Below are 44,166 nucleotides of genomic sequence, written 5' to 3'. Positions count from 1 at the left end.
GCAGCCGGACCTGGACAAGATCCGCTGGAAGAACGCCTGCGAGCTGCTGCACCTGGACCCGGCCAAGCTGGGCCGGCCCGCAACGCAACCGGCGGTGGTGAGCGCATGAAGCTTGCCCGCTGTACCGACGGCGGCGCGCCGTTCTGGGCCGTTGTCGAGCCCGAGAAGGGGACGCTGCGTCCCATCGAAGGCTCGGTCGCGCAATGGGGGCCTGCGCTCACGAGAGGCGAAGGGGAAGCCGCGCTGCGCTTCACCGGCGCACAGCGGCCCATCTCCAGCGTGCGGCTGCTGCCACCCATCGAGAGGACCAACCGTGTCGTCGTCGCCGGCGCCAACTACGCCAAGCACCTGGCGGCCGACTTCGGCATCAAGTCGCACAGCCAGCCCATCGCCTTCCTCAAGGCCCATGGTGCGCTCATCGGCGCCAATGACGCTCTGCGCTACCCGCCGCTGACCAAGGAACTCGACCACGAGGTGGAACTGGTGGCGGTGATCGGCGCCGAGCGCGTGGACCGCAGCAACCCGCTGTCCAGCGTGCTGGGCTACACGGTGGGCAACGACGTCAGCGCGCGCGACCTGCAGCGCAGCGGCCCGCCCGGCGTGGGCATGGACCTGTTCGCCGCCAAGAGCGCCGACCAGACCACGGGCCTGGGGCCCTGGATCGTCACGCGCGACGAGTTCCCGCAAGGCTCGCCGAAGCTGCGCTTGCTGCTGCGCGTCAACGGCGACGTGCGCCAGGACGGCAACACCGCCGAGATGACCTGGGACGTGGGCCAGCTGGTGTCCTTCGTGGATGAGCGCTCGAGCTTCGAGTGCGGGGACGTCATGTTCACGGGCTCCCCGGCGGGTACGGCGCAAGGCAGCGGCAAGTTCCTGCAGCCCGGCGATGTAGTGGAGGCCGAGGTGGAGGGCATCGGCACGCTGCGCAACGTCGTCACGTTGATGGATTGAACCCAGACAGAAAGAAAGACTTCATGAGCATCACGAACAACAAGGTCGTCGTCGTCGGCGCCGGCCTGATGGGAACGGGCATCGCGCATGCCTTTGCCAGCAGTGGCTTCACCACCGTGCTGGTGGACAGCAATGCTGCAGCCACCGACAAGGCGCTGGCGGCGGTGGCCAAGATCCTGGACGACGGCGTGCGGCTGGGCAAGGTCGAGGCTGCGGCTGCCGAGGCTGGCAAGGCGCGGCTGACGGTCGAGGCGGACCTGGCCGTGGCCGCCGAGGGTGCGGCGCTTCTGGTGGAGACCGTCACCGAGAACCTCGCGGTCAAGAAGCAGGTCGTGTCCACCGCTGCGCCGAAGATGGTGCCGGGCGCGCTCATCGCCACCAACACCTCCGCGCTGAGCGTCACCGAGATCGCCACGGCCGTGGAGCAGCCCGAGCGCGTCGTGGGCATGCACTTCTTCAACCCGGTGCACAAGATGAAGCTGGTGGAGCTGGTGCGCGGGCTCGCGACCAGCGACGAGGCCGTGGCCCGTGCGCGCGAGTACAGCGACGCGCTGGGCAAGACGTCGATCGTCGTCAACGAGGCGCCTGGCCTGACGACCAGCCGCATGTCGGCCATGCTCGGCAACGAGGCCATGTGGATGCTGCAGGAGGGCGTCGCCACGGCCGAGGACATCGACACGGCGCTGCGCATGGGCTTCAACCACCCCATGGGCCCGCTGGAGCTGGGTGACCTCACCGGGTGGGACACCCGGCTGTCGGTGCTGCGCTACCTGCACTCGACGCTGGGGGAGAAGTTCCGCCCCTGCCCGCTGATCATCAAGATGGTCGCCTCCGGCCGCCTGGGCCGCAAGGCTGGCGCCGGGGTCTACCGCTATGACGAGAATGGCCAGCGCATCCCCGGCTCCGGCCTGAAGGCGAGCGTGCTGTGAGCGCCGCCGATGTCGTGATCGTCGGCGCGGCGCGCACGCCCGTTGGCAAGTTCAAGGGCAGCCTGGCCGGCGTACGCGCCGACCACCTCGGGGCCGTGGTCCTCAACGAGCTTGTGAGCCGCAGCGGCCTGAAGCCCGAGGTGGTGGACGACGTGATCTTCGGCTGCGTCACGCAAATCGGCGAGCAGTCGGCCAACATCGCGCGGACCTCGCTGCTGGGCGCGGGCTGGCCCGTCTCGATCCCCGGGCTGACCATCGACCGCAAGTGCGGCTCCGGCGAGGAGGCGGTGCATGTGGCCGCCGGGCTCATCGCCTGCGGCGCGGCTGACGTGGTCGTGGCCGGTGGGGCCGAGAACATGAGCCGCGTGCCCATGGGCAGCAACCGTGCCATCCACGGGGAGGCCTTCGGCTGGATGGCCGCGGATCGCCATGAGCTCACCAGCCAGGGCGAAGCCGCCGAGCGCCTGTGCGACGAGTGGCGCCTGGGCCGCGAGGAGCTCGACGCCTATGCCGTGGAGAGCCACCGCCGTGCCGCCGCCGCGGCCGCGGCTGGGTATTTCCGCCAGGAAATCGTGCCGGTGCCGGTGGCCCAGGTGCGGGAGAAGGGCTTGGAGGACGAGGCAGCGCTGTTCCAGGCCGACGAGACCATCCGCCCCGGCACGGCGATGGAAAAGCTCGGCACGCTCAAGACGAGCTTCCGTCCCGACGGGCGGCTCACCGCGGGCAACTCGTCGCAGATCTCGGACGGCGCCGCGGCGCTGCTGCTGATGTCGGCCGACAAGGCCCGTGCACTGGGCCTCAAGCCCCGTGCGCGCATTCGCGCGGTCACCACTGTCGGTTCGGATCCGACCCTCATGCTCACGGGCCCGATTGCCGCCACCCGCAAGGTTCTCGCCCGCGCCGGCCTCACGCTTGACGACATCGACCTCTTCGAGGTCAACGAGGCGTTTGCGCCGGTGCCGCTGGTGTGGATGAAGGAGATCGGCGTGGCGCACGAACGGCTCAACGTCAATGGCGGCGCCATCGCGCTGGGCCACCCGCTTGGCGCCAGCGGCGCACGGCTGATGACGTCGATGCTGCACGAGCTGGAACGCCGTGGCGGCCGCTTCGCGCTGCAGTCCATCTGCTGCGCCGGCGGCATGGGCACGGCCACCATCATCGAGCGGCTGTGACGGTGGCGCGGCTGCCGCTGGTGCCGCTGGAGGCCTTGCCGGGCGAGCTTGCTCAGGCGGTGCGGCATGGCCGCGCCACCCGCATGCTCAGCTCCACCGTGCCGGTACAGGTCTGGGCGCATCGCCCGCAGGTCGCGCTGGCCTGGCTGGCGCTGCTGGACCAATTCCACAACCATGGTGTGCTCGATGCGCGGTTGCGCGAACTGGTGCGGCTGCGCATTGCCACCTTCACCCAGTGCCAGGCCTGCCAGGTCGCCCGCAAGAGCGACGCGGTCGACACCCGGGACTTGGCGGCGCTGGCCTGCCAGGATGCCGACAGCGAGCACTTCAGCCCGGCCGAGCGCGCGGCGTTGCGCTACGCCGAGCGCTTTGCCGTGGACCCGCATGCCATCGACGATGGCGACTTCGACCACTTGACTGCCCACTTCACGACCGCCGAGATCGTGGAGTTGCAGATGTTCTGCGCGCTGATGCTGGCCGGTGGCCGCATGACGCTGGTGCAGCGCGCCTACGAGGAGAAACCTTGACCACTTCCCTGTACGACATCCCGCTGCAGGCCCTGGACGGGGCGCCCACCACGCTCGAGCCCTGGAAGGGGCAGGTGCTGCTGGTGGTCAACGTGGCATCGCAGTGCGGCCTCACGCCGCAGTACGCAGGCCTGCAGGCGCTGCACGAGCGTTACGGCAACCGCGGGCTGCAGGTCCTGGGCTTCCCGTGCAACGACTTTGCTGCGCAGGAGCCCGGCAGTGCGGCGGACATTCGCGACTTCTGCGACACGCGCTTCGGCGTGACGTTCCCGCTGTTTGCCAAGCTCAACATCAACAGCGAGCCCCGGCACCCGCTTTACGCGGCACTGATTGCCGCGCAGCCGCAGGCACAGCCCTCCGGCGACTCCAAGTTGCACGAAACGCTGGGCAAGCACGGCCTGTTGCCCAAGCACGCCAGCGACGTGACATGGAACTTCGAGAAATTCCTCGTCGGCCGTGACGGCCACGTGATCGGCCGCTTTGCACCCGACATCACGCCGGACGATGCGCGTCTGAGCGCGGCCATCGAGGCGGCGCTGGGCTGATTTCTCAGGCACCATCGTCAATTGCGCAAACGCGTGAGACGATGACGGGAAAGACTCGAACTGCTGTGGCGTTTGCGCTGCGCACCGTCGCGGACACCATTGCCATGGCGCTGCTCATTGCAAGGGCATATCCGCCCGCGCAGCGGGCCCAGCGCGCTGTACGAGGCCGCGAGCACGCAGCGAGGCCCTTGTCACGTGGGCCGCGGTGCTAGCCACGCACGGCCGACCGCGGCATTTCCGTGTTCAACACGCTGCGCTTTTGCCGTGACCCGACACCCGACGGTACACCGCCACGGCATGGAGCAACTGCAGCGCCGCTCCAGCCTGCTCATCGTGTCCGGTGTGCTGCGCTGCGGCCGGCGGCGCGGGACCGCAGGATGTGTCTGACCAGGCGCTGCAGCTGCTCACGGGCAGGGTCGAGCAAGGTCAGCCGCCGAAGCGGATGGGGGCGCCCCGCACGCCCCATCCTTCGGTCCCGCCGCGCAGCTTCCTGCTGTGCCCCTGCCCGCAGCGCGCGGCGTTTCGGGGGGCGATGTGACGACACGGCGCACTGGCGCTGTGAGCGGCCAAGCGGCCACGCCGGCCCTGATCAGCCGGGCCCTGGCCGGTGCCCCGTTTGCCGAGACAGCAGCGAGGAGTGCTGAGCGAGCCTGGCGGCTCCCCAGGCGCCTTCCAGGACCCAAGGACACACATGCCTGCATCGACCGTGACACCTGACGAGCATCGCCTGCTGCCGCTGGCAGGCGGGCACAACTTTCGCGACCTTGGAGGCTACGAAACCGCGGACGGCCAGCGCGTGCGCCGGCATGTCCTCTACCGCTCGGGCAAGCTCTCGGGGCTGACGTCGCAGGACGTGGCGCTGCTGGCATCCAAGAGCATCCGGGTCGTGTGCGACCTGCGTACACCCGTGGAGCGCGAGAAGGAGCCATCGGTCACCGGCTTCAGCGCGTGGCATCGGGGCTGGGACTACGACGCCGGCCACAGCCGCCTGCGCCAAGTCGCTGCCGCCCGGGAAGCCACCCCGCAGGATGTGCATGATGCGCTGGCGGCGACCTACCGGAAGATGCCCTGGCACTTTGCCGGCCCGTATGGATGCGTCTTCAACCACATTGTCAGCGGAGACGTGCCGCTGGTGTTCCATTGCATGGCGGGCAAGGATCGCACCGGGCTGTTGGCCGCCCTGATCCTGCGGGTGCTGGGTGTCCCGGAAGCGACGGTGCTCGCCGACTACCTGCTCACGGACCGCTGCCTCGACATCGATGCACTGGTGGCAACCCCGCGTGCAGCGGGCTCCGATGCCGCTGCCGCTGGCTTCGCCTACCTGCAGGCCATGCCGCCCAACCTGCGCGCCCCGCTGCTGAAGTGCCATCCGGCCTATTTGGAGGGCGCACTCAGGGCGGTCGAGGCCCGGCACGGCTCGGTGCTGGGCTACATGCACGAGGCGCTGGGCGTCGGTGGCGATGGTATGGCTGCCCTGCGCCATCGGCTGCTGGAGCCCGCCGGCCAAGAGGCCGGACCAGGCCGCCGCGCCTGAGGCGGGGTGCTGCGGCACCCGCCAAATCAGGAAATCACGACGCGGTCGTGCATCCGGGTGAAGCGGGCCTGCAGGCCCGCCGCCGCGCTGATCGCCTCGGTCTCGTCCGCGATCTCGCCAAACAGCGCATCGTTGGCATCCAGGAAGGAGGGCCGTGTGGCCTCGTCAGCAAACACCGGCGTGAAGGCGACCCGGGCGATGCGTCCGTGCTCGATGTCGATCCTGGCCGCCAGGCCCTTGCGCTTGTGCTTGCCGACGACGGCTCTGACGCCGATGGGCGTGTCGCCGGTGTCGCGTGGCCCCTTCATCAGGAACTTGCCCAGCGAGTAGAAGACCACCTTGCCCTTGTAGACCTCGATGCCCTTGGTCACGAGCGTGCCGTGGCCCAGGATCAGGTCGGCGCCATGGTCGATGCAGGCACGCGCGGCCTCGCGCTGGTAGTCGCCGATCGCCACGCGGTCTTCCAGCAGGCCCCAGTGGACGCTGAGCACCACGATGTCGGCCTGCTCACGTGCCGCGCTGATGCTGGCGCAGACCGCTGCCAGGTCCTTGCGGTCCACCAGTGTCCCGATCTGCGGCGCCAGCCCCCAGTCGTTCCAGTTGGGGTTGTGGAAATAGCTGTGCCGTCGCAGTGGGGCGACGCCGGGTGTGCGGCGCCCGGCGTGGGCACCGGGCAGCAGTGCGGCGGTGCAGCCCACGAATGCGACCTTCACGCCATTGCGCTCCAGCACCACCGGCGCCAGCGCCTCGGCGATGTTGCGGCCTGCGCCTACCGGCGCGATGCCTGATTCCCGCATGAGCTCCATGGAGCGCAAGAAGGCCCGGTAACCGGCGTGCATCGAGTGGTTGTTGGCGAAGGACAGGACATCGAAGCCCTTGGCTGCCTTGAGGCGGATGGCTTGCGGATCCCCCGGAGTGAACAGGTCCTCGCCCTCCACGTCGTCGTTGAGGTGCGCTTCGACGGGATGAGTGTCCCCTGCCTCTTCCGCGTAAGGCCATTCGCAGTTGCCAAACGTGAAGTCGGCTGCCTGCAGGACGGGGGCGGCGGGGTCAAGCAGTGTCGCGTCGTAGCGGGCGATCATCACGTCGCCCACCCCCACGAGCGTGGCGCATCCCGATGTGGTTTTCGTGGTCACGGTGTTGCTCCTAGGCCCGGCGGTCACTGTCCAGATACCGCGACAGGCGCTGCGTGGCGAAGTCGAGCAAGGCCCCGGACCGGTTGACGCTCTTGCCGTTGCGGAAATCCCGGATGGAAATCACTGCATGCTTGAGCGCAGCGATGGCTTCGTAGTACTCGAAATGCGGCATCGGACGGCCGTAGAGACGCTCGAAGCCACGTATCGCGGCTTCCCGGTCGGGGATGCCGGCGATGCGCTGGTGACCAAGGCGCAAGCTGAAGAGGTCTTCCGCGTACAGCCACCAGGCCAGGTCGATCTCGGCCGGTCCGAGCGTCGCCACCTCGAAGTCCAGTAGCGATGCCACGCGCAGGTCGGCTGCGAACATCGTGTTGCCCATCCGGGCATCGTTCCAGACCAGTCCGGCGTGCTCCACTGGCGGCCGATGCTCCAGCAAATGGCGCAGCGCCCGGTCCAGCAGCGGATAGGGCTCGCCTTGCGCAGCCCAGGCAAGCCACCGGCCGATGAAGTGCTCCAGGTAGAAGCCGGCATCCGGCGCCTGCTGCAGCTCCCGCGCCATGAAGCTGAAGTGCTGCCAGCCGATCCGGTGGAGCTTGGCCATCTCCGCGATGGCGTTCCACCATGCCCGCTCGCGCTGTGGGGCCGTCAGTTCAGCGGCGAACCAGCCCTGTGCGTGGTAGCTCGGGAAATCGGCGGGCACCCGTCCTTCGACCCGCTCCATGAGAAAGAAAGGCGCCCCCAGGATCCCGGCATCCTCCTGCGCCAGGAACAGGCCCGGGACGGCCACGTCGGCAGCATCGGCGATCGCGGCCATGGTCCGGTAATGATGCAGCACGTCGGACTGCAGCGGACAGGCCGCTCCGCGCTGGATGCGAGCCACCAGGTCCCGCTCGTGCCCCACGCCCTGCTCCCGCCAGCTCAGCTTGAACAGGATGGTCCGGCTCGACGATCCCTGTGCCGGCTCGACCGGGTCGCTGATGTCCAGGTCGCAGGCGCCAGGCATCCGCGTGGGCAGCCAGCCGCGCAGGCGTTCCATCAGAGCGGCGGTGCTGAGGGGAGCGGCATGTTCCTTCAACATGGAATGGTTACGGCTCAACGCCGGCTCCAAGCAGCTTGCGCAGCCCCGAGGCGATCGGCCGTGCCCCTTGGCCCAGACGCACGGTGCGCCGCGGTGCCTTGCCAGCAGTCAGCAGCGGGATGGTTTCCAGGTCCTCAGCCGCGCAGAAGAAGCGCTCGACCATGTGCATGCCGCCCTGGCCCCAGTGGTCGACGTTGGCCAGCCAGGCCTGCATGCCGTAGACCGGCCAGCGGCGAAAATGTGCCCAGGCGCTGTCCTGGTCCGGCACGTCGCGCGCACCCGTGGCCGACAAGGCTTCGCGGTAGTGACGGATGAGCTCGGCCGCCGAGGTGCGACGCTCCTCGATCGTCAGGGCGCCCAGCATGAAGTAGGTGACGTCACGCCAAGGCTGGCCCTGGCGCACCAGCTGCCAGTCGTGCCAGACACGCTCGCCGCCGGCACGCAGGAAACTGTTGCCCTGGTGCGAGTCGCCATGCACCAGGCAGCGTGGCCCGGGCTGCGTGCGCGCGAACTCCGCCAGCTCGTCAAAGGCGTGCGCCAGCAGCGTCGGCTGGTCGTAAAGCCAGCGCGGCAGGAAGGCCTGGTAGCTCGGCTTGGCCAGGTTCAGTTTGATGTAGTTGTACATGCGCAGAACCTGATCGGTGTCGACCGGCGTGTTCATGGAGGTCTGCAGCCAGGACTGTGCCGCCAGCAGCGGGCTGTCCCACAAGGCGCCATGCAGCGCCGCCAGCGACTCCAGGCCCCTGGCCACCCCGTCCACGCCGAGGTGGTGCGCGCTGTTGCCGAAGTCGCCTTCGGCCACGCCCAGGTCTTCCATCACCACAACGCCCCGGCCCCCACCGTCGCCGTCCCAGTCGGCGTAGTACGAGCGCGGCACCGGAGCCTGCAACTGGTCACGCATCAGGTGGTAAAAACGTGCCTCGAACTCGCAGATATCCCCGCTCTCAAATCCCTCCGACCAGTTGGACTTCAGGCACACCTGGCTGGGAATGCCGGCGGCTCGTCCAACCTCGTTGAGTTCCAGTGCCACGCGCAGCTTGGTGGTGTGGCTGTTTTTGATCTCCACCACCGACAGGCCATGCACCTCGATGCCGGTGTAGCGGTGCGCCAGCAGGCGGCTTAGCCACTGCGAGTTGACCTCGTGCAGGTGGCGTGGCAGGCGGCCCTGGCGTGTGGGGTAGGGACGGTCCGATGCCGTGGGCGGCGAGGCGTCGGCTGCGTGTGTCTGGAGCATGCAGCCAGCGTAGCGAGCGCCCTGCGACGCGGACAACTGCTGCGCTCAGCTTTGTCTATCGCCGAACGCACCTGACGTATCGATGGCCGACAGGCTGGTGTAGTTAAGACTTGTCACAAGTCAAGAGGCCGGATGTCAGAAAGAAGAAAATACAAGGGTTGCTGGCAACTCTCCGGGACGAACACGGCAGCCCGTGGTGCAAACCTGCACAAGGCCGCCCGGCTCTTGCAGCTTCGGAATTTGCTCCTAAAACAAGAATGATGGACAACCCCCATCGCCTGTGGAGCCTGCGCGACTTGGCGTTGCTGGCGACCGCGCCCGAGCCCGAATACGACGACCTCGTACGGGTGACGGCGCGGCTGTGCGGCACGGCCTCGGCAGCACTGACGCTCGTGGATGGGGAGCGGACCTGGGTCAAGGCCTGCTTTGGCGCAGTGATGCCGGAGGTGGCACACGGGGTGTCGCTGTACGCACAGGCCATCGCCGGCAGTGGTCTGTTCGTGCTGGAGGATGCCAGGCTCGACACCCGCTGGCGGGACACTCTCCTGGTGAAGGAGGCGCCGCACATCGCCTTCTACGCCTGCATGCCGCTGGTGCTGGAGGGCGGGGAGCGCGTGGGCCTGCTGGAAATATTCGATAGCGTGTCCCGACACCTCGATGCCGAGGCCGCGGACCTGCTACGGCTCCAAGCGCGGCAGGCGGTGTGCCTGCTGCAGGCGCGTCTGGATCGCCGGCGATACCAGGAAACCTCGCAGCGGCTGGAGGAGTTGCAGGCCGTGAGCCATGTCGGCACACGGGCGCTGGAGCTGGCAAGCCAGCGCCTGCGCCTGGCCTGTCGCCTGGGCCGGCTCAGCGCCTGGGACTTCGATGTCCTGCAGCAGGCCCTGCACTGGGACGAGGAGCTATTCCACATCTTCGGCTTCGACGTGCACCAGCAGCCCGATGTGGCACAGGTCTTCGAGCATTTCGCACCACCAGATCGGGAACTGCTGCGCGCCGCGTTCGAGAGCTGCTGCCGCGACGCACAGCCCTACGACCTGGTCCTGCGGATGACCAACACCCGCGGCGAAGCACTGTGGACGCGCTCCATCGGCGAGGCCGTGCGGGATGCCGAAGGCCGTGTCGTGCGCGTGCAAGGCGCGTTCCAGGACATCACGCAGCAGGTGCACGCCGTCGAGGAGAGAAACCGCGTCGGGCGCCAGCTCGAAGCGACGCTGGAGCGCATGAGCGACGGCTTTTACCTCCTCGACCGCGACTGGCGCATGCTTTACTTCAACGCTGCGGCCGAACAGGTGCTGGCCAAGCCACGCGCCGCGGTGCTGGGGCGGCGCGTCTGGGAGGTATTTGCCGGGATTGTCGGCTCGGAGCTCGAGCGCACCTACCGCGACGTCATGGCGAGCGGCCGCACTGCGCGGCTGGAGTACCACTACCTGCGCCAGGATCGCTGGTACGACGTCACCGCGTACCCGTCTGACGAAGGCATGGCGGTCTACTTCCGCGACATCACCGAGCGGCGCGCCGAGATAGAAACCTGGCGTCTTCTGGCCGAGGCCATGCCACTGATCGTGTGGACGGCGCGCCCCGATGGGCAGGTCGACTACGTCAGTCCGGCACTTTCTTGCTATGCCGGCTTGCCGGGCGAGCGGTTGCTGTCCGAAGGCTTTGATGCCCTGGTGCATATGCAGGATCGGGCGTGCGCAAGGGACGCCTGGAACAGGGCAGTCCAGACTGGACAGCCTTTAGAGGTCGAGATGCGGCTGAGGCGGGCTGACGGGGTCTACCGCTGGCACCTGGCGCGTGCAGTGCTGGTATCCACCGAGAAGTGCGGTACCCGCAAGTGGTACGGATCGTCCATCGACATCGACGACAACAAGCGGCTGGAGCAGTCGGCGCGTGCGCTGGCCCGTCGGCTGGAGTCCACGATGGAAAGCATCACGGACGGCATCTTCGCGCTGGATCGCGAGTGGCGCTTCACGCTGCTCAACCGGCAGGCCGAGGTGATGCTCAAGCGCCCACGCGACGAACTGCTGGGTCGCAACATCTGGCGGGAGTTCCCGCAGGCAGCCGGCTCGGAGTTCCAGCGACAGTACGAGCAGTGCCTGGCCAGCGGACGCATCGTTCGCTTCGAGGAACCGTTCGCACCACTGGGCGCCCACTTTGAAATCACGGCCTATCCCGCTGAGGAGGGCCTGACGGTGTTCTTCCGGGATGTCACGCAGCTCAAGCAGGCCCAGAGCGACCGCGCTGCGCGCGAGGCAGCGGAACAGGCCAACCAGGCCAAGAGCCGATTCCTTACGCACATCAGTCACGAGCTGCGTACGCCGCTGAATGCCATCATGGGTTTTGCGCAGCTGATGCAGCTGGACGCGCAGACGCCGCTGGCGCCCAACCATGTCGAGTGGGTGCGCAAGATCCATGCTGCCGGTGAGCACCTGCTGGCCATGATCAGCGAGATGCTGGACCTTGCCCGCATCGAGGCCCGGGGTATCGAGCTGCGCCTGGAGTTGCTGGACATTCACGCGGTAGCCACGGCCAGCCTGGACGTCATGGAGCCTCAGGCGGCGGCTGCCGGTGTGTTGCTCACCAACGATGTCCCCATCGGGCTGCCGGCGGTACAGGCCGACGCCCTGCGGCTGCGCCAAGTGCTCCTCAACCTGGTGTCCAATGCCGTGAAGTACAACCGTCGCGGTGGCTGGGTGCGCGTGTCGGCCCAGGTTGTCGGCGATCGCATGCGCCTTGACGTGGAAGACACCGGTCAAGGCTTGAGCGACGAGCAGCTCGAGCAACTGTTCCAGCCTTTCAAGCGCCTGGGTGCCGAGCGCTCTAAGGTCGAAGGCACCGGTATCGGGCTCGTGATCGCCCGACGGCTGGCACAGCTCATGCACGGCGACTTGCGCGCCGCCAGGGGGGCAGCTGGCGGCAGCGTGTTCACGCTGGAGCTTCCCATTGGTGAGGCCGCGGCCGATCCGGACCAGTCCCCAACGGGCTGAACGTGTTCGACATGCATGGCGCGAGGGGCTGCGGCGGCGGTTCCTCACAGCCCGTCACTGCATCGCGCTGTCGACCGATGCCCCTGGTGCGCAGGGCCGAGTGCGCATGCCCGCTGCGCTTCGGCAGCTTCTGGACCAGGCCAGCCGATGGCCCTGTGTCGTGCAGCAGATCGATGCGCAGTCGCACGGGACGTGCAGCAGCGATCAGCCGACATGCCTGTCGAGTGCATCGGCGTCGTTGCCGACGACCCGGTCACGCTGCTGCTTGGCGATGTAGAGCCGGTGGTCAGCGCAGCTCAACAGGCGCTGCAGGTCGCACTGCAGCGCGGGCTCCGTTGTGCTGGCCACACCTGCACTGAAGCGAATGGGGGGCGCTGCGCTGTCGGCCAGGAGGTTGGCTCGTACGCGCTCGGCCACGCGCACGGCTTCAGCGGCAGCGGTATCGGGCAGCACGAAGAGAAACTCCTCGCCGCCCCAGCGGCCCAGCAGATCGCTGCGCCGCAACCCGGCCCGCGCGCGTGCCACGAAGCGTTTGAGAACCGTGTCGCCTACGTCATGGCCGTGCTGGTCATTGATCTTCTTGAAATGATCCAGGTCACACAGCACCACCGACAGCGGTTGGCCGCGACGGGCGCGCGCGAGCTCGCGCTCGAGTTGCGGCAACAGGCCGTGACGGTTGAGCGCACCGGTGAGCGCGTCGGTCATTGCGGTGGCGGCGAGCTTTTCGCGCAGGTCCTGGTACAGGCACTGCAGGAAACCTGCTGTGCTGAACAGCGCCCACAGCATCTCTACCAGCAACCCACGCCGGGCTACCTGTTCCGAGGACGCGGCTGACGTGTCCAGCAGGAGCAGGTTGCTTATCAACATCAGCCCCGCCGTCGCAGCCAGCAGCCGTCCGCCCCAGGTGCGGCGTGCCAGCATCAGTGCCTCGCGCAGCAGCAGCATGCCCACGAGCAGCAGCCCGGCCAGGAAGATGTACAGAAACAGCGTGATGTCCAGCACGGTATCCAAGGCGACTACGGTGATACCCGCCAGCAGCGAGTGGCGTAGCAGGTGGCTGCGGCGCACTTCGCGCCCGCGCAGGCCACGCAGCCCCATCGCCTGCCAGTACAGGCCGCACAGCATCAGCGGCAGCATCAGTGTCATGCCCGGCAGATGCAGGCCCAGGAACGCGAAGACCTCCTCCAGCGGGGTCATCAACCGGGAGAGGATCAACAAGGACGCACCGATGAGCCAGGTGTCGAGCCGGACCGCGGCCGTATCCAGGCCCAGCCGCGTGACCAGCAGCACCACCCCCATGGCCGAGGCAAGGATGATGTTGAAGACAACGAGGGCCGGGGTGTCGATCAGGGTCAGGGCATGCATGTTTGCGCTATCGGCCGCTGCACAGCCGGCTCGATACCGCGGCGGTTGCAGCGTGTGCACTGCTGCACACGCCCGGGCCGCATGTCATGCCCAGGACGCGCGGCCGCGGGTCGGCCCTGCACACAGGGCTCGACGCAGGAAGGGAATGCCGCCAGGCGCGTCGGGCTCAATCGAGGTCGAGCAGCACCTTGATGCTGTCATCCACGGCCGCCTTGTCGATGTAGCCTACCGCCTTGGGGTTGGCCGCCACGGTCTTCTTTACCTCGGCGGCGTTCGCAAGTTCCCTGGGCGCCTGTCCCTTGCCCGAGAACAGCAGGCGCGACCAGATGGCCTTCACCTGCGCCAAGTCGCGCCCGGCCACCTTCCTGTAGAAAGCGGCGCGGATGGGGGACGAATCCGGCTGGTCCAGCGGCGTCAGCGAGGTGTTCCGGCCCAGGAAAATCGCGGCCGCCTGCTCCTTGCTCAGTGCCGGGGCCAACGGGTGGCCGACGACCACGATGCCGGCGTGGGCGGTGGTGAGCACCAGCGTCAATGCGACGCCTGCAACGACTTGCTTCTTGCGCATCGCTATGGCCTGCTTCAGAACACGAAGTCCATGGCCACGCTCATCGCGCGCACGCTGGGTTGTCTGGCAGTGAAGCCCGGCGTCGGATCGACGAAGGCGTATTTCGAGTGCCGTGTGGCTTCGATCTGGGCCTTCAACGCCACGTTGCGGGCCACGTCCCAGCGCAGGCCCACCGCTCGCGTCGTGCCGTCCGGCGCGTTGACGCCGAAAGAAAGGCCTTCAGGCATGAAGCGGGCATAGGTCGCGTAGGGCGTCAAGCTGCCCAGGCGCAAGCCGGCACTGACGTAGAAGGCGGCGTGGTCGAGAAGACCCATGGCGCTGTAGCTGCGCCAAATGTATTCGCCCACCGCAATGAACCTGCCGTCGTCGTACTGCGCGCCGATGTCGGTGAAGGTGTCGTCGCCGCTGGGGACCGGGGTACCAGAAAACGTCGCCCCCTTGCCCAGCGTCCTGCTGGCGCGCAACGTCCACGCGTTCCTTTCCGCCGTGACCGCCACCGAGTAAAGCCGCCGGTATTTCAGGTCGGTCCTGACTGCCAGAAACAGCGGCGCCTCGCTGGTGCCTGCCGAGGCTTGCACGCCCAGGTTGACCGGACCGTCGCTGCTGCGCCACAGCAGCTGTGCGCCATCGAAGGACGTGTGCGCGTAAGGACCGTACACCTCGTTGGGAGCACGCAGCCAATGGATGGCGTAGCCGACGTTGCGGGTGTCCGAGACCATGAAGATGGGCAGCACCAAGCGGCCCGCGCGCAGGTCCAGGCCTTGCATCGGCGTGGACTGGACATACAGCCACTCAAGCTGGGGACCTTCCCGGCCATCACGCCGGCTGGTCAGCACCTGGCCCACGGCGGAGAAGGCCTCGTCGACGTGCAGTGTGGCCTGCAGGCCCAGGCGCGAGTCCACGCCAAGGTCCACCGAGCGGTCCGCGCCCTTGTGCTGGCGGGGACTGCTGCGGAACTGGACTTCGTCGGTAGAGGCCCTGACTGCGCCCAGCGTGCCATAGCCGCCGAAAGTGAAGGACGCCTCGGCCCAGGCACTGAATGCACACGCGCCCAGAGCAGCCAACACGGCCACCGTGCGCATGGAAGGGAATGTCTCGTACATCGCGTTCTTGATTGCGTCACCGCGCCGCCCTTCGGGCTTGAGGGGCGGCACGCAGGCAGCGGGCTGCTCGGGAAGCCCTTGTCAGGCACTGCCCGAGCCAGGTGCGTTCGCTGACGCCTGCTGCGGTATCGGCAATCGGCCACAGGAATGTGAACGGCGGATTGCCAAACCGTTCACGTTCTGCATTTCATTGAGCACCGGGATAACCCTGCAATGAGCTCCTGCTCGGTGTCACTCCACCGCTGCCGCGCCAGGGGGGTGGCACGGCTCAAGGGCAGTTCGCTCATCGATGCTGACACGCCGGGTCACGAGCAGCAGCAGCACGGCTGCGGCCGCCGACCCCAGCAGCGCAGTGGTCAGCGAGGAGCGATCCGCCACGGCACCCCATAGCGCCGCACCGCCGGCACTGCCGCCCATGATGCTCATCTGGTAGATCGCCATGCCGCGCGCGCGCAGCGCGGTGGGCAGCACGAGCTGAGCCGACATGGTCAGCGTGTTGGCCACGCACAGCCACACCGCGCCCGACAGCGCCAGCGCCGGCGCCAGTGTCCAGGCATCGGGAGCCCACACGGCGGCCACGGTAGCCGCGGCGTAGAGCCACACGCCGGCGTCCACGATGCGATCACGCGCCGCCGCGGCCGGCAATCGGGGCAGGGCGAACGCGGCCAGCACGGCCCCGGCGCCCATGGCCGCCAGCAGCGCGGTGTAAGTCGTGGCGTCGGCGCCGATGCGCTTGGCTAGCAGTGGCAGCAGGGCCACCAGCGCTACCGACTGCGTGAAGAAGACAAAGGCGCGCAGCAGCACGGCCCGCAGCACGGGCGAACCGTGCACATGGCGCAGGCCCTGGCCGATGGCCGACAGCATGGGCGTGCGTGCCACGGGCCTGGCATGCGTGGCCACGCGGGCACGCAGGATCAGCCAGCATGCCAGTACCGACATCGCAGCATTGAGGACGAACACTGCCACGGTGCCCAACGAGGCCAGCACGGCCCCAGCCACGATCGGACCGACAACCCGCGTCAGGTTGATGGCCACGGCGTTGAGCGTGAGCGCTGCGGCCAGCTGCTCGCGCGGCACCATGTCGGGCACCAGCGCAGAAAACACTGGAAAGCGCAGCGCCAGACCCACGCCATTGAGCAGGCATAACACCAGCAGCGTGACGGGCGTCATCGCGTCGGTTGCCGCCAGCACGGCCAGCACCGCGGCCGTCAGCGCGATCCAGGCCTGTGCGAAGGCCAGGAAGCGCCGGCGCTCCAGCGAGTCGGCCAATGCGCCACTGGCCAGCCCAAGCAGGAACAGCGGCAGCGTGCCTGCAGCCTGCACGCCGGCCACCAGCAGCGGGCTATCGGTGAGCTGCGCCATGCGCCAAGCTGCGACCACCTCGTGCATCCACATGGTCATGTTGCCGGCCAGCCAGGCCAGCCACAGCATGCGAAACGCCGGGCGTGACAAGGGGGCCCGCAGCCCGGGCGTCGCGGCCTCAGCCACCGCGGCGTGCCATGTCGACGAGGTCGGCCATCGTGGGGTTATGCGCCAGCATGCCGCCGTCGGCGATGTAGGTCTGCCCGTTGATGTAGCGCGCTTCAGCGGAGGCCAGGAAGCACACCAGCGCGGCGATGTCCTCGGGCTCGCCGAACTCCGGCACCAGCAGGTGGCGCTGCATGACCTCGATCACGGAGGCCGCGGCACCCCGGGTGCCGGGCGTGAGCACCAACCCAGGTGCCACGGCGTTGCAGCGGATGCCCTGCTTGCCGTGGTGCGTGGCGATCTGGCGTGTCAGGCCGATGATGGCGGCCTTGGACACGCTGTAGGCCATGCGCGTGATGTCGCCGGCGAAGCCGCCGGTGGAGGCGGTGTTGACGATGGCACCGCCGCCTTGCGCGATCATGGTCGGCAAAGCGTACTTGCAGCCGGCCAGGTAGCCGCGCAGGTTGACCGCCATCACGTGGTCCCAGACCTCGAACTCGATGTCGATGGCGTTGTTGTCGCGCCTGTGGATATCCGGCGCGCTGAGCGCGGCGTTGTTGTGCAGCACGTCCAGGCGGCCCAGGCGCTCGACCGTGCCGAGCACGAGGCGCTCGATGCTTTTCACGTCGGCGGCATCGAACACCTGGGCACGGGCTGCAGGGCCCAGCTCGGCGGCCAGGGCCTGCGCGCGCTCCTCGTTGACGTCGGCGATCACGACCGTCGCGCCTTCGGCCACCAGGCGGCGGCAGGTGGCTTCGCCGATGCCCGAGGCGCCACCGGTGACGATGGCAACCTGATCCTCGAAGCGACCGGGATGCGGGCCAGGCAGGTTTGAAGCGGGGCTCATGCCGACACCTCCTTGGCGGCGGCGAAGCCTCGGAATTGATCGAGCTCGAGCGCACCAGGTGCGGGCGGCTTGAGGAAATAGCGCACGTACAGCGCCCCGGGCTCGAAGCGGTAGGTCTCGATGCTCTCGATGGCCAGGTCGGTGCCGACGATGCAATTGCGGTGGTGCACGGCAGCCTCGTTGCCGTTGACGATGGTCGCCACCACGTCGAGCGTGATCTGGTGGTTGTGCTTGTCGTACATCTCCTCGATGACGAACCAGCCGTCGGCCTGTTCGTCGCGGCCGACGTACTCGATTTCCAGCCGCTGCGGTGCCATCTCGCGGTAGAGGGCCAGGAAGCCAGCCTTGTCATGTGCGTTCCAGCAGGCGACCTGGCCGAGCATGAAGCGCTCGACAGCTGCGGGGTCCACGGTGTGCATGGGGGTGTCTCCAGGAAAGGGGCTGCCCTCAGGCGTCGTGCCAGAGGTCGTGTAGCCCGGGATTGGTGGCGGCAATGAACTTTTGCAGTTGCAGCTTCAGCAGCGCGCCCTCGTCGTAGCCGAAGCGCGCCAGCAGCTCGGCTTCGTGCGCCTTGGCCGCGGCCAGCAGGTGCAGCGAGCGGTCACGGCCGTCAGGGGTCAGGGTGTAGCGGGCGGTAGACGAGGGATCGCTGCCGGTGGCCATGACCCAGCCCTGAGCCCGCAGGGATCGCAGTACGGGCTCCACGGGGCCGTCAAGCACGTAGCCCAGCGCCGCCTCCAGCTCGGCGACACCGACGCCGTCGCGCACGGTCAGGGCCGCGACGATGACCCACTGGTGCTCATCGAGGCCGGCCGCGGCGGCACGCTCGCGCATTTCCAGGTGGCACTGGAAGTAGGCACGGCCCAGCAGGTAGCCCAGCAGGTCTTCGCCCAAGCCCCCGGCCACGCGGGCGCTGCGGGCTTGCGGCAACTGCGGGTCACGCCGCGCGGCCAGCGCGTAGCGCCCGGCATGGAAAACCAGCGGCGCGCGCTCGGCCCGATCGAAGGCGAGCACCTCCCCCACGAAGATCAGGTGGTCGCCGCCCTCGTGCTGGAAAGCCGTGCGGCACTGGAAGCGCGCCGCACAGCCTTCGAGCAGCGGTACGCCCCCGAGACCGTCCTCCATCGCCAGCCCTGCGAACTTGTGCGTGCCTGAGCGCGCAAAGCTCGTGGACAACGCTTCCTGATCCGCAGCGAGCACGTGCACCGCCCAGTGCTGGGCCTGTGCGAACACCGGCAGGCTCAGCGACTTGCGTGCCAGGCTCCACAGCACCATCGGCGGCTCCAGGGAGACCGAGTTGAAGCTGTTGGCCGTGAGGCCGACGGGCGCGCCATCGGCCGCCCGCGCGGTGATGACGGTCACGCCGGTGGCGAAGCTCCCCAGCGCGGCACGGAACGCCCGCGGGTCCAGCGCAGGAGCGGTGGGCTGCTGCTCCACGGGAGCGACCGCGTTCACGGCTGGCGCACGAAGTAGCGCACCGACAGCCGCCCGGCATCGAAGCGGTAGAGCTCGATGGTCTCGATGGCCGTCGAGGTGCCGCGCAGCCGGTTGCGGTTGTGGCAGGCCGCCTCGTTGCCGTTGACGACGGCGGCGACCTCCTCGATCTCGATGCGTGCGCTCTGCTGCGCCCACATGCCCTCGAGCACCGCCCAGCCGTCGGCGGCCGGGCCGCGACCCACGTACTCGATCTCCAGGCCCTCAGGCGCAGCCGTGCGGTAGGCCGCAAGGAACGCCGCCTTGTCGCCGGCGTTCCAGGCCTTGACCTGCGCGTGCAGGAAGCCTTCGATGGCTCGGGCGTCCATGCTGTTCAGACCTCCTGGCCACGCACGTTGCGTGCGCTGCCGTTGCGCTTGTCGCTCTCGCCCCAGGCCATCCAGCGGTCGGGCTCGCGCGTGTCGCCCACGCGGCGCCAGCGGCCTTCCTGCTGTGCGGTGATGGGAAAGCCACCGACAAAGTCGATCATCTCGCCCTTGGGATCGGGCACGAACTCCCATTCCTCCTGGCCCTCGAGCACGATGCGTGCGTCCTGCGCGAACCAGCTGCCATCCTTGTGCCGCACCGTCCCTTCGATGTCGGTGGTGCAGCGGATCTCGCCCTTCTCGTTTTGGAAGATGGCGTAGCCGAGGTTGTCATGCCCGACCATGAACGAGCCGGCATCCCAGGTGCCGTCCTTGTAGATGGTGGCGAAGCTCCACCAGATGACGTGCATCTTGTGGTTGACCACCAGGTCCTTGCTCATGTGGATGGCGCCGCCCTCCGCCATCCAGGCCTGGTCCAGCGCGATGACGCCCTTGACCTTGCGGCCCTCGCAGGTGCCCGCCACGTCGTAGAGCTGCGAGACGTAGAAGGTGCCCCAGTCCACGCCGGGCAGATACCACTGCATGCCGTTGCCGATGAGCTTGCCATGCAGGTCAAAGAGGCCCTCTTCGCGCCAGCTGAAGGCGCTGCCCGAGGCGGTCAGGTGCCAGGGCTGGCCCGGCTCGCCTTCCAGGCTGGACCACCAGGCGGTGTCGTTGTCCAGCCCGCGCGCGGGGAACATGGTCAGCGCACGCGGCGCGATCTTCTCCTTGTCGACGCGGATGTGCTTGTTGTCCAGCCGCGTGCTCTGGTAGATGAACTTGGTGGGGTTTGGCGTGCTGCCGGGCGCGTTGAGGGCGCGCACCATCGAGTAGATGTGCCCCTCCTCGTCACGCACGCTGCCGAAGGGCATGTGCTTGGTGAGCTTGAGGCCGAAGTGGTCGCGCAGGTCGGCAAGCTTGGTGCCGCTGACCTTCTGCGGACCTACTAGGCACTGGTAGGCGAAGTCGGCGCGCTCGGGGACGTTCGTGAAGTGACGCATGGGTCGTGTCCTGTCCGGGTTGCTGTCGTACGGGCGGTCGCGGATCGGGCCGCAGCCTCAATCCCAGATCACGTGCACGCTCTTGGCGCCACGCAGGTGCGCGCCCTCGATCCTGGGCAAAGGCTGCTCCGGGTCCAGGCGCAGGTTCGGGCACAGGTCAAGCAGCGCGTTGATGGCACACAGCAACTCGAGCTTCGCCACGAACTGGCCGATGCACATGTGCGGCCCGAAGCCGAAGCCAAACGACGGCTTCTGCCGACGGTCGATGTCGAACACGTCGGGGTTCTCGAACACGCTCGGGTCGCGATTGGCCGAGGCCACCATGCACTGCACGAACGAGCCCTTGGGAATGGTGATGCCGCCGATCTCGACGTCCTCGGCGGTTTCGCGCACCTTGAAGGTGGACGACGGCTCGAAGCGCACCGCCTCGTCGATGAGCTTGGGCACCAGCGTGCGGTCGCTGCGCACGCGCTCCACCAGGCCCGGTACCGTGAGCAGGAACGTCATTGCCGCGCTGAAGGTGCGCGTGGTCGTCTCACCGGCGGCGGGCAGCAGCGAGCGGGCGAAGGTGGCGACCTCGTGATCGTCGAGCTTGTGGCCCTCGTACTCGGCGTTGATGAGCCGGCTGATGAGGTCGTCACCCTTGGCGCCCTCGGCGCGGCGTTGCTTGACCTGCACCATCAGTGCGTCGTACAGGCTCTTGACCGACTGGGCGGCGATCTTGCGGCCTTCCTCGGCCTTGGCCTTGTCAAGCTGGTTGGCAGCCAGCATCGACAGCGCCCAGGCGGCGTACTGGTTGTACTCGTCGGCGTCGTTCTCGGGGAAGCCGACGAGCGCATACATCACCCGCACCGGAAAGTGCAGGCCCATGTCCATGAGGTCGGCCTTCTTCTTCGGCAGCATCGGCAGCACGAAATCCTCGCGCACCACGCGATCGATCTTGGGACGCCACTTGTTCACGTTGTCCGGCATGAAGGCCGGCTGCAGCAGCGCACGCACGTGGCGGTGCGCCTCGCCGTCCATGCCCAGGATCATCAGCCCGTCCCAGACCTTGCCCATGCCCTCGAGGATGAAGCTGCTGGTGAAGCGCTTGGCGTCCTTGAGCACGTTCATCACGTCCTGGTACTTGAACACCGCGTAGGTCGGCCTGGTGCCGGCCTGCAACCCGGCGTTGGTCGGCACGCCAAGGAACTTGGCGATGTAGTCGCCTTCGTAGACGGGCGTTGTCTCGCGCATCTGGCGGCACGCGCCGTAGAGGTCTTCGGTCAAGCCGCGGTAGGTGTCGGACACGCTGGCGTAGGCCTGCTCCAGCTTTTCAGCGTTCGATACGTTGCTCATGATGGTCTCCAGTGGTTGTCTCAGGGTAAGAACTCAAGTGGCCCGCACGGGCGTGCCGGCGGCGCAAGGCTCGTCCACGGCGGTGTCGAACCGCGGGTAGCGGCCCAGTGCCAGCAGCAGCAAGGGACCGAAGAGGAAGCAGGCGATGCACACCAGCAGCAACGGTCCGTAGCCGCCGCCCGAGCGCAGCAGCGCCGCAAACAGGAACGGCGCCGCAGCCGAGCCGACCGTGGCCACGCCCAGGTGCACGCCGAAGACCTTGCCGTAGTCGCGCATCCCGAAGTAGCGCGCCACCAGGTAGGCCGCGATGTCGAACTCCGCACCCGAGCCTGCGCCTACCAAGGCGGTGCCCAGCATGAGCAGCGCCAGAGGTGTGCTGGCGTCGGCGTGCAGGAAAATGGCACAGCCCAGTGCCGGCAGGCTCAGCGTGACGGCCGCCACGCCCGGCGCCCACAGGCGGTCCAACAGCACGCCCACCAGCAGCCGCCCGGCGATGAGCGCCGCGCCGAAGACACTGAAGACGGCACCGGCCGCAGTCGCCGACAGACCCAGGTCACGCAGCAGCGGCACGGTGTTGGCCACCATGCCCACCACGCCTGCCACCACCAGCGCCAGCGCGACGTTGCACAACCAGAACCGATGGCTGCGCACCGCCTGCGCAAAGCGCATCCCCGCCAGGGGCAACGCAGCCGCGGCGCCTGCCTGTGCCTGGGACCGGGTTGGCAGCGCACGCAGGGCCCAGGGCAGCGTCAGCAGCAAGGGCAGCAGGGCCAGCACCACGTAGCCGGCGCGCCAGTCCCACCGACCCACGGCCCAGGTCATGGCCGGGGGCAGCACAGCCGCAGCCACGCCGGTGCCGCACAGCGCCAATGACAGCGCAAACCCGCGGTGGCGTTCGAACCAAAGGTTGACCCACTGGGTCCAGGTCACCGGCGTGGTCCCCAGGCCCAGGAAGGGCAGGAGAAAGTAGCCCAGGTAGAGCCAGCCAATGGAGCCTTGCAGCTGCGTCATGGCCAGCAGCCCCAGCGACAGCGCCAGCAGCGACACGGCGCTGATGCGGCGCATCCCATGGTGTGCATTGAGCCAGCCCACGGCGTTGACGGACAACGCCCCTCCTGCGGCAATGAAGCTGGAGGTGAGCTGCAGCTCGGCGCGTGTCCAGCCAAAGGCTTCCTGCAGTGGGACCACCAGTGCACCGAAGCTGTAGAGCAGCAGCGCGCTGACGCTGGTGCTCACACCGGCGAGGGCCATGAACAGCACGGGCCAGCCGCGCCGGATCTCGCCGTGCGGGCCGGCCGGCAGACCAGCTTGGCTGTGAGACGAGGCCACGGGCTTCAAAGCTGGTCCTCGATGCCCGCGATGGGCGCCATCGTCGCGCCGCCGTCCACCAACAACGACGTGCCGGTGATGTAGGCCGCATCACTGGAGGCCAGGAACAGTACCGCCGCCGCGATCTCCGAGGGCAGGCCCGGGCGGGGCACGGGGAAGGGCCGGGCAATGCGGGCGCTGAAGTCGTCGCTCAGGTGCTCGCGCATGCGGTCGGAGGCAATCAACCCGGGCTCCACCACGTTGACCAGCACCCCTTGGTGGCCCACCTCGTTGGCCAGGCCGCGCGCGAAGGCGTTCATGTAGGCCTTGCTGGCCATGTAGGGGATCAGCCCCGGCGTGAAGCTGCGGTTGGCCGCGCCCGAGGAGATGTAGATCAGCCGCCCCTTGTCGCTTGCGCGCGAGAGCGCCGGCAGCGCATCACGGGCCAACCAGAACAGCGAGTGGATGTTGGCGTGCACCTGGCGGTCGAACGCAGACTCGTCCATGTCGGCCACCCGCCCCATCGCTGCATCGGCCGCACAGTGCACGGCGATGTCCAGGCCGCCAAAGGCCTCCACGGCTGCAGCCACCGTGGCACGCATGTCCTCGCGCACGCCGATGTCGCCCACCGCAAGCACGGCCTCGCCACCGCGCTCCTGGATGGCCGCAACCACGGCCTCGCCATGAGCGCGGGTACGCGCCGACACCAGCACACGCGCTCCTTCGGCGGCCAGCGCCTGTGCAATGGCGCGGCCGATGCCACGGCCGGCACCAGTGACCAGCGCCGACTTGCCTTCGAATCGTTTCACGATCGCTGCCTCCATGGAATCAATGAAAGAACCGCGCGTGCGGCGCGCCGGCACGCAAGCTGTGGAGCTCGATGCCAATGGAAAAGGTTTGCGGCCCTGGCCAGCGGCTGCGCAGGCAGCGTGCGGCCTCGGAGCCATTGACCAGACACTCCACCATCTGCAGTTGCGGCTGCCGGTTGCAGGTGTCCGACCGCGGCTCCACGGCAGCCCAGGCCCCATCGCCGCTGGCCTGGTGCTTGCCGACGTACTCCAGCGTCCTCCCCGCGTGGGCCATGCGGCGATACAGGCCCATGAACGCCTGCCTGCGGCCCGTTTTCCAGTGCAAGACCTGGTCGAAAAGGGGGCTGCGGATACGCGATGCCTCGGGCATGGGCTGGCTTGGTGGCTGGGTCACCTCGGTCACCTCGGAATGGACGGCTCAGTAGGAGGAGCGCGCCTGCGGCGCACTGTCGCGCGCAGCGTCCTGCACGGTCCCGGAAGCGACAGCCTTGGGCGCCTTGGCCAGGTAGCGCTGGACGCGGCCGGCGGCGATGCGGCCCGGCAGCCCGTTGATGCCCCCACCCGGGTGGATACCGGCCCCGCCGAGGAAAAGCCCCGCCACCGGCAGCGTATCGCCGCCCAGTCCTGCGGCCGGGCGCATCAGCGACGAGCGGGTGGTGGCGGTGTCGATGTGCACCACGCAGCCGTTGTGTACGTTGAGCCGGTGGGCCAGGTCAGGCGCCGCCTCCACACGGCGGCCGATCTCAAGCGTCTTGATGCCGTGCATGTACGCGTCGGCCTGGTCGATGACCATCTGGCCCACGCGCTGGCGAATCGCGTCCCAGCCTTCGTTGGGGTTCACGGGCATCGCCACCGGGTACAGGTACACCACGTCCTGGCCCTCGGGTGCCTGCGACGGATCCACCGCGCTGGGCGCCGTGACCCACAGGTACGGCAGCTTGGGGACCTCGCCGCGAGCGCTGGAGCGGAAGTTCTCGAGCACGGCCTCCACCGTGCCAACGAGCAGCACGCACTTGCGCAGGTCCACGCCGTCGGTGCGCATCGCCTGGTGCTTGCCCACCTGCACTTGGCCGCGCAGAGCCACATCCACCTTCAGCGGCGAGGCACCATGCGCGTTGGCCGGCGCCAGTGCCATGCGGGTGAGCAGCCTGCGCTCGATGGCCCCGGGCGTGACGAGCTCGAAAGCAACCTTCGGGTGGATGGAAGCGATCACGGCGCTGGCATGCACCATGCTGCCATCGACCAGGCGCACGCCCTGCGCGCGCCCGTTGCGCGCGACGATCTCCGCCACCGGCGAGGACACACGGATCTCGCCGCCGAGTTCCCGCAAGCGCGAGGCCAGGGCGTCGGAGATGCTTTGCATGCCGCCGATGACACGGCCCACGCCGAAACGCTGGATGAAGCCCAGCAGTGCGAAGTAGATGCCCGTGGCTTCGTTGGTGATCGGACCGGCCGCGCCCAGCAGGCTGCACAGCGCCGACTGGGTCACAGGATGCTCGAAGCGCTCCATGATCGACGTGTAGGCCGGGGAGCCTACCAGCGCCATGATCTCGGGCTTCAGGTGCCTGTTGCGCAGCACGGCCTTGAGCGCCTCCCACTTGGCTCCCAGGTTGCGCTGCGACGGGTCCACCCGCATCATCGGAATCGCCATGTCGATGAAGGCGTTGACCAGTTGCATCAGTGCCAGGAACTCCTTGGCGTCGGACTCGGAGAAGCGGCGGAATTCGGCCGCCGTCTTCTCGATGTCGCGCCAGAACACCAGCGAGCTGCCGTCCGGATGCAGGTAGGCGTAGGCGGGCGTCATCTCCACGTGGCGGAAACCATGGCGGTCGAGTTCAAGCTCCTGCGGCATCATGGGATGCACTCGCAACGACATCAGGTCCAGGGCGCAGGGATGCACCAGGTGCTGCGGTGCCTCCGGTATCAAGTAGCCCGAGGACGCCATGCCGCCGACCTTGTGGAAGGCCTCGATGACGACGACCTTGCGGCCTTCCGCGGCGAGGTAGCAGGCTGCGGCCAGCCCGTTGTGGCCACCGCCGACAATGGCGGTGTCGTAGATCGTGCTTGAAGGCATACGTTTCCTTGCGAGGATGCGCCGAGTTGAAATTCAGGCCGGGCTCACCGGCTTCCACCAGGACAGCGTGGCCGACTCGTCAACCAGCCGCTGCCACGCCTGGCTCACAGCACGGTCTGCGGCCAGCGGTGAGACACCCAGGCCGCGCAGCACCATGCCTGCAAGTTCCCGGATGTAGCCACCGTCGAGCGTGCGCGTGCGCACGATGCGTCGTGCACCTTCGACAGTGGTGCCCACGACCAGGTCCATGGCGGCCTGTATCGAGTCGAAGGTCACCGCACCATGCAAGCGCCCCTCGTGCAGGCTCATCGCGACCAGGCTGGCACGAGGCTCATCACTGGCCAGGAACTCGATGAAGTCCACGCGCGCGATGAAGGCGCCGTGGCGGGGCTCCATCGCGGCGCGCACCAGCGCCATGAGCGGGCCCAGGGCCATGCGTGCGGCGCCATCCTGCAAGGACGCGGTCAGGCGTCCATAGGTCTGCAGCATCTCGCGGGCCATGCGCCGGCCGATCTCGGCAAAGACCTCGTCGATAGCCTCGAAATGCTTGTAGAAGCTGCCGCGAGAGACCTCGGCGATGCGGATCACGTCGTCGACCACCGGGTGGTGGCCGGGCTCACACTCGAGATACGCCGCCATGGTGGCCTCGATCAGGCGCTCGCGCATGCGCTCGCGCTTGATCTCGGCGACGCGCACGCGGTGGTCCTGAGGAGGCGATGCATCGGCGTTGGTGTGCCCCTGTGGCAGCGGCTCGCCTGCGGCCGCGACGGCGTGCTTTCTCATGCCGGCGCCCCGATGTCGGCCAGCAGTGCCAGATTCGACGGCTGCCCCAGCAGCGCGCGGCCATAGAGCTCGCTGCCCAACATCGCGTTGAGCGCGGTGTGGCGGCTGCCCAGGCTCAAGTCACGCCACAGGCGCTGCAGCGCGCTGGAGGTGGCAAAGGCACCCGGGCCGGCGATGTCCATGAGACGATCAGCCGCTCGGCGCAGCTGCCGCATCGCATAGCCGCAGTCGGCCTGGATGCGTGCCTTTTCCCGGCCGGACAGCGGACGCAGCTGCGCGGTGTCGTCAATCATCGCCACCGCGCGGCGGATGTGCAGCCAGGCGGAGTCAACTTCCAGCGCCGCCTCGCCAAGCTGCCCCACCAGCGTCTGGGAATCGGCCTGGGTCGAGTAGTTCCAGCCCACCGTCGTGCGCCGCGGCAGGTTGGCCTTGACCTGTTCGAGCAACTCCTCGGCCGCTCCGAGCATGGGCGAAAGCACTCCCAGCGGGAACAACGGCTCGACCGGCCAGCGGTCACGCGGCTCCAGCGCCGAGGCCGGTGCGCCGGCCGCTGCTGCGCGCAGCTGCGAGAAGCGCAGCACCATCACGTTCGGCACAAAAGTATCCCTGGCCTGTACCGTGTGGCTGCCCGAAGCCGCCAGCCCGGCGACATGCCAGGTGTCCAGGACGGATACGGTAGCATCGGCATGCGGCCCGTGCGGCAGGGGCAGGAAGGCGAAACCGGCATCCACCACGCTGCCCGCGTCGTCAAGGATGCGCACGCCATTGAGTGCCCACGCCGCGTGCATGCAACCGGAGGCGTAGCCCCAGGTGCCGTTGATGATGTAACCGTCTTTGGCAGGCCGGGCGGTACCGGCTTGACCCGCCACGCTGCACACCAGTTCGTCTCCACGGCTGAACACGCGCTGGCCCACTGCCGGCGGCATGGACGCGGCCGAGGCGGTGACCCCCGAAAGCAGCCCGAACGCCCACGCCGTGCCCGGGCAGCCACGGGCCAGCGCGGCCACCGTCTCCACATGTGTGATGAGCTTGTGGCCAGTGCCCCCTGCGCGACGCGGGAACATCATCCCCAACAGGCCCGCCTCGCGCAGCGCCGCAATGGCCCCATCCGTGGGGCGGCGCAACGCCTGGGCCTCCTCGGCGTGCCGTGCCAGCAACGGTGCCAGGGACTTGGCCACCGCCACGGGATCGGCAGGCGCTTCAGAGGCGGCAGGAAGAGTGCGGCTCATGACGGACTCGAAAATGAACAGATGTGTGTAGTATGTTCATCTTTCGTCATGGTGACACTGGTGTTTACTCTGAGATCTGCAATGCGTTCCCAAGGTCACTGAAACGCAGCAGGCTCGTGCTAAAGGGCGAATGGCAGGGTCGATTGCAAGCGGGGTGGCCCGTCCGGGCTGGCCTGTCGAGCACAGCGGCGCCAGAGCAGGGATGAGGAGGAAGTTCTTCGCCCGCACACGCTGCAAACTGCAACTTGCACGCCACGCTGCCGCGCAGCGTGGTGCCGCGCATGGCACAGGACCTTGGGATATGCGGGCTGGGGCCGTGCGGCCGGGAAGCGGGGCCCGACAAAGCGTGTGCCGGAACCCGTGAAGCGCCAATCAGGCCTGCGCGGCGGGCAGGTGCACGACGATACCGTCAAGTTCCGCGCTCATCGTAAGGCAGCACGAAAGACGGCTGCCCGGCTGGCGCGGCTCCGCGGTGCAGTCAAGCAAGGCATCTTCCATGTCTTCCATCGGGGGCAACTTGGATGTCCAGGCTGCGTCCACGTAGACATGGCAGGTGGCGCACTGACAGGCGCCGCCGCAGTCGGCGTTGATGCCGGGCAGGCCGCGCATGAGGGCGGCCTGCATGATGCTCACACCGGCATCGGCCTGGAGTTCGGTGCGGCTGCCATCGGCAGCGACATAGTGGATGTGGGGCATGGCGTTTCCTTGCTAGCAGCTCAAAGTCGGGTTGGATCGGCGCACGGGCCTTGTGACGAGAGATGCCACGGCCGCGGTCATGGAAGCGCGCTACGCGCAGGGCCACGGCGGGTACGCATGGACATGCGGCGAAGTCGCTGTGCGTATCGATGATAGAACAACATGTGAACAGATTCCAAGAATCTGTTTATTGACACAGGAAGTCGTCGGAGTAGACCGGACCCGCCTGATGGGGCTATTGCCAACTGGCACCTGACCTCACTCTGCAGCACAACGCCAAGGCTCTTGCCGACCTGCAGGAGTGGCGCCCTCACCAGAATCCGGCACTAGCGCTGCTGTGCGCCGTACTGCATCGCTGGCTCAGAGAGCCTGCCGAGCAGTTCCGTGCCTGCACGTTCGCTTGCAACAGGCTTGCTTGTCTGGGGCAAACCCGGGTTGCATTGCTAAGTGAATGGACTCCTTCCTGGTAGCAGCAGCCAGGCAAGCACAAGGTTGCAGAGCAGACGTTGGGGAGTTGTATAGGTACAAACTCTGAGCATCTGTTCAAATTCTATTCTTAGAATTCCCATCGCAATGCAGAATTGCGGCAGTCGCCGGGCCCAGGGGCCTTGATCCTGCGCACATGCATCGCAGCCCTTCCTGGCCTCAAATGGCCGGGCTGTCGTACCCGACAAAGTTAACCAGGCGATGGAGACAAGGCACATGAAAAAGTTCACGCGGACCAAGAGGGATGAGCGCCGGCTGCGTGCCGTGGCCACAGTGCTGGCGGTCTGGGGCACCCACGCCTCGGCAATGGAGCTGGACTTCGGCAATCCGGACCTGAAGGCCCGATGGGACAACACCTTGCGCTACAACCTTGGCACCCGCATGGAGAAGCAGGATCCGCGGATCCTGGCCAGCGCGCCCTACGACGAGTCGGACGCCAAGTTCGGCAAGCACGACATCGTCACCAACCGCCTTGACCTGCTCAGCGAATTCGACCTCAACTACAAGGGGCAGTTCGGCGCACGCATCAGCGCCACCGCTTGGTACGACGATGCCTATTCCGACCGCACGGTGACGTCGCCCGCCGGTGGCGTGACCAGCTACTTCAACAACACCTACAACAACCACGTCAAGCGCTACATCAACGGACCGTCGGGCGAGTTGCTGGATGCCTTCGTCTGGACCAACTTCAACGTGGGCGAGGTGCCCGTCAACGTGAGGCTGGGGCGGCACTCCCTCGTGTGGGGCGAGGGCCTGCTCATCGGTGCCCATGCGATCTCTTATTCCCAGGCGCCGCTGGATGGCCAGAAGGCAGTGGCGAGCCCCGGCATCGAGACCAAGGAACTGTTCCTGCCGCTGAACCAGGTCTCGTTCAAGGTGCAGGCCACCAGCGACTTGACGCTGGCAGGCCAGTACTTCTTCGAGTGGGAGGAAACCCGTGCTCCCAACGGGGGCACCTACCTGTCGGGCTCCGATACCTCGCCCAACGTCGACCGCCTGAGCATCGTGGGGCCGAACGCGGCCTTCCCCAACGGCATCGCTGCCACCAACGTCGAGGCGCGCAAGCCCCGGCAACGTGGCAACTGGGGCCTGAGCGCGCGCATGAACGTCGAGCCCATCAATTCGACGATCGGCCTGTACTACCGGGAGTTCGACGACTACAACCCGGAGAACGGTATCCAGTTCCGAAGCTTCGCCGGACCGTTGCCGACGACCTTCCGCTTCGTCTACCCGCAGAACACCAAGCTGATCGGCCTGAGCCTGGCGCGTCCGATCGGCCCGGTGAGCTTCGGCGCGGATCTCTCGTACCGCAAGAACGCTGCGCTCAACACCGTCGGCAGCTACGCGGCCCCGACCCTGGACACTGGCGCGCGCGGCAACACCTGGCATGCCGTGGCCAACGGCACGTACCTGCTGCCCAAGACCGCGTTGTTCGAAACCGGCAGCGTGGCGGCCGAGATTGCCTACAGCCGCCTGGACAAGGTCACTACCAACGAGCAGCTGTACAAGGGCGTGGGCTATGCCGGCTGCGTGCGCACGGGCACCGGCTCGGGCGGCGTGCCGGCAGTGCCCGGCGACGAGTCCGACGCGTGCTCGAGCCGCAATTTCTGGCAGGTCGCGTTCAACTTCACGCCGCAGTACCTGGGCATCCTGCCGTCGTGGGACCTGTCGGTGCCCATTACCGTCAACTACGGCATCAAGGGCGTGGCGCCCTCGGGCAGCGGCGGCTTCGAGAAGCTGTTGACCTGGTCGATCGGCGCCAACATGACGTATCAGTCCAAGCACGAATTCTCACTGCGGTACGCCGACATCAGCGCGCCGCGCAAATACAACGCCGCAGGGACCGCGCTCATCGGCGGGGGCGCATCGGGAGGCAGCATCGGCGCAACCGACCGCGGCTGGCTCGTCTTTACCTACCGCACCGCGTTCTGAACACAGATTACGGAGACCGACACATGAACTTGCACAACACCCTGGGCGCCGTGGCGCTTGCCGCCCTGGCGGCACCCGCGCTGGCCGCAGTCTCGGCGGACGAGGCCAAACAGCTGGGCAACACGCTGACCGAGTTCGGCGCAACCAAGGCCGGCAACGCCGACGGCTCCATCCCTGCCTACACCGGTGGCGTCACCACGGCGCCGGCGGGCTTCAAGCCCGGCACCGGCAAGTGGGTCGACCCGTTCAAGGACGACAAGCCCCTGTTCCGGATCGACTCGAAGAACTGGGAAAAGTACGCCGACAAGCTCAGCGACGGCCAGAAGCACTTGCTCAAGAACAATCCCGAGTATTACCTCGACATCTATCCGAGCCGCCGCTCTGCGGCCTATCCGGAAAAGATGCTCAAGGCCACGGTGCGCAATGCGACCAGCTGCAAGACGCTGCGCGACGGCATCGCCGTCGATACGGCCTGCCGCGGCGGCCTGCCGTTCCCCATCCCCAAGAACGGCCTGGAGGCAATGTGGAACCAGATCCTGCACTACCAGGGCGACACCGCGATCACGACCTCGGCGTCGCGCTCCTGGGTCGTTGACACGTCGGGCAAGCCGACCATGACGTCCGAGCAGAGCACGTACACCGACCCGGTGTGGTACCAGGCCGACCTGACCGACCGCGATCCCAACATGGCGTGGCGCGTGTTCTCGGTGACCAAGCAACCGGCCCGCCTGGCCGGCGCCGCCACCGGCCTCACGGACTTCATCGACCCGGTGGCCACGCCGCGCAAGGCCTGGAGCTACACGCCGGGGCAACGCCGCGTGCGCCAGTCGCCCGAGTTCTCCTACGACACCCCGGTGGCCAGCCAGGGTGGCCTCACGCTGTTCGATGAGCTGTTCATCGTTTCGGGCAAGCTCGACCGCTTCGACTACAAGCTCGTGGGCAAGAAGGAGATGTACATCCCCTACAACGAGTACAAGGGCTCGTTCGAATGCCCCACGGTCGAGATGGCGCTCAAGCCGAAGTACGTCAATCCGGACTGCCACCGCTGGGAACTGCACCGCGTCTGGGTCGTCGAGGCGACCCTCAAGTCCGGCATGCGCCACGCGTACTCCAAGCGCAACTACTACCTGGACGAGGACATGACCGGCGCCGGCCTGTACGACGCATTCGACCAGAACGGCCAGCTCTACCGCTCCATCTTCAACGGCATGGTCCAGCTGTACGACCACAAGTTGCCCTGGGCGGTGCGCAACGTCATCTTCGACTTCAACAAGAACATGTACGGCTACTTCAACGACGTGAACGTGGGCGGACACACGATCGCGGCGAAGGCAGCGCCCGAGCGTGAGCTCAACCCCGAGTCGATCGTGACGCGCGAGACGGCGCGCTGACAGAAAACAGTCTCAGCACAATGCCTTCCTTGCATCGTCTCGTCTCGGCAGCGGGGCTGGTTGTGGCCATGGCGGCGGTCATGGCCGCCGGCCCTGCAACCCCGCCGGCGCCCCTACAGGATGTGCTCGACACGCCGTCGGCGCCGTCGGCGCGCGCACAACGCAGCATGGTCAGCAGCCTTGCCCGGCGCGGTGACCGCCTGGTCGGTGTCGGTCCCCGGGGTCTGGTGCTGCTGTCCGTCGACGGCGGTGGCAGCTGGAAGCAGGTGCCCGCGCCCGTCAGCGCCGACCTCGTGTCGGTGAAGTTCGCCGCCGGCGATACCGTCTGGGCCGTTGGCCACGATGCCGTGGCGCTGCGCTCGGTGGACGCCGGTGCGACTTGGGAGCGCGTGCTCGACGGCCGCTCGGTGCTCAAGCTGCTGCGGTCCACCTATGGCTCCGCCGCTCAGGCGGGAGATGCCCGGGCCAAGGGCATGCTGGACGAGTTTGATCGGGCGATGGAGCAGTCGGCCACGCCCGGCGTGCTGCCTGCGCCCTTCCTCGACGTCTGGTTCGGGGCCAACGGCGAGGGCTACCTCGTGGGCGCGTTCGGCCTGATCCTGCGCACGGCCGACCACGGCAAGACCTGGGCGCCGTGGATCGAGCATGTGGACAACGACAGCCGCTTCCACCTCTACGGTGTGTCGGGTACGGCCGAGCGCCTGTACGTCGCCGGCGAGCAGGGGCTGCTGCTGCGGCTGGACCGTCAGCAGGGCCGCTTCGTCAAGGTGGACACGCCGTACAAGGGCACGTATTTCGGCGTCGACGTGCAGCCCGGCCGCCTGCTGGCCTACGGACTGCGCGGCAATGTCTACCTCAGCCGCAACGACGGCCAGCAGTGGGACAAGGTCGACACCGGCATCGATGCCCATATCGTCGCCGCCGTGAATGCCGGCGACGACCGCCTGCTGCTGGTGTCGCAAGCCGGACATGTGCTCGCCCTCAAGCCCGGGAGCCTGAAGGTACAGCCGCTGCAGGTGCCCTTCACGAGCGAGGTTCTCTCTGCTGTGGCTGCCGGCAGCAAGGGCTTGGTCTTCGGGCAGATCAACGGCATCCGCGTCGTCGAATTGATGGGCTACTCCCTGCAATGACCTGGCGCGCGCGCACCACGATTCAAGGACTCACGCCATGAGCGGCCATACCGAAAACACCGGCGGCATGCCGGTGATCGCCGACCCGCGGGACTTCGACGTCCATTCCGGCAACCGGGCCGAACGCCTGATCTTCAACCACCGTGCCCTGGTGCTGGCGCTGTGCCTGCTGGCCACGGTCGTCTTCGGTTTCTTTGCGCTGAAGCTCGACGTCAATGCGAGCTTCGACCGGATGATTCCGACGTCGAGCCCGTACATCAAGAACTACCTCGACAACCGCAAGGAGCTGCCCGGTCTGGGCAACACCATCCGCATCGTCGTCGAGAACAAGACCGGCAACATCTACGATCCCGAGTACCTCGAGACGCTGCGCAAGGTCAACGACACGCTCTACCTCATCCCGGGCGTCGACCGCTCGTGGATGAAGTCGCTGTGGATGCCCATCGTGCGCTGGCGTCAGGTGACGGAGGAGGGCATCAGCGGCGGGCCGGTGATGCCGCAGGACTACAGCGGATCGCCCGAGTCGATCGAGCAGCTCAAGCTCAACATCACGCGTGCGGGCATCGTGGGAAGCCTGGTCGCCAACGACCTGAAGTCCACGATGATCGTCGCGCCGCTGCTGGAGCTCGATCCCAACACCCGCAAGCCGCTGAACTACGGTGCCTTCTCGCGTGCGCTGGAACAGAAGATCCGCTCCTTTGAAAGCGACAAGGTCGGCGTCCACATCGTGGGCTTCGGCAAGATCGTGGGTGACCTGATCGCCGGCCTGCACGAGGTCATGCTGTTCTTCGGCGCGTCGGTGCTGGTGGCGGCGGTATTCGTGCTGGCCTACACGCGCTGTGTGCGCTCCACCGTGCTGCTGGTGACGGTGGCCACGGCCGGCGTGATCTGGCTGCTGGGGCTGATGCAGCTGCTCGGCTACGAGCTCGACCCGTACTCCATCCTGGTGCCGTTCCTGATCTTCGCCATCGGGCTGTCGCATGGCGCACAGAAGATGAATGGCATCCTGCAGGACGTGGGCCGGGGCACGCACAAGTACGTGGCAGCGCGCTACACGTTCCGTCGGCTGTTCATGGCCGGTCTCACGGCGCTGCTGACCAACATCGTCGGCTTCGCGGTGCTGATGATCATCGACATCCCCGTCATCCGTGACCTTGCGTTGACCACCAGCGTTGGCGTTTCGGTGCTGGTCTTCACCAAGCTCGTGCTGATTCCGGTTTCGCTGTCGTACATCGGTGTGAGCCCCGCGGCGGCCAAGCGCGCGCTGGCCGAGGACCACGACACAAGCAAGGGCAAAGGATTGATGGCCCGGCTGTGGCTGGGACTGGACCGCCTCACCGAGCGCCGTTACGCATCGCTGACCATTGGCGCCGCCTTCGTGGTCACCGCCATCAGCTCGGTGGTGATGATGCAACTGCGCATCGGCGACCTCGATCCCGGCGCACCCGAGCTGCGCGCCGACTCCCGCTACAACCTCGACAACGCCTACGTCACGGAGCACTACGGCCTGTCCAGTGACCAGTTCGTCGTCATCATGAAGACGGGCGCCGACGGCTGCCGCCTGTACGAGTCGCTGCAGCTCATGGACAACCTGGCGCAGTCGCTGCGCTCGACCGCGGGTGTACAGACCACGACCTCGGTCGCCGAGACGACCCGCTTCTTCACCGCCGGCCTGTCCGAAGGCAGTGGAAAGTGGCTCACCATCAGCCGCGACCAGGCCATCACGAACGCCGCGGTCGGTGCCGCGATGATCGCCACGCCCGACATCACCAACCAGGACTGCTCGGTTTCCCCGCTGGTGGCGTACCTGAGCGACCACAAGGCCGACACGCTCGCACGCGTGCTGAAGGTAAGCGAGGACTTCGCGCAGCGCCACAACACCGCGCCCGACGCCAGGACCCCCACGCAGTTCCTGCTGGCCGCGGGTAGCGCAGGCATCGAGGCCGCCACCAACATCGAGGTCGAGCGCGGCATCGTCAAGATGTACCTGGCGGTCTACGGTGCCACCGCGCTGCTGTGCCTGCTGACCTTCCGCAGCATCGCCGCCACGGTGGTCGCGATGATCCCGCTGATCATCACCTCCATCCTGTGCAAGGCGCTGATGGTGTGGCTGGGCATCGGGCTGAAGGTGGCCACGCTGCCCGTTATCGCGGTGGGCGTGGGCGTCGGCGTGGACTATGCGCTGTACCTGCTGAGCGTGCAGATCGCCATGCAGCGCCGCGGCGCCACGCTGGCACAGGCCTACCGTCGCTCGCTGGACTTCACCGGGCGCGTGGTGGCTCTGGTCGGCCTGACGATGGCCGCCGGCGTGATCACCTGGGCTTGGTCACCCATCAAGTTCCAGGCCGACATGGGCATCCTGCTGACCTTCATGTTCCTGTGGAACATGCTCGGCGCGCTCGTGCTGATTCCTGCGCTGTCCCACTTCCTGCTCAATCCCAGGCGTCGTGAGCCCGTGGCCCACGTGCAGCCGCGTCCGGCCGCCTGAACCAACTCTTCGACAACAAGGAGTCGCAAATGTTCGACCTGCTGCTGAGCGCTGACATGATGGTGTCGGATCCCGATGCCATGGCCGACCTGCTGGCCGCCAAGCTGGGCATCCACAAGCACGAGCGGTGGCGCCAAGCCTTCGATGACCACCCGTACATCGCGCATTTCCTGCGCGTGCACAAGTCGCTGGCCGTCTCGCCCACGCGCGTGGAGCCGCAGGGACACCTGGACAAGCCCAATCTGGGCGACCCGATGTTCCACGAGTTCCTGGAAAGCCTCAAGGACTACCAGGGCCGCCATCGCCCGATGCTGACCCACTCCATCGTGCTGGCGCTGCAGGGTGCGCGGTTCGATGCGCTGGTGGAAAAGCTCATGCGGCGACGGCTGCGCTTCCGCATGGCACAACGCACCCCCGACATGCCCTTCGACCGGTTGTGGCTCGGTGCCACGCCTGAGGATCCCCGCTACGACCCCTCGGTCGACGGTGGCCTGTGCATCGAGATCATGCCCACCGAGCCGCTGCAACTGCCGGCCGACACCTTCGCCACGCCCGCACCCAAGCCCCGCAGCCCGGAGCCTGGCGAGATGGTGCGCGTATCGGCGCGCGGCTTCCTCGTGCGCAACCTCGACGAGACGCTGCGCCGCTGCTCCGCGAACCTGGACTGGGAACCCCACGGGGCGGTCGAGTTGCTGGAGCGCGAGGGCTACCGTCGCGCGACCATGGAGTTCGCGCTGCCCAACAGTGCCTCCTTGGACGTGATCGAGGCCACGCGCTGGAACGGCGAGGCGGGCCTGTACCTCAACAGTTGGGGGCCGGGTCCGTACTACATCCGCATTGCCGTCAACGGCCTGGCGGCCAAGGCCGAGGACTTGCGCCGGCGCGGCACGCGCTTCACCTGGATTGACGAGTGCGAGGCCGTCGGTGGCAAGCCGCTGATCCGTGTCGAACCGGCTGACCTGAAGGGCCAGCTCGTCGAGTTCGAGGAGGTCTGAGATGGCCATGACGATGGTTTCCAAGGAGGCCGCCATGGCCGGCGATGCGGCGGTGGAGAACGCCGTGCGCGTGCAGCGCGAAGCCGGTGTGGGCTGGATCGTGCTCAACCGCCCGGGCCAGATCAACGCCATCAACGACGACATCCGCCGCGGCGTGCCCGCGGCGCTGGCCGAGATCGAGGCCGACCCAGCGATCCGTGTGATCGTGATCCGCGGCGAGGGCCCGCGCGGCTTCTGCGCCGGCGCTGACATCAAGGAGCAGCGCCAGGCCGAGAACTCCCTGCAGGTGCGCCGCCGCATGGAAAAGGCACGCTGGATCGAGGCGCTGGACCGCGTCGAGAAGCCCGTCATCGCTGCTATCCACGGCTTTTGCATGGGCGGCGGGCTGGAGCTCGCGCTGGCCTGCGACATCCGCTTCGCAGCACCGGACGCCGTGCTGGCGCTGCCGGAGACGGGGCTGGGCCTCATCCCGGGCGGTGGTGGCACGCAGCGGCTGCCGCGCGTTGTGGGCCCGGGCCGTGCCCTGGACATCCTGCTCACCGGCGCACGCATGAGCGCGCAGGAGGCCAGCGCCATCGGGTTGGTCACGCGCGTGGCATCCAGCAAGGAAGCATTGCTGGCCGAGGTGACCGCACTGGCGCAGTCAATCGCCGCCAAGCCACCGATGGCCACCGCCTATGTCAAGCAGGCTGCGCGCGCGGCACAACAGCTTGACCTCAAGAGCGGACTTGATCTGGAGCTCGACCTCTTTGCGATGCTGGCGCCGATGCAGGATGTCAAGGAAGCGGCGCTGGCGTTCCGCGAGAAGCGCGCGCCACAGTTCACCGGCCATTGAGGAGAAGCGATGACAGCAAGACTGGAAGGCAAGGTGGCGATCGTCACCGGCTCGGGCCACGGTATCGGCGCGGAGACCGCTCGCGTGCTGGCGGCGCAGGGCGCGCGCGTGGCCGTGGTGGACATCGAACTGGCCGCCGCGCAAGGCGTGGCAGCGCAGATCGATGCTGCGGGCGGACAGGCGCTGGCAGTGCAGGTCGATGTCACCTCGGAAGAATCGATCCGCGCCATGGTGAGCGCCGTCGTCGAGCGCTTCGGGCGCATCGACGTGCTGCACAACAACGCCGCGGCGCTGGACACTGCCCAACGGCAGTCCGACCGCGACGTGTGCAATGTCGACGTCGCTGCCTGGGACAAGGCGCTCGATGTCAACGCGCGCGGCGCGATGCTGTGTTGCAAGCATGTCGTGCCGCACATGCTGGAGGCGGGCGGCGGATCCATCATCTTCGCCACCTCCGGCTTCGGCCAGCTCGGCGACGTGACGCTCACCGCCTACGCCGCGTCCAAGGCGGCCTTGATGGCGCTGGCGCGCTCGGTAGCGGCGCAGTATGGCAAGCAGGGCATCCGCTCCAATGCCATCATGATCGGTTTTGTCATCAACGATCATGCCCAGAAAACAGTGCCTGAGGAGATCAAGCAGATCCTGCTCGAGCAGCACCTCACGCCTGAGCTGGGCCGTCCGCGCCAGATCGCCGACGTGGTGGCCTTCCTCGCCAGCGAGGAATCCTCGTTCATCACCGGCGCCGTGATCCCCGTGGACGGCGGCTTCACCAGCCACTCGCCGGCCATGGTGCCGCTGCGCCAGTACTTCGAGCGGCAAGGCTCCAACAAGCTCTGAGGGAGAGAACGCACCATGACGATGTCCATGTACGGGGCCAGCGTGCCCGTGTTCGAGCGCATGCTGGACAACCTGCTGACCTGGCTTGCCAAGGCCCAGGCCCATGCCGAGTCCCGGCGCTTTGACAGCGCCAACTACCTCGGACTGCGGCTGGCGCCAGACATGCTCACCTTTGCCTCGCAGGTGCGCATCGCCGCCGACGTGGCCAAGCTCGCCGTGGCACGCCTGGCGGGTGTGGACGCACCGAGGTTCCCCGATGACGAGACGACGCTGGAGGCGCTGGCGCAACGCGTGCGCAACACGCTGGCGTTCGTGCGCTCTATCGATCCCCGGAGCATCGACGGTTCCGATGCGCGCGAGATCGTGCTGCCTCAGCGCAGCGGAGAGTCGCTGCACTTCACTGGCGAGACTTTCCTGCAGCGCTGGGCACTGCCCAACTTCTTCTTCCACGCCACCACCACTTACGCGCTGCTGCGCCACGCCGGCGTGGACCTGGGCAAGGCCGACTTCCTCGGCCTGTGACCTTGGCTACACCACGCCGGGCTCGCCACCAGGCGGCCCGGCGTGCCATGGGCTCCTTTGGAGCCTGCACGCGCCTTGGATAGGGGGCAGTGCTTGCCGCTTCACTGGTGCACCAGCCGTGGCTCTCCTGCAGGCCGCTGAGCCTGTTCCCGGTACGGAACTCCTTGTCCCAGGTTGGCCTTGTCGCTGCGTTGCCATGCATGCCGCCAAAGCGGCACGCCGCCTTGCTCGGCTTTTGAACGACGCCTCGACCCAGGCGTGCCGCCGTCAGGGGTGCTCGCGCGTGGCCAGTTCGTAGGCCTTGAGGTCGAACCCCGGCTCGGCAGCCTGCGCCGGCGTGAGGGTCACGGCGCGCCCGAGAATCTTGCGCGAGCTCATGTGGTCCACCGGACGGTTGACCGACTCGACAGCGATCAGGCGTCCCTGGCGGAAGCACAGCACGCTCATCTGCCGGCTTTCGGGCGAGCCCAGCAGCACGGTCTCGTCGTGGCCGTCGGACAGACCGGCGATCTGCAGCTTGAGCTCGCCCTGGTCGGTCCAGAACCAGGGCAGGGCGGCATAGGGCACGGGTTTGCCCATCAGCCTTGCGGCCACCGAGCGGGCCTGGTCTACCGCGTTCTGCACCGACTCCAGTCGTATAGGGGTGTTCGCGTACGGGCTGGTGAAACTGGCCACGTCGCCGATGGCCGAGATGGCCGGGTCGCTTGTCTGAAGCAGCTCGTTGACACGAATGCCATTGGCGACGTCCAGACCTGCTGCCACGGCCAGCTCGGCGTTGGGCAGGACGCCGATGCCATAGACCACCAGGTCAGCCTGCAGGTGACGCCCATCGGACGTCTCCACGCCCGTGACCTTGCCGCTCTTGCCGACGATGCGCACCAGGCCCTGCTGCAGGTCCAGTGTCACGCCCCAGCCGCGGTGGGCCTGCGCGAACAGCTCGGACATCGGCCGCGAGAGCGCGCGCGCCATCGGCCGGTCAGCAATCTCCAGCACGTGCACCTTGATGCCCTTGGCCGCAGCCACCGCCGCGAACTCCAGCCCAATGAAGCCGGCACCGACCACCACAGCGTTTTCGATGCTCCCCAGGCGCGGCGACAGCGCATCGGTGTCGGCCAATGTACGCAGCCCGAACACGCCGTCGAGCTCCACCCCGGGCACGGCTGGCACGCGGTTGCGCGCTCCCATGGCCAGTACCAGATGGTCATACTCGACACTCGTTCCCGAGGTCAAACGCACGCAGCGATGGGCGCGGTCGATGGCAATGACGCTGTCGTGGAGACGGTCGATGCGGTGCTCGTCGAAGTACTCCGGCGGCCTGAAACGCAGCGCGTGCGCGCCGATCTTGCCCAGCAGGTAGGCCTTGGACAGGGGCGGACGCTGGTAGGGCACGCCCGGCTCATCACCGACGATGGTAATGCGCCCGGCGTAGCCGTCCTGGCGCAGCGAGCTCGCCACCTGGAAGCCGGCCTGGCCAGCGCCGACGATCACCACGGAGTTCAAAGACATGGAGGCATCCTTTTTCAATGCGGGCGCGGGTGGCGCCCTCGCAAGTCAATCCTTCACGAGCAGCAGGCTGCCGCCCAACGGCCCGCCGCCGGCCGCCGCTACCGCCACCTGGTGCGGTGCAATCTGACGCTCCCCGGCGCGGCCCCACAGTTGTGTGCAGGCCTCGTGGACGTAGCCCAACCCGTGGGTGCGTCCGCCCGAGAGCTGGCCACCGTTGGTGTTGATGGGCAGCATGCCGTCGCGCGCGATGCGGCTGCCGCCCTCGACGAAGCGCCCGCTCTCGCCGCGAGGGCACAGCCCCAGGCCCTCGAGCCAGATCATGGTCAGGATGGAGAAACCGTCGTAGAGCTGTGCACTGCGCACGTCCGAGGGCTTGTAGTCCGTGCGCGACCACATCATGCGGCCGACGTCGAAGGCAGCCATCTCGGTGAACGAGATCTGGTCCCATGACCACGGCTGGTGCAGCGCGGCGCCGATGGCCTCAATGCGAATGGGCGTGTTGCGGCCATCAAGCGCAGCGTCGGCGCGCGAGAGCACGATGGCCGTGGAGGCGTCGCAATGCACGTCGCAGTCGAACATGCGCAGCGGCGTGGAGATCATCTTCGAAGCGAAGTAATCCTCCATCGTCATGGGCGTGCGGAACAGCGCCTTGGGATTGAGCGCGGCGTTACGGCGGCAGGTCAGGGCGATCTGTGCCAGCTGCTCGGGCGTGGTGCCGTACTCGTGGAAGTGGCGCTGCGCGTACATCGCCATGAGGTTGATGGCCGAGAGCACGTTGAAGGGCGTGTACCACTGCCAGAAGTAGCTGCTGTCGCGCCCGACGGTCTTGTTGGTCAGCGCGGCCTCTGCCTTGTTCACACGCCGCGCGCTGGCTTCGGTGATGGTCCGGAAGACGAGCACATGCCGGCACAATCCCGCGGCAATGGCCATCGCGCCGTTGATCACGCCCGCCAGGGGACCCGGACCCTCGTAGCCGGCGCCGTACCAGTTCACCTTCAGGCCCAGCACGCTCATGAGCGCGTTGGGGCCCACCGGCGAGAAGCTGCTGCCGTTGTTGTTGTCACCGGGCCAGCAGGCGACACCATCGATGTCCTCGCGCCTGAGGCCTGCGTCGGCGATGGCCTCCAGGCAGGCGTCAAGCGTCAGCCGCATGGCTGACTTGGAGGAGGGGCGGCCGACCTCGGACTGGCCGATGCCGGTGATCGCGACATTCTTTTCGTACAGCGGTACGGCCATCACGCGGCCCTCTCGAATAGCGGAATCCACACATCTTCCTGCGGCTCGAAGGTCACGCGCACCGGCATGCCGATGGCCACCTGTGCCGGGTTGCAGCCAACGATGTTGGTGAGCAGGCGCAGGTCATCCTGCTCATCCAGGCCGACGATAGCCACCACGTAGGGCTGCGTCAGCTCGCTCGACCACGCCTGGTGGTTGACGGTGAAGGTGAGCACCCGCGCCCGCCCGGACACCGCGCGCGGGGCCACATCGAGGCTGCCGCAGCGTGGGCATACCGGTGCCGGTGGATGAAAGAAGCGCTGGCAGCCAGTGCAGTGGTGGATCAGCAGTTCGCCCCGCGCGCCACCCTGCCAGAACGGCGCGGTGTCTGGCGTGAGGGCCGGGAGCTTGCGTGGCATGGCCTGCTCCCGCTCTCAAGCTGCCGCGCCCGGCAGCCCGGACGCATGACGCTCATCGGCCGGCGAGTTGCACACGCCAGGCGCTGTCGCGGTAGTGCCGCCAGCGCTGCAGTCGAGTTGCCCTCCTGAGGCCAGGAAAAGCCAAGTCCCGGCAGGGCCATCGAGCAGGCGGCGGGGAGGACAGTGGGAGCGGACTTCGGATCGCAAGGGGCTTCCTGGTTGACGTCGTTCGGCACAGGAAGTTTAATTGCTGAACACATTCAGTCAATATGTACAAATCCAAGGGTTTACACCACGCGGCCACCCGGTGGCCGGGCCGGTTGGGCGGGGGCAGGAAGCCCCAGGGCGTGTGCTGCTGCGCCGAGGGCACCCGTGTCCCCGGTGAGCATGACTGCACCGCGCGAGGCCTTGCGGTCCGACGCGTCGGCGTGGCCTGCACTGGGCACTGAACACGACATGGATCTTGGTATTGCAGGACGGCGCGCACTGGTGTGCGCGTCCTCACGTGGTCTGGGGCTGGCCTGCGCGACCGCGCTGGCTCGCGAGGGATGCGACGTCACGCTCAACGGCCGAGACGCAGGGCGCCTGGCCGAGGCGGCCGATGGCATCGAGCGCCTCACGGGGCGAAGGCCAGCCGCCGTGGCCGCCGATCTGGACACTGCAGCCGGACGCAATGCGTTGCTGGCTGCCTGTGCAGAGCCGGACATCCTGGTGACCAACAACGCCGGCCCTGCGCCGGGTACCCTCGCCGACTGGGACCACGACGCATGGCTGGCGGCGCTGGAGGCCAACCTGCTGGCACCGGTGCACCTGATCTCGGCCGTGGTGGAGGGCATGCGCCGCAGGCGCTTCGGCCGCATCGTGAACATCACCTCGGCGGTGGTGAAGACGCCGCGCTTCGGCTTGAGTCTGTCCACCACGGCGCGCACCGGCCTCACGGCGTTTGCCAAGGGCCTGCAGCGCGAGACCGTGGCTGACAACGTGACCATCAACAACCTGCTGCCACAGCACATCGACACCGGCCGGCAGCAGGAAATGGCCCGGCGCATGATGCATGACCGGGGCATCAGCTTCGAAGAGGCCCGCACATTGCAGACGCGCATGGTGCGTGCGCGCAGGCTTGGCACGCCGCATGAGTTTGGCGATGCCTGTGCCTACCTGTGTTCGGCGCAGGCATCCTTCATCTCGGGTCAGAACCTGCAGGTCGACGGGGGTTCCTACGACGCGCTGCTCTGAGCGACCGAGCCGTCCTTGAGATGCGGCGGCACCTTCTGCGCCGCATCGAAATCGATCTCCACTTCGGCCCCGTTGGGGTCCTCGAAGAAGACCTGCCACGTGCTCCACGGGCGCGGTAGGCGCAACAGTCGGTAGGCAACGCCTTCGCGCTTGAGCATCTCCAGCGTGGCGACGATGTCGTCGCCATGGAACGCCATGTGGTCGAGCGCACCACGGCGCAGCGCGGGCATGTGCTGCACCTCGACCACATGCAACACCGCCTGCTCCCCGGCATACAGCCACACGCCGCCGATCCCGAAGTCAGGCCGTGCGCCGACCTGCAGGCCCAGCCGCTCATAGAACGCCTGGGTCTGCGCCAACCGGTCCGTGACGACCGTGAAATGGTCCATGCGTCGAATGCAGTTCATCGAGTTCTCCTGTCCCAGGACCCCATCGTCCTGGCGAAAACCATAAGTTGAACAGAATTGCGAAAAATGACCAACAACGGCATGATGCGGTTTACCCGATCCCTGCGACGACGCTCATTGGCCGCCGTCGCACTTTCACAACGAGGCTTGAGCACCATGCTGATCGACCTGCATGCACATGCGCCCCATCCGGGCTACTACAACCAGCACCCGCACTGGGGGCCGTTCTTCGAGCAGCACAGCGACGG

40 protein-coding genes are annotated in these 44,166 nt (G+C 67.5%); 16 read left to right on the top strand and 24 right to left on the bottom strand.

Annotated elements, in window-relative coordinates; genetic code table 11:
- Nucleotides 1-105: 105 nt before the first annotated feature.
- From H537_RS0113150 to H537_RS42750, 6 genes are all read left to right on the top strand, one after another.
- Nucleotides 106-951, top strand: coding sequence for a fumarylacetoacetate hydrolase family protein (locus tag H537_RS0113150; protein WP_028998297.1), 846 nt, complete (start codon nt 106-108; stop codon nt 949-951).
- A 23-nt stretch (nt 952-974) separates the two neighbouring features.
- Nucleotides 975-1,880, top strand: coding sequence for a 3-hydroxyacyl-CoA dehydrogenase (locus H537_RS0113145; protein WP_028998296.1), 906 nt, complete (start codon nt 975-977; stop codon nt 1,878-1,880).
- The gene (locus H537_RS0113140; protein WP_028998295.1) at nt 1,877-3,052 is read left to right on the top strand and encodes a thiolase family protein; all 1,176 of its coding nucleotides are present in this window, start codon (nt 1,877-1,879) and stop codon (nt 3,050-3,052) included. The genes H537_RS0113145 and H537_RS0113140 overlap by 4 nt, the downstream gene beginning before the upstream one ends.
- Nucleotides 3,049-3,579, top strand: a complete 531-nt coding sequence (locus H537_RS0113135) for a carboxymuconolactone decarboxylase family protein (protein ID WP_238446680.1) — start codon at nt 3,049-3,051, stop codon at nt 3,577-3,579. Before H537_RS0113140 ends, H537_RS0113135 begins: the two co-directional genes overlap by 4 nt.
- The gene (locus H537_RS0113130) at nt 3,576-4,124 is read left to right on the top strand and encodes a glutathione peroxidase (protein WP_028998293.1); all 549 of its coding nucleotides are present in this window, start codon (nt 3,576-3,578) and stop codon (nt 4,122-4,124) included. Before H537_RS0113135 ends, H537_RS0113130 begins: the two co-directional genes overlap by 4 nt.
- A 691-nt stretch (nt 4,125-4,815) precedes the next feature.
- On the top strand, nt 4,816-5,658 hold the full coding sequence (locus H537_RS42750) for a tyrosine-protein phosphatase (protein ID WP_051242525.1): 843 nt from the start codon (nt 4,816-4,818) through the stop codon (nt 5,656-5,658).
- 26 nt (nt 5,659-5,684) lie between these two features.
- Here the strand turns inward: H537_RS42750 and H537_RS0113120 are convergent, their stop codons facing one another.
- From H537_RS0113120 to H537_RS42740, 3 genes are read right to left on the bottom strand one after another with little or no spacing between them, the layout of a single operon-like run.
- The gene (locus H537_RS0113120; RefSeq protein ID WP_156901669.1) at nt 5,685-6,794 is read right to left on the bottom strand and encodes a CapA family protein; all 1,110 of its coding nucleotides are present in this window, start codon (nt 6,792-6,794) and stop codon (nt 5,685-5,687) included.
- A gap of 10 nt (nt 6,795-6,804) precedes the next feature.
- Entirely contained in the window at nt 6,805-7,902 is a 1,098-nt protein-coding gene (locus tag H537_RS42745) for a phosphotransferase family protein (RefSeq protein WP_156901668.1), read from the bottom strand.
- Nucleotides 7,880-9,106: a phosphotransferase gene (locus tag H537_RS42740; protein ID WP_064735965.1), complete on the bottom strand. Its 1,227-nt coding sequence runs from the start codon at nt 9,104-9,106 to the stop codon at nt 7,880-7,882. Before H537_RS42740 ends, H537_RS42745 begins: the two co-directional genes overlap by 23 nt.
- A 260-nt stretch (nt 9,107-9,366) precedes the next feature.
- On the opposite strand from H537_RS42740, the gene H537_RS0113105 reads away from it, so the two are divergent.
- Nucleotides 9,367-12,096, top strand: a complete 2,730-nt coding sequence (locus H537_RS0113105) for a sensor histidine kinase (RefSeq protein ID WP_156901667.1) — start codon at nt 9,367-9,369, stop codon at nt 12,094-12,096.
- A 204-nt stretch (nt 12,097-12,300) separates the two neighbouring features.
- On the opposite strand, the gene H537_RS49150 is transcribed toward H537_RS0113105, so the two are convergent.
- The 17 genes from H537_RS49150 to H537_RS0113020 all read right to left on the bottom strand — a co-directional run bounded on the left by H537_RS49150 (nt 12,301) and on the right by H537_RS0113020 (nt 28,519).
- Nucleotides 12,301-13,521, bottom strand: a complete 1,221-nt coding sequence (locus H537_RS49150; RefSeq protein WP_238446679.1) for a GGDEF domain-containing protein — start codon at nt 13,519-13,521, stop codon at nt 12,301-12,303.
- Between the two features lie 106 nt (nt 13,522-13,627).
- Nucleotides 13,628-14,026 carry a type 2 periplasmic-binding domain-containing protein gene (locus tag H537_RS0113095; RefSeq protein WP_051242519.1) on the bottom strand — a complete coding sequence of 133 codons (399 nt, stop codon included), beginning with the start codon at nt 14,024-14,026 and terminating at the stop codon, nt 13,628-13,630.
- A 14-nt stretch (nt 14,027-14,040) separates the two neighbouring features.
- Nucleotides 14,041-15,129 carry a porin gene (locus tag H537_RS0113090; protein WP_028998289.1) on the bottom strand — a complete coding sequence of 363 codons (1,089 nt, stop codon included), beginning with the start codon at nt 15,127-15,129 and terminating at the stop codon, nt 14,041-14,043.
- 231 nt (nt 15,130-15,360) lie between these two features.
- On the bottom strand, nt 15,361-16,617 hold the full coding sequence (locus H537_RS42730; protein WP_259375227.1) for an MFS transporter: 1,257 nt from the start codon (nt 16,615-16,617) through the stop codon (nt 15,361-15,363).
- A complete protein-coding gene (locus H537_RS0113080) occupies nt 16,610-17,443 on the bottom strand; it encodes an SDR family NAD(P)-dependent oxidoreductase (protein ID WP_051242515.1) in 834 nt (277 codons plus the stop codon). The genes H537_RS42730 and H537_RS0113080 overlap by 8 nt, the downstream gene beginning before the upstream one ends.
- Nucleotides 17,440-17,862 (bottom strand): nuclear transport factor 2-like protein, encoded by a 423-nt coding sequence (locus tag H537_RS42725; protein WP_064735964.1) that lies wholly within the window; start codon nt 17,860-17,862, stop codon nt 17,440-17,442. The genes H537_RS0113080 and H537_RS42725 overlap by 4 nt, the downstream gene beginning before the upstream one ends.
- 28 nt (nt 17,863-17,890) lie before the next feature.
- Nucleotides 17,891-18,898, bottom strand: a complete 1,008-nt coding sequence (locus tag H537_RS0113070) for a flavin reductase (RefSeq protein WP_238446678.1) — start codon at nt 18,896-18,898, stop codon at nt 17,891-17,893.
- Nucleotides 18,895-19,245, bottom strand: coding sequence for a Cif family virulence factor (locus H537_RS0113065; RefSeq protein ID WP_028998286.1), 351 nt, complete (start codon nt 19,243-19,245; stop codon nt 18,895-18,897). The genes H537_RS0113070 and H537_RS0113065 overlap by 4 nt, the downstream gene beginning before the upstream one ends.
- A 5-nt stretch (nt 19,246-19,250) precedes the next feature.
- Nucleotides 19,251-20,282: a hypothetical protein gene (locus H537_RS0113060; protein WP_028998285.1), complete on the bottom strand. Its 1,032-nt coding sequence runs from the start codon at nt 20,280-20,282 to the stop codon at nt 19,251-19,253.
- A gap of 57 nt (nt 20,283-20,339) precedes the next feature.
- Complete coding sequence (locus H537_RS0113055) at nt 20,340-21,620, bottom strand: cytochrome P450 (protein WP_028998284.1); 1,281 nt, start codon at nt 21,618-21,620, stop codon at nt 20,340-20,342.
- Nucleotides 21,621-21,653: 33 nt separating this feature from the next.
- Complete coding sequence (locus H537_RS42720) at nt 21,654-22,949, bottom strand: MFS transporter (protein WP_051242529.1); 1,296 nt, start codon at nt 22,947-22,949, stop codon at nt 21,654-21,656.
- Nucleotides 22,950-22,954: 5 nt separating this feature from the next.
- Complete coding sequence (locus H537_RS0113045; protein WP_028998283.1) at nt 22,955-23,737, bottom strand: SDR family NAD(P)-dependent oxidoreductase; 783 nt, start codon at nt 23,735-23,737, stop codon at nt 22,955-22,957.
- 19 nt (nt 23,738-23,756) lie between these two features.
- On the bottom strand, nt 23,757-24,107 hold the full coding sequence (locus H537_RS0113040) for a hypothetical protein (RefSeq protein ID WP_169517001.1): 351 nt from the start codon (nt 24,105-24,107) through the stop codon (nt 23,757-23,759).
- A 48-nt stretch (nt 24,108-24,155) separates the two neighbouring features.
- Complete coding sequence (locus tag H537_RS42715) at nt 24,156-25,811, bottom strand: phytoene desaturase family protein (RefSeq protein ID WP_084150635.1); 1,656 nt, start codon at nt 25,809-25,811, stop codon at nt 24,156-24,158.
- A gap of 33 nt (nt 25,812-25,844) precedes the next feature.
- Nucleotides 25,845-26,594 (bottom strand): TetR/AcrR family transcriptional regulator, encoded by a 750-nt coding sequence (locus H537_RS0113030; protein ID WP_028998281.1) that lies wholly within the window; start codon nt 26,592-26,594, stop codon nt 25,845-25,847.
- Complete coding sequence (locus H537_RS0113025; RefSeq protein WP_043458722.1) at nt 26,591-27,823, bottom strand: acyl-CoA dehydrogenase family protein; 1,233 nt, start codon at nt 27,821-27,823, stop codon at nt 26,591-26,593. Before H537_RS0113025 ends, H537_RS0113030 begins: the two co-directional genes overlap by 4 nt.
- Before the next feature lie 372 nt (nt 27,824-28,195).
- Nucleotides 28,196-28,519 (bottom strand): 2Fe-2S iron-sulfur cluster-binding protein, encoded by a 324-nt coding sequence (locus H537_RS0113020; RefSeq protein WP_028998279.1) that lies wholly within the window; start codon nt 28,517-28,519, stop codon nt 28,196-28,198.
- Between the two features lie 702 nt (nt 28,520-29,221).
- Between H537_RS0113020 and H537_RS0113015 the strand changes: the two genes are divergently transcribed.
- The 8 genes from H537_RS0113015 (at nt 29,222) to H537_RS0112980 (ending at nt 39,135) form a co-directional block, all read left to right on the top strand.
- The gene (locus H537_RS0113015) at nt 29,222-30,937 is read left to right on the top strand and encodes a DUF1302 domain-containing protein (RefSeq protein ID WP_028998278.1); all 1,716 of its coding nucleotides are present in this window, start codon (nt 29,222-29,224) and stop codon (nt 30,935-30,937) included.
- 23 nt (nt 30,938-30,960) lie between these two features.
- Nucleotides 30,961-32,328 (top strand): DUF1329 domain-containing protein, encoded by a 1,368-nt coding sequence (locus H537_RS0113010; protein WP_028998277.1) that lies wholly within the window; start codon nt 30,961-30,963, stop codon nt 32,326-32,328.
- 167 nt (nt 32,329-32,495) lie between these two features.
- Nucleotides 32,496-33,458 (top strand): WD40/YVTN/BNR-like repeat-containing protein, encoded by a 963-nt coding sequence (locus H537_RS0113005; RefSeq protein WP_156901665.1) that lies wholly within the window; start codon nt 32,496-32,498, stop codon nt 33,456-33,458.
- A gap of 37 nt (nt 33,459-33,495) precedes the next feature.
- Nucleotides 33,496-35,946 carry an efflux RND transporter permease subunit gene (locus H537_RS42710; protein WP_051242510.1) on the top strand — a complete coding sequence of 817 codons (2,451 nt, stop codon included), beginning with the start codon at nt 33,496-33,498 and terminating at the stop codon, nt 35,944-35,946.
- A 29-nt stretch (nt 35,947-35,975) separates the two neighbouring features.
- On the top strand, nt 35,976-36,941 hold the full coding sequence (locus tag H537_RS0112995) for a VOC family protein (RefSeq protein WP_028998275.1): 966 nt from the start codon (nt 35,976-35,978) through the stop codon (nt 36,939-36,941).
- Between the two features lie 7 nt (nt 36,942-36,948).
- Nucleotides 36,949-37,776, top strand: coding sequence for an enoyl-CoA hydratase/isomerase family protein (locus H537_RS0112990; RefSeq protein WP_051242527.1), 828 nt, complete (start codon nt 36,949-36,951; stop codon nt 37,774-37,776).
- 9 nt (nt 37,777-37,785) lie between these two features.
- Complete coding sequence (locus tag H537_RS0112985; RefSeq protein WP_028998273.1) at nt 37,786-38,613, top strand: SDR family NAD(P)-dependent oxidoreductase; 828 nt, start codon at nt 37,786-37,788, stop codon at nt 38,611-38,613.
- Nucleotides 38,614-38,628: 15 nt separating this feature from the next.
- Nucleotides 38,629-39,135 carry a DUF1993 domain-containing protein gene (locus tag H537_RS0112980; protein ID WP_028998272.1) on the top strand — a complete coding sequence of 169 codons (507 nt, stop codon included), beginning with the start codon at nt 38,629-38,631 and terminating at the stop codon, nt 39,133-39,135.
- 267 nt (nt 39,136-39,402) lie between these two features.
- Here the strand turns inward: H537_RS0112980 and H537_RS0112975 are convergent, their stop codons facing one another.
- The 3 genes from H537_RS0112975 to H537_RS0112965 are packed head-to-tail and all read right to left on the bottom strand — an operon-like array spanning nt 39,403 to nt 42,275.
- Nucleotides 39,403-40,641 carry an NAD(P)/FAD-dependent oxidoreductase gene (locus tag H537_RS0112975; protein ID WP_028998271.1) on the bottom strand — a complete coding sequence of 413 codons (1,239 nt, stop codon included), beginning with the start codon at nt 40,639-40,641 and terminating at the stop codon, nt 39,403-39,405.
- Between the two features lie 45 nt (nt 40,642-40,686).
- Entirely contained in the window at nt 40,687-41,877 is a 1,191-nt protein-coding gene (locus H537_RS0112970; protein ID WP_028998270.1) for a thiolase family protein, read from the bottom strand.
- Nucleotides 41,877-42,275: a Zn-ribbon domain-containing OB-fold protein gene (locus H537_RS0112965; RefSeq protein WP_028998269.1), complete on the bottom strand. Its 399-nt coding sequence runs from the start codon at nt 42,273-42,275 to the stop codon at nt 41,877-41,879. The genes H537_RS0112970 and H537_RS0112965 overlap by 1 nt, the downstream gene beginning before the upstream one ends.
- 456 nt (nt 42,276-42,731) lie before the next feature.
- Here H537_RS0112965 and H537_RS0112960 point away from each other — a divergent pair, with 456 nt between their 5' ends.
- Nucleotides 42,732-43,511 (top strand): SDR family oxidoreductase, encoded by a 780-nt coding sequence (locus H537_RS0112960; protein ID WP_028998268.1) that lies wholly within the window; start codon nt 42,732-42,734, stop codon nt 43,509-43,511.
- Here the strand turns inward: H537_RS0112960 and H537_RS0112955 are convergent.
- Nucleotides 43,493-43,900, bottom strand: coding sequence for a VOC family protein (locus tag H537_RS0112955; RefSeq protein WP_238446677.1), 408 nt, complete (start codon nt 43,898-43,900; stop codon nt 43,493-43,495). The two genes, H537_RS0112960 and H537_RS0112955, sit on opposite strands and share 19 nt — an antisense overlap.
- Between the last annotated feature and the right edge of the window lie 266 nt (nt 43,901-44,166).

The organism is Azohydromonas australica DSM 1124 (assembly GCF_000430725.1).
Lineage (GTDB): Bacteria > Pseudomonadota > Gammaproteobacteria > Burkholderiales > Burkholderiaceae_C > Azohydromonas > Azohydromonas australica.
Note: the sequence above shows the minus strand (reverse complement) of the source record. Positions and strands in the feature narration are given on the sequence as shown.

Excerpts from the sequence above, each read along its gene's own strand:
- H537_RS0113025 (WP_043458722.1), bottom strand. The coding sequence starts at position 27,823 with ATGAGCCGCACTCTTCCTGCCGCCTCTGAAGCGCCTGCCGATCCCGTG.
- H537_RS0113145 (WP_028998296.1), top strand. The coding sequence starts at position 975 with ATGAGCATCACGAACAACAAGGTCGTCGTCGTCGGCGCCGGCCTGATG.
- H537_RS0113030 (WP_028998281.1), bottom strand. The coding sequence starts at position 26,594 with ATGAGAAAGCACGCCGTCGCGGCCGCAGGCGAGCCGCTGCCACAGGGG.
- H537_RS0113095 (WP_051242519.1), bottom strand. The coding sequence starts at position 14,026 with ATGCGCAAGAAGCAAGTCGTTGCAGGCGTCGCATTGACGCTGGTGCTC.
- H537_RS0113065 (WP_028998286.1), bottom strand. The coding sequence starts at position 19,245 with ATGGACGCCCGAGCCATCGAAGGCTTCCTGCACGCGCAGGTCAAGGCC.
- H537_RS0112960 (WP_028998268.1), top strand. The coding sequence starts at position 42,732 with ATGGATCTTGGTATTGCAGGACGGCGCGCACTGGTGTGCGCGTCCTCA.
- H537_RS0113040 (WP_169517001.1), bottom strand. The coding sequence starts at position 24,107 with ATGCCCGAGGCATCGCGTATCCGCAGCCCCCTTTTCGACCAGGTCTTG.
- H537_RS0113060 (WP_028998285.1), bottom strand. The coding sequence starts at position 20,282 with ATGCGTCACTTCACGAACGTCCCCGAGCGCGCCGACTTCGCCTACCAG.
- H537_RS0113080 (WP_051242515.1), bottom strand. The coding sequence starts at position 17,443 with ATGAGCCCCGCTTCAAACCTGCCTGGCCCGCATCCCGGTCGCTTCGAG.
- H537_RS0112995 (WP_028998275.1), top strand. The coding sequence starts at position 35,976 with ATGTTCGACCTGCTGCTGAGCGCTGACATGATGGTGTCGGATCCCGAT.
- H537_RS42715 (WP_084150635.1), bottom strand. The coding sequence starts at position 25,811 with ATGCCTTCAAGCACGATCTACGACACCGCCATTGTCGGCGGTGGCCAC.
- H537_RS0112985 (WP_028998273.1), top strand. The coding sequence starts at position 37,786 with ATGACAGCAAGACTGGAAGGCAAGGTGGCGATCGTCACCGGCTCGGGC.
- H537_RS42710 (WP_051242510.1), top strand. The coding sequence starts at position 33,496 with ATGAGCGGCCATACCGAAAACACCGGCGGCATGCCGGTGATCGCCGAC.
- H537_RS0113010 (WP_028998277.1), top strand. The coding sequence starts at position 30,961 with ATGAACTTGCACAACACCCTGGGCGCCGTGGCGCTTGCCGCCCTGGCG.
- H537_RS0113020 (WP_028998279.1), bottom strand. The coding sequence starts at position 28,519 with ATGCCCCACATCCACTATGTCGCTGCCGATGGCAGCCGCACCGAACTC.
- H537_RS0112980 (WP_028998272.1), top strand. The coding sequence starts at position 38,629 with ATGACGATGTCCATGTACGGGGCCAGCGTGCCCGTGTTCGAGCGCATG.
- H537_RS0112990 (WP_051242527.1), top strand. The coding sequence starts at position 36,949 with ATGACGATGGTTTCCAAGGAGGCCGCCATGGCCGGCGATGCGGCGGTG.
- H537_RS0112955 (WP_238446677.1), bottom strand. The coding sequence starts at position 43,900 with ATGGACCATTTCACGGTCGTCACGGACCGGTTGGCGCAGACCCAGGCG.
- H537_RS42740 (WP_064735965.1), bottom strand. The coding sequence starts at position 9,106 with ATGCTCCAGACACACGCAGCCGACGCCTCGCCGCCCACGGCATCGGAC.
- H537_RS42750 (WP_051242525.1), top strand. The coding sequence starts at position 4,816 with ATGCCTGCATCGACCGTGACACCTGACGAGCATCGCCTGCTGCCGCTG.
- H537_RS0113005 (WP_156901665.1), top strand. The coding sequence starts at position 32,496 with ATGGTCAGCAGCCTTGCCCGGCGCGGTGACCGCCTGGTCGGTGTCGGT.
- H537_RS0113150 (WP_028998297.1), top strand. The coding sequence starts at position 106 with ATGAAGCTTGCCCGCTGTACCGACGGCGGCGCGCCGTTCTGGGCCGTT.
- H537_RS42725 (WP_064735964.1), bottom strand. The coding sequence starts at position 17,862 with ATGCACACCGTGGACCCCGCAGCTGTCGAGCGCTTCATGCTCGGCCAG.
- H537_RS0112965 (WP_028998269.1), bottom strand. The coding sequence starts at position 42,275 with ATGCCACGCAAGCTCCCGGCCCTCACGCCAGACACCGCGCCGTTCTGG.
- H537_RS0112970 (WP_028998270.1), bottom strand. The coding sequence starts at position 41,877 with ATGGCCGTACCGCTGTACGAAAAGAATGTCGCGATCACCGGCATCGGC.
- H537_RS0113090 (WP_028998289.1), bottom strand. The coding sequence starts at position 15,129 with ATGTACGAGACATTCCCTTCCATGCGCACGGTGGCCGTGTTGGCTGCT.
- H537_RS0112975 (WP_028998271.1), bottom strand. The coding sequence starts at position 40,641 with ATGTCTTTGAACTCCGTGGTGATCGTCGGCGCTGGCCAGGCCGGCTTC.
- H537_RS0113105 (WP_156901667.1), top strand. The coding sequence starts at position 9,367 with ATGGACAACCCCCATCGCCTGTGGAGCCTGCGCGACTTGGCGTTGCTG.
- H537_RS0113055 (WP_028998284.1), bottom strand. The coding sequence starts at position 21,620 with ATGAGCAACGTATCGAACGCTGAAAAGCTGGAGCAGGCCTACGCCAGC.
- H537_RS0113015 (WP_028998278.1), top strand. The coding sequence starts at position 29,222 with ATGAAAAAGTTCACGCGGACCAAGAGGGATGAGCGCCGGCTGCGTGCC.